Consider the following 56,499-nt stretch of genomic DNA (forward strand, 5'->3'; position numbering starts at 1 on the left):
CGGGATGGGGCTGGCCACAGCGCGCTGCCTGGCGGAGGAAGGCGCCAGGGTCGCGGTGATCGGCCGGTCGGCCGACGATGTCGAGCGGGCGAGCGTCGACCTGGCGCAGCGGGGGAGTACCGACGCGATCGGACTTGTCGCCGACGTGCGCGATACCGGCCAGGTGGCCTCGGTCTTCACCGAACTGGAGCAACGGTGGGGTGGCGAACTCAACGCACTGGTCAACACCGTCGGGCCGAACGTTCAGGGCACGGTCGAGGAACTGTCCGACGATCAGTGGCACGAGGCAGTCGACCACGGCGCGCTCGCCATCGTGCACTGCGTCAACGCGGCGCTGCCGCTGCTACGCAAGGCGCAGTGGGGACGGATCGTGAACTTCTCCGCGCATTCGACCCAGCGCCAGACCACCTCCCTGGTCGCCTACACCGCGGCGAAGGCGATGGTGACCAGCATCTCGAAGAATCTGTCGCTGTTGCTGGCCGAGGAGGAGATCCTGGTCAACGTGGTGTCGCCGGGTACCTTCGTCACTCCCGCGCTCACCGGCTGGGCGCGTTCGGTCGGTATCGACGACGACGATCCCTACCGGCTCATGGAGGCGATCGGCGCGCACTTCGGGCACCCCGCGCAGATGCCGAGAGCCGGCTTGCCCGAGGAGATCGGCCCGGTCGCGGCGTTCCTGGCCTCGCGCCGCAATTCGTACATGACCGGCGCCAACGTGAATGTCGACGGCGGCTCCGACTTCGTCTGAGCCACTGTCGGTTTCGGCCGGACCCGCGAAGGGTCCGGCCCTCGCTGACCTCAGAGCCGATAGTCGCGCAGCACGCCCTTGCCGATGATCCGCTTCTGGATCTCGCTGGTTCCCTCGCCGATCAGCATGAACGGAGCCTCCCGCATCAGACGTTCGATCTCGTACTCGGTGGAGTATCCGTAGCCGCCGTGGATGCGGAAGCTGGCCTGGGTGACCTCGTTGCAGAACTCGCTCGCCAGATACTTGGCCATGCCCGCCGCGACATCGTTGCGCAGCCCGGAATCCTTCAGGCGCGCCGCGTTGACCATCATCAGATGGGCTGCCTCGACCTTGGTCGCCATGTCCGCCAGCGAGAATCCGATCGCCTGATGCTCGACGATGGGTTTACCGAAGGCCGAGCGCTGCTGGGCATAGCGCGCGCCGAGTTCGAACGCGCGCAGCGCGATTCCGCAGGCGCGGGCCGCCACATTGACCCGCCCGACCTCGATGCCGTCCATCATCTGCTTGAAACCCTGACCGGGTTCGCCGCCGAGGACGGCGTCGGCCGCGACGACGTGGTTGTCGAGCAGCATCTCGGTGGTGTCGATGCCCTTGTAACCCATTTTGTGGATCTTGCCGGGAATGCTCAGTCCGGGAACGACCTCACCGAATCCGGCGGGTTTCTCGAGCAGGAAAGTGGTGAGATTGTCGTGCGGGCGTTCGTGACCCTCATCGGTGCGGACGAGGGTGGCGACGAGCGTGGCCGTGGAACCGTTGGTCAGCCACATCTTGCGACCGTCGAGCGTGTATTCCCCCGAGTCCCCACGCACGGCCTTGGTACGGATGGCGGCCACGTCCGAACCGAGTTCGGGTTCGGACATGGAGAACGCGGCGCGCACTTCGCCGGTGGCCATGCGCGGCAGGAAATGTCGCCGCTGGGCTGCCGTACCGTGCTGGGCGAGCAGATACGCCACGATGAAATGGGTGTTGATGACGCCGGAGACGCTCATCCAGCCGCGCGCCAGTTCCTCGACGCACAGGGCGTAGGTGAGCAGTGATTCACCGAGGCCGCCGTACTCCTCGGGGATCATCAGGCCGAACAGCCCCATCTCCGCCATCCGGTCGACGATGTCTTGCGGATAGGTATCGGTGTGTTCGAGTTCCTGTGCGACGGGAATGATCTCCTTGTCCACGAATGTGCGCACAGTGGCCAGTATTTCGGTCTGCACCTCGGTGAGGCCGTGAGTTTGTCCGAGTTTCATTGGGAAATCCGTTCGGTGGAATCGGTGCCTGCGTGGCGTGAATCGGCGGCTGCGGTGGGCTCGGCGCGGGTCACAACACCACCACCGTGAGGGTTTCGGCCACCAGCGCCGGTTTGTCCTGCTCCTCGTCCTCGATGACCCATCGAACGGTGAGCAGGCACCGCGACTTCTCGACCGACAGGTCGAGCGGGGTGGCCGACGCCCGTACCCGGGTGCCGACACGCACAGCGGATGGGAAGCGAACCTTGTTGCTGCCGTAGTTGATTCGTGCCGTGCCGAATCCGATGGCGTAGAGGTCGCGGCCGAGGAACGGCAGCATCGACAGGGTCAGGTAGCCGTGGGCAATGGTGGCGCCGTAGGGGCCGTCGGCGGCGCGGGCAGGGTCGACATGGATCCATTGATCGTCGCCGGTGCATTCGGCGAACGCGTCGACTCGTTTCTGGTCGATCGGGAGCCACGGTCCCGGCCCGACGGTATCGCCGATCGCGGCCGAGAGGTCATCGAGTGAGGTGAAGGTGCGCGCGGCCATGATCACACCACCCGCTCGAAGACGGCGGCCAGGCCCTGGCCGCCGCCGATGCACATCGTCTCCAGCCCGTAGCGCAGTTCGCGTCGGTGCAGTTCCCTGGCCAGGGTGGCCAGCATCCGCCCGCCGGTGGCGCCCACCGGATGTCCGAGAGAGATGCCCGAGCCGTGCACGTTCATGCGTTCGAGATCCTGGTCGCCGAACTTCCATTCCCGCATGACGGCGAGAGCCTGAGCCGCGAACGCTTCGTTGAGTTCGATCAGGTCGATGTCGGAGAGGGAGAGCCCCGCGTGGCGGAGCGCGGCGTCGGTGGCGGGGACCGGCCCGATCCCCATGACATCGGGTCGCACGCCGGCCACTGCCCACGACTTCAAGGTGACCAACGGGGTGAGGCCCAGTTGTTCGGCAGTCTCCCTGGTGGTCACCAGACACATCGACGCCGCGTCGTTCTGCCCGCTGGCGTTGCCCGCGGTGACCGTCGATTCCGGATCGATCGCGGCCCGAACGGGTTTCAGCGCGGCGAGTGATTCGAGGGTGGTGTCGGCGCGGGGGTGCTCGTCGGAGTCGATCACCGAATCGCCGCGCCGCGAGGAGACCGTGACCGGAATGATCTGCTCGGCGCTCGCACCGCTGTGGGCGGCGTCGATGGCACGCTGGTGGGAGGTGGCTGCCAGCCGATCCTGTTCTTCCCGGGGGATGGCGTAGGTCCGGCGCAGGTTCTCGGCGGTTTCGAGCATGCCGCCGGGCACCGGATAGTCCTTGCCGCCGGCGGTTTCGCGTCCGCGAGCCAGCGCATCGTGGACCCGGACCCCGCCACGCGCACCGCCCCAGCGCATATCGAGCGAGTAGAACGGGGTGTTGGTCATGCTCTCGACACCACCTGCGACCACCACGTCACTGGCACCACTGGTGACCTGCATGACCGCCTGGATCACCGACTGCAACCCGGATCCGCAGCGTCGATCGACCTGCATACCGCCGACGGTCACCGGCAGCCCGGCGTCGAGGGCCACGACTCGGCCGATGGCAGGCGCCTCGCTGTTGGGATAGCAGTGGCCCAGGATCACGTCGTCCACGACAGCGGGGTCGATCCCGGTACGCTCCAGCAGCCCGCGCAGGGCGATGACACCGAGATCGACCGCGGTGAGCGAGGAGAACACCCCGCCGTAGCGTCCGATGGGGGTGCGGACAGGTTCACAGATCACTGCTTCACGCATGGGTGCGGTCTCCGTCATGGTCGAATTCGGCGGTCAGAACGGTGTGTTCGACAGTTCGGTCGGTGCCCTCACCGGTACGGACGGCGAGTTCGAGGTCGACATCGGCGTCGCGACGCTGGATGCGGGCCGGTTCGGCGCAGAACAACGGCGCGAGATTGCGGTGACGCAATCGGGCCGGAGTCGACTGCGGTCGTTCCCGTCGCAGGGTCTCGGCCATGGCCAGGGTCATGAGTGGTCCGTGCACCACCAGCGCCGGATATCCCTCGACGCCGGTCGCGTAGGGCCAGTCGTAGTGGATACGGTGGGAATTGGCCGTGGCCGCGCTGAAACGCATCAAGACAGTGGGATCTGTGCGCAATTCCCAGTCCCATTCGGCCACGCGTCGCAATGGTCTACCCGCTGCCGCGGGGGCGGGCGGTGTCGCGATGCCGGCCCCGGGTTTCGGGGCCTCGCGATAGATGAGATTCTGGCGTTCCACCACAGCGAGCGTGTCCGCTCCGGTGTAGAGCCGGATTTCGACATCGACCACCACCAGCGGTCCCGTCCGCCCGTTCTTGGGCGTCACCGCGACGACTCGCGCTTCGCGCCGCACCGTCGACCCGATGGTCACCGCCTCGTGCAGTACCACGTCGCCGCCGGCGAACATGCGCCGCGGCAGCTCGACGGGAGGAAGGAACGAGCCACGGGCCGGGTGTCCGTCGGTCCCGATCGAGGACGACACGGGCCAGCGGGCCAGCGCCGCCCAATGCCACAGCGGCGGAAGCGGATCGCCCGCTCCGATCGAGGGTGCGCCGGAGTCGAGGACCGCGCTCAGCGCGGCGACCGGTGCCGGATCGACGTATTCGTCGGTGACGACGGTGTGTGCCTGCCACTCGGTCACATGAACCGCCCGCCGGTCACTTCCAAGGTGGTGCCGGTCATGTACGAGGACAGGTCGGAGGCGAGGAAGAGCGCGACGCCGGCGACCTCCTCCGGTTCACCCGCCCGCGACATCGGGATCTCCGCCATCTTCTGGTCCCAGACGTGGCCGGGCATCGCCGTGGTCATCGGCGACCGGATCAGGCCGGGTTGGATCGCGTTGACGCGCACCCCGAATCGGGCCGTTTCCTTGGCCGCCGCCTTGGTCAGACCGATGATGCCCGCCTTCGCGGCCGAATAGTTGGTCTGCCCGGCCATGCCCACTTTGCCCGAGAGCGAGGAGATGTTGACGATGCTGCCACGCCCTTGCTCCCGCATGATCGTGGCGGCGAGTCGGGTCCCGTGCCAGCTGCCCTTCAGGTGCACTGCCACGACCTGGTCGAAATCGTCCTCGCTCATCGTGCGCATGGAGGCGTCGCGGGTGATGCCCGCGTTGTTGACCATGACATCGACCGAGCCGAATTCGCCGGTCGCGGTGGCGAGCAGCGCCGAGACATCGGCGGCGCTGGTCACGTCGCAGCGGACCGCGCGAACAGCGTCCGAGCCCAGCGCCTCCTGTGCCGCGTCAGGATTCAGGTCGCCGACGACCACTCGCGCACCCTCGCGCAGGAAGGTCGACGCGATGGCAAGGCCGATGCCCTGCGCCCCGCCGGTGACGACCGCGACGCGGCCCTCGAGAAGTGACATGGTGTGGAATCCTTTCGGCGATGCGCATTCAGTACTGCGTCGAGCCCAGGTCGACCGCGATCTGGGCGGCGGTGATGTAGCGGGACTCGTCGTCGGCCAGCCAGCTGACAGCGGCGGCGACGTCCTCGGGCATGGCCACCCAGTCCGGGAGGAACGGTGTCGTCATGTGTCCGAGTTGGGGATTGGATTCGAGCGAGCGGCCCAGCGCGGCGACCATGTCCCCGCTGCCCATGGGTGTCAGCACGGCGCCCGGATGCACGCTGTTGACCCGGATCCGATGTTTGCCGAGTTCGGCGGCCAATCCCCTGGCGATACCGGTCACCGCGTGTTTGCTGGCGGTGTAGTGAACCATGAACGGCTGCATCTTCAGCCCGGCGGCGGAGCTGATCAGGATGATCGAGCCGCCGCGCCCACCGTTGATGATGTGGTCGGCTCCGGCGATCGCGGTGTTCCAGGTGCCGGTGACATTGATGTCGATGACATCGCGAAACGACTCGGAGGTGATCTCGTTCCACCGCTGCGGGATACAGATGCCGGCGTTGGCGACGACGATGTCGAGCCGTCCCAACGTGGCGACCCCGTCGTCGACAGCGGCGCGCAACCCGTCCAGGTCGCGGGTGTCGACGGTGGCGGCGACGATGCGGCGGCCGGTCGCTTCGACCAGTCGGACCGTCTCCTCGAAATCCTCTGGCGTGGCCGAATCGTAGGGAACCGCGGCCGGCAGCGGGCCTGCGAGATCGACGGCGATGATGTCGGCGCCCTCGCGCGCCAGGCGCACCGCGTGCGCCCGGCCTTGTCCGCGCGCTGCGCCGGTGATGAAGGCGACCTTGTCGCTGTGTCGGCCGGTCACGTTTTCTCCTCGGGCTGTCGGGCGCTCACGGATCGTGTGGGACAGGGGTGGTGATCCCCGCCCGCGGACACAGCACCAGAACTCATTATCGTATGTTTTATCGTAAAGACAACAGTATTGCGTCAGGACACCTTATGGCCCGACCGTTCGCGGTGCAAGAACGACCGCGTCGGGTTCCTGCCCGCTGTTACAGTTGGCATTACTGGATTACTGTCTATTCGCGAATCGTCGCATCGTTCTCGGTGGCGAACGGGTGTCATCGCGAGGGAGGAGCGGCGCGGATGTCGAAGGTTGTCGGGTTCATCGGAGCAGGTCAGATGGGCGAGCCGATGGTGGTTCGCCTGGTGGCGGCAGGTCATCGGGTCGTGGTGTACGCGCGGAAGGAGGCGGTGCGGGAACGGCTGCGGGCGGCGGGAGCCGAGGTCGTCGACTCGGTGCGGGAGGTCGCGGTCGCGGGCGAGGTGATCATCGCGTGCCTGTTCTCGGATCACCAGCTACGCGAGGTGCTGGCGGGGCCGGAGGGAGTGCTCGCGACGGCGCGGGAAGGTGCGGTGGTGGTCTCGCACACGACCGGTGCGGTCTCGACGATCACCGAGCTGGCCGGTGCGCGACCCGACGGTCCGGTCCTGCTCGACGGACCGGTCAGTGGATCGGCCGACGACATCGCCGCAGGGCGGCTCACGGTCTTGCTCGGTGGGCCGTCGGACGCGGTCGAGACCGTCCGGACGGTGCTGTCCGCCTACGCGAGCACCATCTTGGCCACGGGTGCGCTCGGCAGCGCGCTCGGTGTGAAACTGGTCAACAACGCCCTGTTCGCCGCGAACGCCCAACTGGTGGCTGTGGCCGCCGAAGTCGGCCGCAAGCTGGGCATCGAGGAAGCGCAGTTGCTGGAGGCGCTGTCGGCGGCCAGCGGCAACAGCTACGCGGCCGATTCGATTCGGCGCACCGGCGGTCTGGCGAAATTCGAGAAGCGCGCCGCGCCGTTCCTGCGCAAGGACGTCGCCGCCTGCTTGACCGCGACCGCCGACCTCGGCATCGACCTCGGCGGTCTGGGGGCCGCGATCGCCGACGGTCCGCTCGACTTGAGCTGACGCCGGGCGGACCGAGTCGGCCACAGCCCTGCAGTGGTGGCCGACCCGGCCGGTCGTTACTCGGCGGCTCGCTCGGCATTCTTGATCAGCCCGCCGCCGATGATCAGGCGCTGGATCTCGCTGGTGCCCTCGTACAACCGCAGCAGCCGGACGTCACGGTAGATCCGTTCCACGGCCACATCGCGCATGTACCCCGTGCCGCCGTGCACCTGCACCGCCGAATCGGCTACCCGCCCGGCCATTTCGGTGCAGAACAGTTTGGCCACCGACGGGGCGACCCGCCGATCCTCGCCCGCCACCCAGGCGCGCGCGGCGTCGCGAACCAGGGCGCGGCCCGCCATCACTCCGGTCTGCATATCGGCCAGGTGAGCCTGGACCAACTGAAACCGCCCGATGGGGGTGCCGCCCTGGGTAGCGGTCGCGGCGTAGGCGACGGACTCGTCGAGCGCCCGCTGCGCCGTGCCCACCGCTAGTGCCGCGATATGGACACGACCCCGCGCCAGCGAGGTCATCGCCGCACGGTAGCCGATGTCCTCGCTACCGCCGACGAGTGCGTCGGCGCCGACGCGGACATCGTGGAAATACACCTCCGCGGTCCATGCGCCCTCTTGGCCCATCTTGCGGTCCTTGGGGCCGACTGTCACGCCGGGGGCGTCGGCGGGAACCAGGAACACCGAGATGCCCGCACCGTTCTCGTCGGCCGGACGGGTGCGGGCGAAGACGACGAACAGATCGGCGACCGGTGCGTTGGTGATGAAGCGCTTCTCGCCGTTGATGATCCAGCCGTCACCCGACCTGGTCGCGCTGGTGCGCAGCGCCGCGGGATCGGACCCCGCACCGGACTCGGTGAGCGCGAACGACGCGACGACAGCGCCGGAGGCGATGTGCTCGAGCCATCGAGATTTCTGTTCCTCGGTGCCGAACCCGACCAGGACCTGACCGGCGATACCGTTGTTGGTGCCGAACAGTGAGCGCAGCGCGAGCGTGGTGTAGCCGAGTTCCATGGCCAATTCGACGTCCTGGGCGAGATCGAGTCCGAGGCCGCCCCATTCCTGGGGGATCGCGTAGCCGAACAGGCCCATGGCCTTGGCCTGACGCGCGATCTCGTCGGGCATCCGGTTCTGTTCGGCGATCTCGCGCTCTCGCCCGACAACCACGTTTCGTACGAAATCCTTGGTCTGCGCCAGTATTTCGCGGAAGTCCTCCGCGGTGACCGCGCTGATGGCGGTGGATGCGCTCGTCATGGCAGGGCCTCCTCGTCACGGCACTTCGCGGCCGTGGTGCTCGATGTGTCTGGTGGGCAAGTGGCCCGATGCGCCGTCTTGACCGGACGCACGTAATGTCTAACATTACTGTAATACCAGCGGTAAGTAATACGGGAGCTGTGTCGAGCATCGTGCTCACGGCGCGGACCTCGATGGACAGGGCGGTACAACGATGACTGCGTACGACACGGGCGTGCTGATTCTCCGAGTGTGTCTCGGCCTCACCATGGCCGCGCACGGCTACCAGAAGTTCTTCGGGGGTGGGCGGATACCGGGCACCGCCCGCTGGTTCGACAGCATCGGGATGCGGCCGGGCATCGTGCACGCGCGCCTCGCCGCGAGCAGCGAGATCGGCGTCGGCCTCGCGCTGGCCTTCGGGTTGCACACACCGATCGCGGCGGCGGGTTTCGTCGCGCTCATGCTGGTCGCCGCGTGGACGGTGCACAGGTCCAAGGGCTTCTTCATCGTGGGAGAGGGCTGGGAGTACAACCTGGTGCTGGCGGTGGGCGCGGTGAGTGTGGCCACCCTCGGTCCCGGCCGGATCAGCCTCGACCAGCTGATCTTCGGCACCGACCGGGTGGACGGCTGGTGGGGATTCGGCCTCGCCGTCGGCCTCGGCCTCGCGGCCGGGGTCGGCCAGCTCGCACTGTTCTACCGGCCGCCGGCTCCCGCCCGGTCCTGAGTGAATCACAGGGCGACAGATGTCGATACAGGATCACGACGAGAGCTCCGCCGCGACCGAGCTCGTGACAACACTCGCCGAGGGGCTCGCGGGCTTCGGCGAGCGGCCGTGCATAGAGTTCGAGCGGCGCTGGTATTCCGGCAACGCCGTGCGAGCCTACATCCACCGGATCACCGCGGAGTTGGACCGTGCGGGCGTGCGCGCCGAGGACCCGATCGGGATCGTCGTCCGCAATCGGGTGCCGCACGCGGCCGCGATCCTCGGGTTCATCACGCAACGTCGTCCGGTCACGATGATCAACTCGTATCAGTCGGCCTCGGGCATCGCCCGCGACATCGAACAGACGCGTCCGGTCGCGGTGATCGCCGATCGGCGGGACTGGACGGCGCCGGTTCTGGCCGCCTGCGAGCGGGTGGGCGGTGCCGGGATCGCGGTGGCGCTGGAGGAGCCCTCGGTCGAGACCGTCGTGCACGGTGACCGGTCGACCGGCCGAGTCGCCGATCAGGTGACATCCGTGCCCGGCTTGCACATCCTGACCAGCGGAACGACCGGCCCACCCAAGCGGGTGCCGATCCCCCTGTCGGCGTTGGGACATACGGTCCGCACCATGACCGGCGGGGTGACCGTCGCCGATCCCGACGATCCGCCGGAATTGGTGTACTGGCCGTTCGGGAGTATCGGTATCTGTCAGCTGCTCGCGGCGCCGTTCCTCGGCAAACGCATGGTGTTGCTGGAGAAGTTCACGGTCGAGGAATGGGTGCGGGCGGTCAAGACCTACCGGGTCACTCGGACCGGCGTGCAACCGACGATTCTGCGCATGCTGCTGGAAGCCGAGGTGCCGCCGCAGGACCTGTCGTCCCTGGAATATCTGCCGGGTGGATCCGGCCCGCTCGAGCCGGAACTGCGTGCGGAATTCGAACGCCGCTACGCCATTCCACTGCTGTGGGCCTATGGCGCCACCGAGTTCGCCGGCTCGGTGTGTGCGTGGACGCCGCAGTTGTACGAGCGATTCGGTGCGACCAAGGCCGGCAGCGTCGGTGTGCCGCTGCCCGGAGTGCGCGTGCGGATCGTCGACGCGGTGACCGGTGCGCAGGTGGGTGTCGGCGCGACGGGACTGCTCGAGGCCGAGGTGGCCGCGCTCGGTGCCACCTGGGTACGGACCACCGATCTGGCCTCCGTGGATGCCGACGGGTTCGTGACGATTCACGGGCGAGCCGACGGCGCGATCAATCGTGGCGGTTTCAAGATCCTGCCCGAAACCGTGCGTGCCGCCCTGCTCACCCATCCCGCGGTACGGGATGCGTGTGTTGTCGGCGTCCCGGACGGCCGATTGGGTCAGGTACCTTTCGCCGCCGTGCAGCCGCGTCGCGAAGTGCCGAAACCCACGGAAGCGGACCTGATCGCACACCTGCGAGACCAGCTGCCGAGCCACCACGTGCCCGTCGCGATCGCCGTCGTCGACGATCTTCCGCGCAATGCCGCGCTGAAGGCCAGGACGGACGCGGTGGCCGCCCTGTATGCCGGGCGTTGACATCGACGGGTCTCGGCGCGACTGGTTGATCGCGCCGGGACCCGGCCGATGTCGAAGGCGTAGCGCCTGTTCGGGTGCTAGCTGCCCGTGGTTGCAGATCCGTCCGTCGCGAAGCTCACCGTCGCGAAATTCACGGTCGCCAGCGCCGCCAACGCGCCGTCCTCGCCGTCGAATACCTCGACCTGGACCACGATCGACCGTTTGCCCGCGTGCACGATCTTGCTCACCGCGCGCGCGGTGCCCTCGGTGATCGGGCGGAAGTAGCGCACACTCAAATCCGAGGTGACGATACCGGCGTTCGGTGGACGGGACTCCAGGGCGAGGGTGCCTGCCGCGATGTCGGCCAGTGTCGCGATCAAGCCGCCCTGCAGCCCACCGGAGGTGTTGACCACGTGCGGCGCGACGGGCAGCTCCCAGATGAGCGAGCCGTCGAGGTCGGTCGCCTTGCGGAAGCCGATGTGGTCGAGTAGTCCAGTGATCTCTCGGATGGTCGACATCATGTCGGATCACCACTTTCGGAATGTGGCCGTGGGCCGATGGGGGTTGCGGTGAAGTGCGCACGGACCGCGGACAGGTCCGCCTTGCCCGACGGGGTACGCGGAATCGCCTCTACGACAGCGATATCGGTGGGGATCTCGTAGCGGGCCAATCGAGTGCTCAGGTAGTCGACCAGCTCGTCGACCTCGGTGTGGCGACCCGCGCGCAGCTCGACCATGGCGACCGGGGTCTCGCCGAGCCGGTCGTCGTTCCTGGCGACGACCGCGGCGCCACCGACCGCGGGATGTCCCTCCAGCGCGGCGCGCACATCATCGGGCATGATCTTGAATCCACCGCGGATGATGGCCTGATCGGCACGTCCGAGAATCCACAGGAACCCGTCGGCGTCGATGCGGGCGATATCGGTGGTCCGTACCCAGCTCGCGGTGGGACCGAGCTGGCCGGGCGCGACCTCGAGCAGGCCGGGCACATCCGGCCCGAGCGCGGTGCCGTCCTCGTCGACCACCCGCAGGCGGGCGCCGCCACTGGCACGGCCGACGCTGCCGCGCTTGGTATTCCAGAACTGCCGGTGGTCGGGAAGCGTCCAGCCGGCGACGCCGCCGCCGAACTCGGTGGCGGCATACGACGTCAGGACCGGGATGCCGAACTTGTCCTGGAAGGCGTCGGCATCGGCGGCCGACAGCGGTGCGGTGCCCGAGGTGACCACCCGGACGCCGTCGAGATCCCTGGGGCCGAGGTCGGAGTGCAGCACCATCCGCAGGGCGGCGGGTACCAGTGACACCGCGCCCGGCCGGTGCGCCCGCACCGCCGCCGCCCAGCGGTCGAGGTCGAAGCGCGGCAGGAAGACGAACGGCCTGGCATCGACGACACACTGCAGAATGCGGAAGATACCGCCGATGTGCACCAACGGGGCATTGACGATCGCGACGCCACCGCGCGGTGCGGTCGGCGCGGCAGCCTGCTCGAAGTCGGTGCCGATGACACTGCGTGCCAGCATGTCGTAGGTGATCTCGACACGCTTGGGCGGCCCGGTGGTCCCGCTGGTGAGCATGCGGACGGCGATTCCCGGCAACGGGGTGCCCGCGTTGTGCTCGCCGACCGACTCGCTGGGGATCGGTGCGGTGTCGAGGTCGGCGATGGTCACGGTCGCGGCCCCCGGCCCGACGAGGCCGGTCAGGTCCGCCTGCCCGCCGATCACCAGTGGCAGGTCGAGCGCGGCGATATCGGACCGGGTGCGGTCGTCGCCCCGGGCGGGGTTGATCACGACGACCGTGCCGCCGCTGAGCAGAACGCCGAGGAACGCGGCCACGTGTTCGGGGCGGTTGCGCAACAGGATGCCGACCTGGCACGGCGTTGTGATCAGCGCGCTGACGCGGCGCGCGGTCTCGGCGAGTTCGCCCCAGCTGTGCCAGGTTCCGTCGAATTCGATGGCCCGTGAACTCGGCGCCAGGTCGAGGACTCCGGCGATGCGCCCGCTCAGTGGATGGTCGTGGGTGTCGGTCATCAACGAATCCTCGGTTCGGTCGAAATGCCGCGGCGTTGTGCATCCCCCGCGGCGGCGGCGAGTTCCGCCTTGGCGATCGGGTTGCCCAGGCGGGTGTAGATCAGGCCCTGATCGAGTGCGGCCCGGTAGGGCTTGTCCAGCGATTCCCAAATCGCCTTCACCGTGCCCTGGGTCGCCGTCGGCGGCTTGGCCGCGATGCCGGCGGCGATGGCGTGCGCGCGTTCCCAGAGTTGTTCGCGGGTCACGATTTCGGTCACCAGGCCGATGCGCAGCGCGGTCTCGGCGCAGACCCGTTCGTCGTTACCCATCAACGCGATGCGCAGGGTCTCCCCGAGCCCGACCCGGCGCATGAGCCCGATCGGCTCCAGCGCGCAGACCAACCCCGCCGACACATGGGAGTCGAAGAAGGTGGCATCGTCGGAACAGATCACCACGTCGGACTCGTTGACGAAGTAGAACGCTCCCGCCGTGCACAGGCCGTTGACCGCGCACACCACCGGTTTCCACATCTTCTGCCACTTGGGGCTCAACAGCTCGCCGGGGTCCTCGTGGTGCCAGATCCCGTCGGGTTGGCCGTAGGCGGACTTGATGTCGAGTCCCGCGCTGAAGGCGCGAGTGCCCGCCGCGCGCAGGACGACCGCGTTGACCGAGTCGTCGAGCCTGATCCGGCGCCACGCGTCGCGCACCTCCTCGCACATGGTGCGGTTGAAGGCGTTGAGCCGTTCGGGACGGTTCAGGGTGAGGGTGGCGACCCGGTCGTCGGCGTCGATATCGAGCGTGATCGTGCTGTAGTCGGCGCTCATCGGCACTGCCATTCCGGGGCGCGCTTCTCCACGAACGCACGTGGTCCCTCGAGCGCGTCCTCGGTGCGGGTGACCCGTTCGCGGAACGACTCGGCCAGCATCTCGGCCTCGTGCATCGGCACGTCCAGGCCCTTGACGATCGCCAGCCGAGTGCCGCGCACCGCCAGCGGCGCATTGGAATTGAGGATGTCGGCGATCTCGCGAGCCCGCTCGAGCAGGCGGTCGTGCTCGACGACCTCGGTGATCATGCCCAGTTCGTAGGCGCGCTGGGCGCTCATCCGCTCGTGCTTGCCCATCATCGCCATCCGCAGGGCCACGGTGCGCGGGAGCACCCGCGCCAGACGGACCACCTCTCGGCCCGCGACGAGCCCGATGCTCACATGGGGATCGAAGAAGGTGGCTCGATCCGAGGCGATGATGATGTCGCCGGTGGTCACCCAGTCCAGGCCCGCGCCGCAACAGATTCCGTTGATCGCGACGAGGATCGGTTTGGTCATGGTCCGGAAGGGCGGGGTGCCCTCCTGCGGAGCCTCCCACTGCTCGTAGGTCGACAGGTACGGCTTCTCGTTGAGGACCTTGCCGTCGCCGGGGATGGCCTTGACATCGGCGCCGGTGCAGAAGGCACGACCGTTCGCGGTCACGATGAGCAGCCAGACCTTGTCGTCGTTCTCGGCCTCGTCGTAGGCGGCGCGCAGTTCGGTGATCATGTGCGGGCTCAGCGCGTTGAGGGCCTCGGGCCGGTTCAGCGTGATGGTGGCCGTGTGCCCGTCTACCTCGTAGCCGATGGTGTCGAACGGCATGCATTCCTCCTGGGGGACAGGGCGTGGCCCATACTGTTAGATATACAGTAGACAATACCGTTATGGTTCTGCCAAGGTGACGTGAAGTACCGACGAGGAAAGAGTGGCGATGGCCGAGAACGGGACCACACCTTCGGGCGGCACGGGAGCCGACCGGCCCGCCGGGGGGAGTACGACCAGGGGCGTCCTCGACGGTGTGCGGGTGCTCGACTACGGCCGGTTCATCGCCGCCCCGTGGTGCACCGCGATCCTGGCCGACATGGGCGCCGATGTCGTCCGCGTCGAGAAGCGCGAGGGCGGCGAGGACCGTTGGGTGCAGGCGGTGACCGAGGGCGGCGAGGGCGGCACGTTCCTGCAGTGCAACCGCAACAAGCGGTCGCTGACTCTGGACTCGACCACACCCGACGGCGCCGAGATCACCCGGCGCCTCGTGGCAGGCGCCGACATCGTCGTCGCCAACATGCCGTTGGCCGGAATGCGGGCCAGCGGACTCGATTACGACACCCTGCGCGCGGTCAAGGCCGACATCATCCTGGCCAGCGCCACGGCCTACGGCGAGGGCGGTCCCTACAGTGACCGCATCGGTTTCGACGGTGCGGGCCAGGTCATGTCGGGCGCTACCCACCGCCAGGGCCTGCCCGAGCAGCCGATCCGCACCACAGTCCCCTACACCGACTTCGGCACCGCGATGACACTGGCCATCGGGGTCATGATGGCCCTGTTCCACCATCGCGCCACCGGCGAGGGCCAGCACGTCGAGGGCGCGCTGCTGCCGACCGCGCTGATGATGAGCAACGCGTTCCTGATCGAGCGCGACCTGCTCGGCGTCGACAAGCCGCGCATGGGCAATCGGGGAACCTCGGTCGCGCCGTGCGACCTCTACGAGGTCACCGACGGCTGGGTGCTGCTCCAGGTGGCCGGGCAGCCGATGTTCCGTCGCTGGTGCCGGTTGATCGGCCGGGAGGACCTCATGGACGATCCGCGCTTCGCCGATGACGACCTGCGCTGGCAGAACGGCGACTTCCTCAACGACCTCATGCAGGACTGGTGCCGGGGTCGGACCAAGGCCGAGGTGCTCGCTGCGCTCGAACAGTTCAAACTGCCCGCGGCGCCGATGCACAGCACCCACGACGTGCTCGAGGACCCGCACGTCGAGAAGCTGGGCTACCTCGAGCGGATCGACTATCCGGGAGCGTCGAAGCCGGTGCCGATCGTCGGAACCCCGTTCCGGATGTCGCGCACACCGGGACGGATTCGGCGGCGCGCGCCGCTGCTGGGCGAGCACACCGGGCAGATCCTGGCCGATCTCGGCTACAGCCCCGACGAGGTGGCCGACCTGCGCGAGCGGCAGGTCGTCTGATGACCACGCCGACCACCGCGCGCTACGGACAGCGCGCGCCCATCCCCCTCGAACAAGGAAGAGACAGTCGATGACCAGTTCCAGTACCGCCGAGGGCCGCGTCCTCTACGAGGTCGATCCCGATCGCAGGATCGCCACCATCACGCTGAACAACCCGTCGCAGCGCAACTCCTACAACGCCGCCATGCGGGACGGGATCGCGCGCTACCTGGACGAGGTCGCCGACGACGACGACATCACCGTCGTGCTGCTGCGCGGCGCCGAAGGGGTGTTCAGCACCGGCGCGGACATGAACAACGCCTACGGCTGGTACGGGGAGCGCCCCGCGACCAACGGTGACCGGCCCGCCAAGAGCCGACCGAGCCAGCGCCGCCGACTCACGGTGGACCGCAAGTCCTTCGGCTTCTACCACAACTTCATGGGCTTCCCGAAGGTCACCGTCGGCGAGATCAGCGGCTACGCGCTGGGCGGCGGCTTCGAGATGGCCCTGATGACCGACATCTCGGTTATCGCGCGCGACGCGAAGATCGGCATGCCCGCGGCACGGTTCCTCGGCCCGGCGCTGGGCAGTTTGCACATGTTCTTCCATCGGCTCGGCCCGGTGCTCGCGCGACGGATGCTGCTCACCGGCGACATCATCGAGGCGGGCATGCTCGAGCACCTCGGCGTTTTCACCGAGACCTGCGATTCGGCGGCGGTCACCGCGCGGGCGCGCTACTGGGCCGAGAAGGCGGCGAAGATGCCCGCCGACGGTGTCGTGATCGCGAAGGAAGCGTTCCGGATGGTCGAGCAGAGTCAGGCCTATCAGGGCGAGGAGGTGGCGAGCTATCTGTTCCACGCCTACGGGACCAATCTGCAGTTCTCGCCGGGGGAGTTCAATTTCGTGAAGACCAGAGCCGAACACGGCACCAAGGAAGCGTTCCGTCTGCGGGACGCGCACTTCCATGTGCCGGAGCCGGACCTGGGCTAGTGCGCAAACGAAGTCAGGCCCGGGTCCACGAGGACCCGGGCCTGACTTCGTCTGCGGTTACATCACCAGGCCGCCGTCGACCGGCAGGACCTGACCGGTGACGAACGAGGCCGCGTCGGAGGCGAGGAAGACGAACGCGCCCGCCACCTCCCGCGGTTCGGCCCAGCGGCGCAGGGGAATTCGATTCAGCATCTGCTCGGCGAACTTGGGATCGGTGCGGATCGTCTCGGTCATCGGTGTCGCTGCCGCGGGCGCGAGCGCGTTGACCGTGATCTGCTTGCGCGCCAGCTCGCGCGCGAGTGACTTCGTCATCCCGACGATGCCCGACTTGGCCGCCGAGTAGTTCACCTGCCCCAGTGTGCCGACCAATCCCGCCGACGAGGTCACGTTGATGACGCGACCGGTGCCGTCGGTCGCCAGATACGCCAACGCGGCCTGCGTGCACCGAAACGCGCCGAGCAGGTGGATGTCGAGCATCCGCAGCACCGATTCCTCGGTGGTGGCACCGAACATCGCGGGTTCGGTGGCGCCGGCGTTGTTCACCACGATATGCAGTGTCCCGTCGGCCAACTCCGCGGCGGCACTCGCGGCCGCATCGGCGGCGGCCCGGTCGCGAACATCGAGCGCCGCGGCGGCGGCTCGGCCACCGTCGGCGACGATCTTCTCGGCGGTGACCGCCGCGGCGGCGCCGTCGATATCGGTGACAAGGACCGCCGCACCCTGGGCGGCCAGCGCCGCGGCGACGGCCGCGCCGATGCCGCCGGCCGCACCGGTGACCAGCGCCGAACGGCCGGTGAGATCGAAGATGTTACGGGTGGTCACAGGGCTCCTCGGAGTCGAAAAGGGCACGCTCGGTAAGGGCCGTCGAAACGCTGCGCGTCAGACGGCATCGAAGGTCACCGGCAGCGAGCTCGGCGAGCGGAACGGCTGGCCGAAGATGTGGGGGTCACCGTCGGGCAGCAGGGTGATGTTGGTCAGTCGCGCCAGCAGCGCCTCCATGGCGACGCGCGTCTCCAAGCGGGCCAGGTGCAACCCGAGGCAGGTGTGCGCGCCCGCGGTGAAGCTGATGTGCGGGATGTGCGGCCGGAAGATGTCGAATTCCTCGGAACGCTCCCACCGGGTCTCGTCACGGTTCGCCGAGCCGAGGCAGACATCGACGACCGCTCCCGCGGGGATGGCGACGCCCTCCAATTCGGTGTCCTCGGTGACATAGCGCTGCACCAGGGTCAACGGCGTCTCGAACCGCAAGCCCTCTTCGATCGCTTGCGGGAGCAGACCGGGGTCCTGCTGAATCGCGGCGAATTGCTCGGGGTGGCTGAGCAATTGGAACAGCAGGTTCCCCGACGAGCGGTAGGTCGTTTCCAGGCCCGCGGGCAACAGCAGCCGGAGGAAGGAGTAGATCGCGCGATCGCTGAGCTTCTCGCCGTCGATATCGGCGGTGACCAGGTCGCTGATGATGTCATCACTCGGAGTGGCTCGCCGCTGCTCGATATGACCGAGGAAGTACTCCTTCAGTTCCTTGGAAGCTTGCAGCGCCCTCGGCACGTTGCCCGCGTAGCTGATGATCGCCACGGCGGCGTCCCGGAAGAAGGGCAGGTCCTCGGCCGGTAGCCCGAGCAGGCGGGCGATGACCCGGGTGGGGAACTCGAAGGTGAAGTCGCGGACCAGGTCCGCGCGTCCCTCGTCGATGAATTCGTCGATGAGTTCGTCGCAGATCGGGCGGACCACCTCGGGTTCCCACACGGCCAGCGACTGCGGCTTGAAGGCCGCCGACACCAGATTGCGGTGGGCGCGGTGCGGTGCGCCGTTCATCGCCAGGATGGTGGGGCCCATGAACACGCCGATCGTCGTGTCGTAGAGCTGGGTGCTGAACACCGTGTTGTTGCGCAAGACCTTGTTCACCGCGGACCACGACATCACGGCGTAGGTATCGGTGGGGCGCAGTTCCTTCGGGGTTCTGGAGTAGTCCATCACCGTCCCGTGGAATACGCCGCCCGCGCGCCGCCGCGCGGCGAAGAAGGGGTAGGGATCGTGGGGATCGGGAACGTCCCCCATCGTCTCTGCTCGGTCCTCAACTGGGCTGTTCACAGCTCACCTCTGGCTTCGTCACACCGTACGAGTATTGGGAGTAATACTTACTGTAAGACATACAGTATCTGACCGGCATCCGGGTCGGCAATGCGACTGTCGAGGTGGGAGCCTCGAGTGCGGGGCGGCGGGCGGTGAGAGTACCGCATCGATCGAGCGCTCCGTGGTAGTTACAGAAAGCTTGACAGTAAGGGTAACTATAAATCAGTCTTGTGGGCGAGACAACGCCGTCGACGCGGGTGCGTGCGAGGTGGTGGTTGCTGGGTTGCCAGCTCGGAACGGGAAAAGGTGCTGATAGTGATGCCGATCGTTGATGAGGCCGCGAACGTACTGGCGGATCCCTCCGCCTACGCCGACGAGCCGCGTTTGCACGCCGCGTTGGCCGCGCTGCGGGCGGACAAGCCGGTCTCGCGGGTGGAAGTGGCGGGGTACAAACCGTTTTGGGCGATCACCAAGCACGCCGACGTGATGGCGGTCGAGCGGGCGAACAGTCAGTTCACGAACTGGCCGCGCCCGGTGTTGATGACGGCGGAGTCCGACGAGATGCAAGCCGCGATCGGGATCCGGACGCTGATCCATATGGATGATCCGCAGCATCGGGTGGTGCGGGCGATCGCGGCGGACTGGTTCGGTCCGAAGGCGATGAAGGCGATGGGTGAGCGGATCGAGGAGCTCGCGAAACGATACGTGGATCGAATGCGGGACACGGGGGGTGAGTGTGATTTCGTCTCCGAGATCGCGGTGAATTTCCCGTTGTATGTGATCATGTCGTTGCTCGGGGTGCCGGAGTCCGATTTTCCGTTGATGCTGAAGTTGACTCAGGAGTTGATGGGCTCCGATGACGATGAGTTGAAGCGGTCGACGCCGCCGGATGAGGCGATGAACGCGTTGGTGGAGATGTTCACGTTCTTCACCGCGTTGACGAACTCTCGACGGGAGCAGCCGACCGATGATCTGGCGTCGATGATCGCGAACGCGAAGGTCGATGGTGAGCTGTTGTCGGATGTGGATGTGGTGTCGTATTACGCGATTATCGCGACCGCGGGCCACGATACGACGAGTAGCAGTATTTCGGGTGGTGTGCGGGCGTTGATCGAACATCCCGATCAGTTGGATCGGTTGCGGCGGAATCCGGAGTTGATGCCGGGTGCGGTGGAGGAGATCATCCGGTGGGTGACGCCGGTGAAGGCGTTCATGCGGACGGCAGCGCAGGATTCGGTGGTGAACGGGGTGTCGATTCCGGCGGGGGATTCGTTGTTGTTGTCGTATGTGTCAGCGAATCGTGACGAGGATGTTTTCGATGATCCGTTCCGCTTCGATATCGAGCGTGTGCCGAACAAGCATGTGGCGTTCGGTTACGGGGTGCATTTTTGTTTGGGTGCGGGGTTGGCGCGGATGGAGATCAGCAAGTTCCTGGGGGAGTTGTTGCCGCGGTTGAAGTCGATCGAGTTGGCGGGGGAGCCGGAGTTGACGGCGACGACGTTTGTGGGTGGGTTGAAGCATTTGCCGATCCGTTTCACCATCGACTGACCGAACAATCCCACCCTCCCCGAATCCCCGCGCGGTCCGCGCGACCGATCACAGAAGACAGGCCCGACATGACAACTGCCAACACCTGGGACGAGACCCTCGACGATCTCGGCCGCCGCCGCGCGCGCGTGCTGGAGATGGGCGGCCCGGACCGGGTCGCCAAACACCGGGGGAAGGGAAAGCTGGACGCCAGGGCGCGTATCGAGCGGCTGCTCGATCCCGGCACGTTCCAGGAGTTCGGCACACTCGTCGGCGGCGACGTCGCCGCCGACGCGATTGTGACCGGGTCCGGGCTGATCAACGGCGTCCCCGTCATGGTCGGCGCCGAGGACTTCACCACCCTGGCCGGCTCGATCGCTCCCGGCAGCAACTCCAAGCGCTACCGGCTGGCCGAATTGGCGGTGCGCGACAAGGTGCCGCTGGTGATGCTGCTGGAAGGAGCGGGGTTCCGGCCGACCGGCGATCACTACGGTCGCACCCCCACCGATCTGCTGGCCCAGGCGCAGTGCTCGGGCAAGGTGCCGATGGTCACCGCCGTGCTCGGGCCATCGGCGGGCCACGGCGCGCTGGTCGCCCCGGTCGCCGACTTCTCCATCATGAGCAGGCAGGGCTGCATCTTCACCGCGGGGCCGCCGGTCGTGAAAGTCTCGACCGGCGAGACCATCTCGAAAGAAGACCTGGGTGGGCCCGATGTCGCGCTGCCCAGCGGTGTGGTCCACAACGTCGCCGAGACCGACGAGGACGTCCTCGACGAGATCCGCCGCTACCTGTCCTATTTCCCGCCGAGCGCGTGGTCCTATCCGCCGGTGTATCTCGCCGACGAGACCACGGGGCCGCGCGCGACACCGGAGTTGCTCGACATCGTCTCCCGGGACAACGTGCAGAGCTACGACATGCGGGCCGTGCTCGATGTCGTGTTCGACGGTACCGATTGGTTCGAGGTGCAGCCCGAACGCGGCACGCCGATCATCTGCGCGCTGGCACATCTGGGCGGGCACCCGGTCGCGGTGGTGGCCAATCAGCCGCAGGTCCTCGCGGGTTCGATCGACACCGAGGCCGCGGACAAGGCGGCCCACTTCATCATGGTCGCCGATTCCTTCCACCTGCCGATCATCTTCCTCGCCGACAACCCGGGGATGCTGCCCGGTAGCGAGTCCGAGCGGGAGGGCGTATTGCGCAGCGGCGCGCGGATGTTCGTCGCGCAGACCGCGGCGACCACGCTGAAACTGCATGTGACACTGCGCAAGGCCTACGGATTCGGTTCGATGGTGATGTCGCTGATCGGATTCGACGGTCAGGCGGGCACCTTCGCCTACCCGGGCGCCACGATGGGCGCGATGGGCGCTGCCGCGTTGAGCAACGCCTCCAACGCCGAAGCGGATCTGGCCGCCGAACTGCGCGAGATGGAGCTGAAGGCGTCCTACCATTCAGCCGAACACATGGGATTCGATGAACTGATCCGGCCCGAGGAGACCCGCGACGTTCTGCTGCGCTCGCTGCAGCGCGGCCTCTACGGGCGACAGACTCCCGCCCAGCCCGTGCAGCGCACCGTCATCATTCCCTGAACCGCCGACAGCAAGGGGGCCGAACGATATCGTTCGGCCCCCTTGCTTCGTGCGTGCTACCGATCGGCGTCGGTGAAGCGAATGATGCCGCGTAGACCGGGGGTGCGGTGGATTTCCTCGTAGCCCTCGTTGATCTGGTCGAGCCGGTACTCCTTGGTGAGCGTGCCGTCCAGATCGAGATCGCCGAGTTTGTAGAGGGCCAGCACCTCGAGGATGTCCTCGTGCGGATTCCCGCCGCCGAACAGGCTGCCCTGCAGGTTCTTCTGCAACAGCGTCCGCATCGACAGCGTGAGCGGCACCTGGGCGGCCACTGTGGAGCCCATGGCGGTGAGCACACAGGTGCCCGCTCGGGCCGTGAGGTCCATCCACGCCTCGAGGTCGTCGCCGTCTCGTCGCCCCATCGACGCGATCACCTTGTGACACATCCGTCCGCCCGTCGCGTCGGCGATGCCGACGGCGGCGGTCGCGAGATCGGGATAGACGTCGGTGGCGCCGAGTTTCTCGGCTTGTGCGCGCTTCCACTCGACCGGGTCGACGACGAAGATCCGTGACGCGCCGGAGAGCACCGCGCCCTGCAGCGTGGACGCGCCGACGCCGCCGAGCCCGATGATCGCGACATCCTCACCCGGCTGGATCCGTGCGGTGTGGACGGCCGAGCCGTAGCCGGTGGTGATGTCGCAGCCGACGAGGCACGCGATCTCGAACGGGATCGACCGATCGATCTTGACCACCGAGGCCCGATGGACCACGGCGTAGGGCGCGAACGCGCCGACCAGTGCCATCGGATGCACTCCGCGTCCCCGCGCGGTGACCCGGAAGGTGCCGTCGGAGACAGCCGCGCCACCGAGCAGGCCGGCCCCCAGATCGCACAGATTGCACAGTCCGGCCCGGCACGGCCCGCACGTGCCACAGGACGGCACGAACGACATCACCACATGGTCGCCCACGGTGAGATCGTGCACGCCCGCACCGACTTCCACCACCACCCCCGCGCCCTCGTGACCGCCGAGGACCGGGAAGTCGGCCATGGCGATGTCGCCGGTGACGAGATGGTGGTCGGCGTCGCACAGCCCCGCCGTCTCCATCCTGACCTTGACCTCACCCGTCTGTGGCTCGCCGATCTCGATGTCTTCGATCGACCACGGCTGATCGCGGTCCCAGATCAACGCGCCTCTGGTCTTCATCGGTACCTCTTCGTGGTGTCGGGTGGTGGGAGAGTCGGCCGGGGGTCACCGGCCGTGGAACTCGGGAGCACGGTGTTGCCGGAAGGCCGCCAGACCCTCCTTGAAATCAGCTGTGCGGCAAGCGAGTTCCAGTGCGTAGAGCTCGTTGTCCATCGCCTCGGTCAATCCCGTGACCAAATTGCGGTGGATGGACTGTTTGGCCAGGCCGAAGGCGATGGTCGGCGCGGCGGCCAACCGGGCGAGCAGCTCCTCGGTCGCCCGGTCGAGGTCGTCGGGTGCCATAGCCGCGTGGATCAGGCCCCAGTCGGCGGCGTCGCCGGCGCCGACCTTCTCGCCGAGTAGCAGCATCCGCTTGGCCCTGGACAGCCCGATCAGGCGGGGGAGCAGCCAGGTGGAGCCGGAGTCGGGGCTGAATCCGCGCGGCAGGAACGGCTCCCAGAAGACAGCGTCGGTGTCGGCGAGGGTGAAATCGGCGGCGATCGCGAGATTGCACCCGAGCCCGGCCGCCCAGCCTCGGACGGTGCACACCACCGGTAGATGCACCGTCTGGAGCAGCTCGATGACCCGGTGGGCGGTGTGGGGGATGCGTCGCACCAGATCTCCGGTCGGCGGGCGCTCGCCCGCGCTGTTGGTCGCCACCCAGTCGACACCGGAGCAGAAGTCCGCTCCGGCGCCGGTGATGTGCACGACGCGCAGCTCGGCGTCGGTCGCGGCGGCGGTGAGCGTGGCGACCAGGGTGTCGATCATGCTGGGGGAGAGTGCGTTGCGTCGGTTCGCCCGGTCGATGGTGAGGCGCAGAATCGGTCCGTCGTGCTCGACGCCCACCGTCCCCGCGTTGTTGTCGGGCGCATTGTCGGTGGTCACTGTCGTCCCCGATTCTTCCTGGTCGATCGGTATCGGTGAGTCATACCGTTACATATACAGTAAAGACTACCGTTCGAATCTGCGACAGGTGGCGGATCGACTGCGCTCGCCGCTGGGCCGGTCTTCGGCGGTTCGGGAGCGATCCTCGGACGAAACCTTGCGCCAGGCTCTACTGTTACGTATACAGTAGTCATATCTATTCGGCTTGCGGCAAGCTTTCCCGTCAGGCGGCGCGCGACACCCGCCGCTTCGTTCCGCTAGGACATCGAGGACCGAACCATGCACACAGAACAATCGAACCTCCGCGCAGGTAGCGGAGCGCTCTGTTGACCGAATGGACGATCAGCGCGGTATTCGACGAGGTCGCGGCGGCAGTGCCGGATCGGACATTGACAGTGTGCGGCGAGCGTCGCCGCACCTTCGGCGACACCGCGCTGCGCACCAGGAAGTTCGCGAACTTCCTGGCCGAGCGGGGATTCGGTGTGCACACCCCGCGCGCGGAACTGGATCGATGGGAATGCGGGCAGGATCGGATCGCGCTGCTCATGCGCAACGATCAGTACCTGGACGTGATGATCGCCGGTATGAAGGCACGGGTCATACCGGTCAACATCAACCACCACTACACCGCCCACGAGATCCGGGATCTGCTCGCCTACATCAAGCCGCGCGGCATCGTCTACCACCGGTCCTTCGGTTCGGTCGTCGAGCAATCCGCGCCCGAGGGCGTCGAACTGCTGGTCTCGGTGGACGACGGCAGTGACGTCCCCGAGCTGGCGGGTGCGATCGGCTACGAGGACGCGGTGGCGCTCGGCGCCGACGAACCGGTCATCGAGACCTCGCCCGACGACCTGGTGATGCTGTGCACCGGCGGCACGACGGGCAGGCCCAAGGGCGTGCTCTGGCGCCAGAGCGACATGTACGTCTCGTCGATGAACGGTGCCGACCACGAGTCGGGCGAGGGCCTGCGCCGGCTCGCGCTGATGACCGGTCACGTCTGGTTCGCGGTGTCGCCGCTGTCGCACGCGGCGGGGATCTGGACCTCGTTCGCCGGCCTGCTCGCCGGGCAGACGATCGTGCTCTACGACGACCGGCACAAGTTCGACGCGCACAGCGCACTGCGCGTGGCCGAACAGGAAAAGGTCGCGCTCATGACGATCGTCGGTGACGCCTACGCCGGTCCGCTGGTGCGTGCGTTGCGCGAAGAGTCCTACGACCTGTCCGCGTTGATGGCGATCGGTACCGGCGGCGCGGCGACCAATCCGGTGCACCGGCGTGACTTGCTCGACCTGCTTCCGCACGCGTTCGTGGTCGAGGGCTACGGGTCGTCGGAAACGGGTGGCATGGGATTCGGTCGCAGTACCAAGGGCAACGAAGTCGACAGCTTCGCGCCGATGCCGGGCGGAACAGCGGTGAGCGACGACCGCACCCGGTTCCTGACGCCGGGGGAGGGCGAGGTCGGCTGGGCGGCGCGGACCGGGCGCGTCCCGCTGGGCTACCTCGACGACCGCGAGGCCACCGAGCGCACCTTCCCCGTCATCGGCGACGTCCGGATGGCGATCCCCGGTGATCGAGCGAGCGTCGCCGCCGACGGCTCCTTGCGGTTGCTCGGGCGCGACGCCCTCGTGGTGAACACCGGTGGCGAGAAGGTATTCGTCGAAGAGGTCGAGGAGGTGTTGCGTTCGAATCCCCGGGTCGGTGACGCGCTCGTGGTCGGCAGACCGAGTGCGAGATGGGGCAACGAGGTGGTCGCGCTGGTCTGTGTCGACCCCGGCGACCGTGTGTACGCGGCGAATCGGGTCGGTCCGGCGGCGTTGCGGCAATTGTGCCGATCTCGGCTGGCCGGCTTCAAGGTGCCCAAAGCCGTGATCTATGTCGACGAGATCCGTCGGCTCGGAAACGGCAAACCGGACTACCGCTGGGCCATGCAGCGCGCCGCCGCGGAAGCCGAGGGAAACGGGGAATGACGATGCGCAAGGTCAACGACTGTCTGGTCAATGTCCACTTCGGCGAGCTCGAGCAACCCACCTGGATGCTCAAGGTCCGCGACGACTACTTCAAGGGCGCGGCGTCGATGTACGCCCAGGTCGAACTCGGTGCCTTGCTCGACGAGATGGACGAACAGGGCGTCGAGAAGGCCGTTCTGATGTATTCGATGGTGAAACCGTCCAAGACCGCGCTCGCGTTCGTCGAGGCACGCCCGGATCGGTTCTCGCTGGCGGTCAACGGCGTCGATCTCCTGCGCCCGGTCGCCTCGCTGCGTGAACTCACCGCGTTGGTGCGCGACCTGCCCGTCACCTACACCACCACCGGGGCGAGTTTCTGGGGCGACGGCCGGTATCCGCCGACCGACGCGGTGTACTACCCGCTCTACTACAAATGCGCCGAGATCGGTCTTCCGTTGTGCATGAACACCGGCATTCCTGGCCCGCCGATCCCGGGTGAGGTCCAGAATCCGATCTATCTGGACCGGGTGTGCTACCAGTTCCCCGAACTGAAACTGTGCATGATCCACGGCGCCGATCCGTGGTGGGACACCGCGATCCGGCTGCTCATCAAATACGAGAACCTGCGCTTGATGACCTCGGCCTGGTCACCGAAAAGGTTGCCGGACAGCTTGATCCACTTCATGCGCACCCGGGGGAAGAACAAGGTCATCTTCGGTTCGGACTGGCCGGTGCTCGCTATGCGCAGGCTGGTGCCCGAGGCCGAGGCCTTGGATCTGCCCGCGGACGTGCTCGACAACTACCTCTACAACAACGCGCAGGAGTTCTTCTTCGGCGACCGATCCGTCGGCGACTGACGCGCCGCAATCAGGAGAAATACGATGTTGGACCGATATGAACTGCGTCGACAGGACTACAGCCTGTCGGCGGATCAAACCGAACTCCAGGCCGTCTACGCGAAGTTCTTCCGTTCGCGGTGTTCCCTCGAGACCGTCCGCGCGGCGGAGGAGACCGGATTCGACAAGGATCTGTGGGAGCAGCTGTGCGCGACCGGCGCGACCTCGATGGCGTTGCCGGAAGCGGTCGGCGGTGACGGCGCGACCCTGGTCGAATTGTCCTTGGTAGCTGAGGAATTGGGACGGGTGATCGCTCCGCTGCCGTGGATCGATCACATCTGCGCGGCACGGTTGCTGGGCCGACTCGGCGCGCTGACCGCGGGCGAGAGTGACAGCACCGAGGTGGTCGAGGGCACACGGTTGCTCGCCCTCGATACCCGCGTCGACCCCGCGACCGGCGTGCGGCTCATCGCCGCGGGCTCGGTCGCCGACGACATCATCGTCCGTGACGGCGACGACATCGTGCGGGTGAGCTTCGATACCCGCCCCGCGAAGGTCGACAACATCGGCCGGCTGCCGATGGCCTGGGTGGACCCGGCCGCCGCCGACCGCCGGACCGTGCTGGCCAGTGGCGCGCAGGCGCTCACCGAGTACCACCGGGCGCTCGACGAATGGCGCGTGCTCACCGCCGCGGCCCTGGTCGGGCTGATCGACGAAACCCTCCGGATCGCCGCGGAATTCGCCACCACCCGCTACACGATGGGTGTCCCGATCTCGACCCTGCAGGGCATCTCCCATCCACTGGCCAATATCGCGATCACGGTCAATGCCGCGCGCAACCTGACCCGGCGCGCCGCGTGGTTCCTCGAACACGAGCCCGACACGCAACCCGGTCTGTCGGCCGCGGCGTTCGTCTTCATCGCCGAGGAGGCGCCGCGGGCGGCGACGATGGCCGTCCAGGTGCAGGGCGGACTCGGGGTCGCGACGGAAGCGGCCGCGTCGGCCTATCTGGTGCGGGCACGGGGCTGGCCGTTGGCCGCCGGTGATCTGGGCGCCAGCGCAGTGCAGGTCGCTGAACTCTTCGCCGCAGCGTCGGCCTAGGACGGAGTAGAACATGAATTTCTCACGAGTCGAACTCTCTGCCGATGACCAGGAATTCCTGGACGGCGCACGAGCCTTTCTCACCACCCATGTCACCGACGAGGTGCGTCGCCGCGATCGCGAGACCGGTGACAACTTCGACGCAGGCGTGCACGAGGCGCTCGGCGCGGCCGGGTGGCTGAAGGCGGAGCTCGCCGACGAAGCGGACGGCGGGCTCAATCGCCTGCGGCGCCGGATGTGGGACCTGGAGAAGCGGCGGGTCCACATTCCCTGGGTCACCTGGGGTACGACCGCGATCGTCTCCAAGTCCGTGCGCAAACATGGTTCGGCCGAATTGCAGGAAGAGGTACTGCCCGGCCTCGAGCGCGGTGAGATCCGGTTGTGCCTGGGATACACCGAGCCCGACGGCGGGTCCGACGTCGCGATGTGCAAGACGCGGGCGGTGCGTGACGGCGACCAGTGGGTGATCAACGGCTCGAAGATGTTCACCACCGGCGCGCACAACTGCCAGTACGTCTTCCTGATCACCAATACCGACCCCGAGGCGTCGAAACACAAGAGCCTCACCATGTTCCTGGTGCCGCTGAACAGCCCCGGCATCGAGATCCAGGGCATCCGCACCGTCGACGGTGATCGGACCAACATCGTCTACTACAGCGATGTCCGGGTCGACGACAAGTACCGTCTCGGTGAGGTGAACGGCGGGTGGGCCGTGCTGATGGGCCCCCTCAACGAGGAACACGGTGTGGTCGGCGCCGATGACGACGGCCTGCAGGATGTCTCGATCCTCATCCACCAGGGCACGATGATGGCGACCTCGGTCGAGAAGGTGGTCGCCATCGCGGCCCGTCCCGGTCCCGACGGGCGTCGTCTGCTCGACGACCGGTCGGTCGGCTATCGCCTGGGCCGCAGTATCGCGCGGATGGAAGCCGCGCTCGCCGCGCCGCACATGTTCGGCCGCGTCGCCATCGCGCAGGCCATGCGCGACATCTCACCCGAGCTGATGGACATCCTCGGCCCCGCCGCCGCGCTGCCGATCGAGACCGAGGGCGCCGCCGACAACGGCGGGATGGAATACATCTACCGCTGGGCGCCGCTGTGCGGCATCTACGGCGGCACGCTCGAGGTGTTCCGCAACATGATCGCCCAGCACATTCTCGGGCTCGGCCGGGCCAACTACTCACTGCCGGCCAAACCCAAGGCGCAGGCGAGCTGATCGCGCTCGGAAGGAGCACCCGTGGCCGAGACCACGCAACGGCCGCCGCCGCCGATCACGCCGGAGACCGCTTTCTACTGGGCCTCCGGCGCTGACGGTCGCTTGCGGATCACCCAGTGCCGCTCCTGCGCGGCGCTGATCCATCCGCCGCAACCGGTGTGCCGGTACTGCCGTGCCGATCAGCTCGAGATCAGCGTGGTCTCGGGATTCGCCACGCTGATCGGTTTCACGGTCAACGAGCGATTCGCGGTGCCCGGGCTGCCCGCGCCCTATGTCGTCGCGCAGGTCGCGCTCGAGGAGGACTCGCGAGTCCGGTTGACCACCAATGTGATCGACTGCGATCCCGCCGATCTCGTGCTCGGCCAACGGATGGCGGTGGTGTTCCAGCAGGCGGGTTCGGCCTGGCTACCGCTGTTCCGCCCGGCGGATCCGGCATCGCCGCCCGCGGCGATGCCGGTGGACCCGATCGACCCGGCCGCCGTGCGCGAGCATGTGCGGCCGATGGCCTCGCGCGAGAAGTTCGAGGACAAAGTCGCCTTCACCGGGATCGGCCGGTCCGAGATCGGGCGGCGGCTCATGGCCGACCCGCTGTCGCTGACCCTGGCGGCGTGCCGGGCGGCGGTCGCCGATGCCGGACTCGACCTCGACGACATCGACGGTCTGTCGACCTATCCGGGGTCGGGAAACTTCGGGCCCTTCTCCGAAGGCGGCGTCACGGCGGTGGAATCGGCCCTGGGCATCCGCCCGACCTGGTACAACGGCAGCGCGGAGACCTTCGGCCCCGGCGGCTCGGTGATCGCGGCGATGCTCGCGGTGGCCAGTGGTCTGGCTCGTCATGTGCTGTGCTTTCGCACGGTGTGGGAATCCACCTACGCCGAACACGTTCGCGCCGGGACGATCACGCCGTCCGGCGGGATCACCGACCCGTGGCTCACTCCGTTCGGCGCGATCTCGGCGGCGCACCTGCTCGCCCAGACCGCGCAACGGCATTTCCACCGCTACGGCACCGATCGGGAGACGCTGGGCTGGATCGCGCTCAATCAGCGAGCCAACGCGGCCCTCGACCCCTCCGCGATCTACCGGGACCCACTGACCATGGACGAGTATCTGTCCGCCCGCACCATCACCACACCGTTCGGTCTCTACGACTGCGACGTGCCGTGTGACGGTGCGGTGGCCGTGATCGTCTCGGCCAGGGAAACCGTCGCCGATCTGGCCCGACCACCGGTCTTCGTCGAGGCGGTCGGCACCCAGATCATCGAACGGCTCGAATGGGATCAGAGCACGCTCACCCACGAACCGCAGGTGCTCGGCCAGGCGGCGCATCTGTGGTCGCGCACCACCCTGGGGCCCGACGACGTGGATGTCGCCGAGCTCTACGACGGATTCACCTTCAACTGTCTGTCCTGGATCGAGGCGCTGGGCTTCTGCGGTATCGGCGAGGCCAAGGACTTCCTCCAGGGCGGCAAGAACATCGCGCGCGACGGAGTGCTGCCGCTGAACACCCACGGTGGGCAGCTCTCGCACGGGCGCACCCACGGCATGGGTTTGATCCACGAGGCGATCACGCAGTTGCGTGGCGGGGCTGGGCAGCGACAGATTCCAGCGGCCCGGGTCGCGGTCGTCAGCAGCGGTGGACTGACTCCCAGCGGTGTGATGCTGCTGCGGGCGGACTCGTGAGCGCCGAGGGCACCGGCCTGCTGCCGGAGCACAGCGCCGTCGACAGCGTCGTCACCAGGGAAGTCGAGGTCGCGGGAATCCGGATGTCGGCGCTGTGCGCCGAGGTCGCCGATCCTCGCGCCGTGCTGGTCGCCGTGCACGGCGGCGCGACGACGGCGCGCTATTTCGATCTACCGGACCGGCCGTCGCTGTCGCTGCTACGGGTCGGCGCCCGACTGGGTTTCACCGTTCTCGCGCTCGACAGACCGGGATACGGCGCTTCGGAACCGTGGGGTGAGTTGTTCGACGAGCCGCAGCGCCGCGTCGACGCGACCTATGCCGCGATCGACGCGCTGCTGGGAACGAGCGAACGCGGCGCCGGGGTCTTCCTCGCCGGACATTCGGCGGGCTGTGACCTGGCCGCGCGGATGGCCGCCGACGATCGGGGCGCCGAACTGCTCGGCCTCGAACTGGCGGGCACCGGTGTCGACAAGCGTCCCGAGGCCATCCGGGTCATCGAAAAGATCCGGAAGACGGGCAGGGCAGGCGGAATTCGCGAACTGCTGTGGTTCCCACAGGACAGCTACCCGCCGGAGGTCCTCGGCGGGCGTTTGCTGACCTCGGGCACGCCGGGCTACGAGGTCGCCGTCGTGCACGACTGGCCGACCGACTTCCCGACGCTCGCCGCCCGGATGCGTGTCCCGGTCCGGGTGACCGACGCCGAGTACGAGCAGGTGTGGCGAACCGACCCGGCTGCCCGCGCCGGGATCGCCGAATTATTCACCGCTACATCACGTTTCGTGAACAACGTGCAATACGGGTGTGGGCACAACCTGAGCGTCGGCTACGGCGCCGCGGCCTATCACCTGGGCCTGTTGTCGTTCGTGGAGGAATGCGCGCTGCGATCGACCCCCGCCCGCTACCGATCAGAAGTCGAGGAACCATAGATGCAACGAATGATCGCTCCGGAAATCTCCAACTGGCCCGCCGAGGAGTTCCACCTCGTCGGCGGATCGTGCACCGACTGCGGTGCGGCGGTGTTCCCGATCCAGGACCTGTGCCCGCGGTGCAGCCGCCCGTCGATCGAACAGATCACCCTGCCGCGCACCGGAACCCTGGTGGCCTGGACCACCCAGGGATTCCTGCCGGGCGCGCCCTATCTCGGGGACGAGACGGCCCGGACCTTCGTGCCCTTCGGCGTCGGGCTGGTGCAGCTCGGTGACGTGATCCGGGTCGAGGCCAGACTCACCGAGAACGACCCGGACAAGCTCGAATTCGGGATGGACGTCGTGCTCACGACCGTTCCGCTCGGCACCGACCCCGAAGGCGCCGAGGTTCTCACCTTCGCCTTCCAACCCGCCTGAGGGACAGGAGTTCTGACATGACCAACGAGGTAGCGATCATCGGCGTGGGGATGCACCCCTTCGGCCGATTCGAGGGCAAGACCGCCATGCAGATGGGCACCGACGCGATCCGGGCCGCGCTCACCGACGCCGGGCTGGAATGGCGCGATGTGCAATTCGCGGTCGGCGGCAGTTGGGAGGTCGCCAATCCCGACGCGATCGTGGGCATGATGGGACTGACCGGTATTCCGTTCACGAATGTCTTCAACGCCTGCGCCACCTCCGCCAGCGCCACCGAAGCCTGCGCCGACGCGATCCGGCTCGGTAAGTACGACATCGGCATCGCGATCGGGATGGACAAGCATCCGCGTGGTGCCTTCACCGTCGACCCCACTCTGGTCGGCATGCCCAAGTGGTACGGCGAGAACGGTCAATACCTGACCACGAAGTTCTTCGGGATGAAGGCCAATCGCTACCTCCACGACCACGGTATCTCTCAGGAGACCCTGGCAAAGGTGGCCGCCAAGAACTACCGCAACGGCGGCTTGAACCCGAATGCCTTCCGGCGCAAGCCGATCAGCGAGCAGGAAATTCTCGACTCGCCGATGTTCAACTACCCCCTGACCCACTACATGTTCTGCGCGCCCGATGAGGGCGCGGCCGCGGTGATCATGTGCCGGGCCGACATCGCGCACCGGTACACGAGCAAACCGATCTTCGTGCGAGCTGTCGAGGTACGGACCCGGACCTACGGCGCCTATGAGGTCAATACGACCTACGCCCCGGTGCAGGAGGATGTCTCGCCCTCGGTCTATGCCGCGCGCAGCGCGTTCGAGTCGGCGGGGGTCTCGCCCGGCGACATCGATGTGGTCCAGTTGCAGGACACCGACGCCGGCGCCGAGATCATCCATATGGCCGAAGCGGGCTTCTGTGCCGACGGCGAGCAGGAACGGCTGATCGCCGAGGGGGCGACCGAGATCTCCGGATCTCTGCCGGTGAACACCGACGGCGGACTCATCGCGAACGGCGAACCGATCGGTGCCTCCGGCATGCGCCAGTTGCACGAGCTCGTCCTGCAACTGCGCGGCACCGCGGGCGATCGGCAGGTCGGCGGTACACCCACAGCCGGGTTCGCTCTGCTCTACGGCGCTCCCGGCACCGCGGGCGCCACCATCGTCACCACATGAACGCGCCGGGCTCGGCCGACCGAGACCGAAATCCTGGAAAGTTGCCCAGCACTGGAGGTTTGCTGTGAAGGTTCCGTTCACCTGGAAGGTCACCGGCTGGTTCATGGTCGGCTGGTCGGCCGAGTTCCCGATCGGCGAGACCCGCCCGTTGAAGTACTTCGGCGAGGATCTGGTCGGCTACCGCGACGAGGCGGGCGAGGTACACATCCTCACCGGCCACTGCAAGCATCTCGGCGCCCATCTCGGCCACGGCGGCAAGGTCGTCGGCGACTGTGTCGAATGCCCGTTCCATGGCTGGCGCTGGGGACCGGACGGCCGGAACAAGAACATCCCCGGCGAGGACCGCGTCAATCGTGGTCTGCGTCTGCAGGTGTATCCGGTCAACGAGCAGAACGGGTGTGTGTTCATGTGGCACCACCCGGAGGGAAAGCCGCCGCAGTGGGAGATGCCCGACATCCTCACGATGTTCCCCGATCTCGGTTCCGATCCGGACGCCTACTACCGCCCGTACCCGGAGTTCTCGAGCAAGACCGAACGTGAGCCCGTGCACCCACAGGTGGTGCTCGAGAACGGTCCGGACAGTTTGCATTTCGAGTATGTACACGGCGCGACGGTCACCCCGCAGATGCTGGACTACAGCGCGGTCGACCACACGTGGAACTTCCTGACCGGATGGCCGGACGCGCGCAGTGACGACCCGAGCAAGATGGCGTTGAAGATCCACGCCCAGATGTTCGGTCTCGGCGGTTCGATCAGCGCGTTCGAGGGGTCATCGAAGCACCGGCTGATCTTCGCGACCACTCCGGTCGACGACGAGTGCTCGGATCTGTTCTATTCGATCTGGTGGCCGAAGAACCCGGGTGACGACGGCGATGTGCCGCCGCCGGAAGTTCGTGCGCGGGTGGAGAAGCAATTCCTGGTGACGGTCTGGGAAGACCTCGACATCTGGCGCTACCAGAAATACGTGGAGAAGCCCCCGCTCTCGCCCAAGGACGCCAAACCGTATCTGTCGCTGCGCCAGTGGGCTGCCCAGTTCTACGACGTGCCACCGGCCGACGCCGCGGCAGTATCGTCCGCGCGGTGAGCGGATGAGCGTGCGGTCACTGGCTGATCTGGTGGCCCCGGCCCATACCGCCGTGATCACCCAGGAATGCCAAGGCGCGGTGGTCGGCCCCGCCGCCGGGTTGCCCGCGCTCGCGCGTGAGGCCCGGCGGGCCGCGTTGCCCAATATCGCGACCCTGCTCCCGGCGGCCCGGGTCGCCGGGGTGCGGGTCGTGCACTGTCTGGTGTGGCGGCGTGCGGACGGTCTCGGCTCCAATCACAACGCGAAGTTGTTCGCCCTCGGGCGCCGCGGTGTCGCGGTGACCCCGGGCAGTGAGGGGGCGACCCTGCTGCCCGAACTGGGCCCGGAACCCACCGATCTGGTACTCGGCCGACAGCACGGTCTCGGGCCGATGGGCGGCACCGACCTCGACGCCGTGCTCCGCAACCTCGGTGTCAAGACCATTGTGGTGGTGGGTGTTTCGCTGAATGTGGCGATTCCGAACCTGGTGATGGACGCGGTCAACGCCGCCTACGATGTCGTGTTGCCCCGCGATGCGGTCGCGGGCGTACCCAGCGAATACGGCGAGGCGATCATCGACAACACCTTGTCGTTGATCGCCACCGTCACCACGACCGCCGAGCTGATAGCCGCTTGGCGCTGAGGCAGGCAACCTCGTCGGCGACAACAAAACGGCGCTCCAGCCTTCTCGAGGCTGGAGCGCCGTGTGCGTAGGTCGTCCGATCAGTCGCTGGACGGCAGTTGCTTGGCCTCCTTGAGACCGAGCGGGATCTCGTTCACATCGAGGGTGCCTTTGCCCGCTCGCGTGACGAGCAGCTCGGCGCCGGTGTCGTGGACGTAGCGTTTACCGACCGCGGTGCCGCCGGCGAACGCGGGATCGAGGACCGCCCCGGTGCCGGTCTCACTGCCCAGCGGCACCATCGGGGCACCGCCACAACGCAAGTCGTCGATGGCGTCGGTGGATTTGATGACGATGACCTGTGTTTCACAGACCTGGCTCGTCAGCCGGGTGCCGCTCTTGATCACGATGACTCCTAGAGGATGGACGGGGCGGAGGAGATCTCCTGGATGAGGTTGCGCCGCAGGATCTTGCCGGTCGGCGTGGTGGGAAGGTCGTCGCGGAAGACGACCCGGTCCGGCGTGCGCGACCCACGCAGATTGGCCCGCACGTGGGCGCGTAGCAGTTCCGGATCAGGCGTGGCGCCGGGGGAGGCGACGATGACGGCGACGATGATCTGTCCCCACTGTTCGTCGGGCACGCCGATCACGGCGACTTCGCGAACATCGGGATGTTCGACGAGCACGTCCTCGATCTCGGCGGGAGCGATGTTCTCCCCGCCGCGGATGATGGTGTCGTCGGAGCGGCCACCGATGAACAGATAGCCGTCGGCATCGAGCTCGGCGAGGTCCTTGGTGGGGAACCAGCCCTCGGCATCGAGGACGGAACCGAGCTCGGCGTAGACCCCCGAAACCTGCGGTCCCCGGACGAACAACTCGCCGACCGCGCCGGGCGCGAGTACCGCACCGGCGGCGTCGCGGATCTGCAATTCGACACCGGGCACCGCCCGCCCGACCGAGCCGAGTCGCCGGGCGACCGCGGGGTCGTTGGACCCGTGTGCGGCCCGGTGATCCTCGGGGGTCGACACCGCGATGGTCGAACTGGTCTCGGTGAGACCGTAGGCGTTGACCAGGCCGACCTCGGGCAGCAGCTCGAGCACCGCGCGGACCAGCGGCAGCGGCGCCTTGGCGCCGCCGTAGGCCAGGGTGCGCAGCGTCGGAAGTTCGACGCCGGGCCCGGCACGGAGCACGGTGACGATGCGATCGAGCATGGTGGGTACGACCGTGGCGTTGGTGATCTGTTCCTCGCGGACGAGGTCGATCCAGCGGACCGGGTCGAACTGGCGCAGGTACACGGTGCGTCGGCCCGCGTACAGATTCGACAGCGCCGCGCTGACGCCCGCGATGTGATAAGGCGGCACACAGATCAGCGCCGCGTCGCCGGGTTCGGCGGAGGCGAACTCCACGGTGCCCATCACGTAGCCGGTGAGATTGGCGTGCGTCAGTTCGACGGCCTTGGGTCGCGCGGTCGTGCCGGAGGTGAACAACAGCACGGCGACGTCGTCGGGCGAGGCGTCCTGAACTGTGTGCTCCCCGTCGGCGGTCCGGAGGGCGGCGAGGAACAACGCGGAATCGATGACCTGTTTGCCGCAGCCCGCCACCATCTCGAGGTATTCGGAGTCGACAACGATCAGCGGGTTCGGCAGCCGGTCGATCAGGTCGCGCAGGCCGGTAGCGCTGAGGCGGTAGTTCAGCGGTGTGAACGCCACCGCGGCGCGCGCGGATCCGAACAGCAACAGCGGCAGCATGATGCCGCCGGTTCCCACGTACGCGACATGCTCGGCACCGGAGGAACCGATCAGTCCGGCCGCCCGGTCGGCCAGTTCGCTCAATTGCGCCGCGCTCGTTCGCGTTCCGTCGGAGACGACCGCGGCCCGCTCCGGTTCACTGGCCGCGACCATCTCGAGCATTACCGAAATGCTCAATTCATCACCTCATCGATTTCGGAGAAGGATGCGGCCACCCTGGTCTGCAGACCGAGGGTGGCCGCGTCGTCGTGCGGTCAGCCCGCGTTCTGGGCGGTAGCCGCTTTGATCTGCGCCGCGAACGCCTCGAGCTTGTCCTCGGATGTGGAGTTCTTGTGCTTGCGGGCCTGCACGCTGACGTCATGATCGGCCGCGGCCGCCCGCAGCGCGCCGACGGTGGCCTGCTCGCGCGGAATGTGCTGAAACGGGTCGAAGGAGTACCAGCGCATCGCGTTGAGGTGGGTCATCTTGTCGATCTCGTCGTTGGGCACCTGCTCGCGCCCGAGTACCTGCTCGAGTACTTCGGGAGCGTCGGGCCACATGGAATCGCTGTGCGGGTAGTCCATTTCCCACATGATGTTGTCGATGCCGATCTCGTGGCGCAGCCGGACACCGATCGGATCGCTGATGAAGCAGGTCATGAAGTGGTCGCGGAACACTTCCGAGGGCAGCCTGCCGCCGAAGTCCTGCATCGTCCAGGTGGAGTGCATCTCGAAGGTGCGGTCGACGCGCTCGAGGAAGTACGGAATCCAGCCGGTGCCGCCCTCGGACAGTGCGATCTTGAGGTCCGGGTAGTCCTTGACCGGGCGCGACCAGAGCAGGTCCGCCGCGGCCTGCACGATGTTCATCGGCTGCAAGGTGATCATCACATCCGGCGGCGAGTCGACCGCGGGGATGGACAGCCGTCCCGAGGAGCCGATGTGGACATTGAGCACGGTATCGGTGTCGACCAGGGCTTTCCACAGCGGATTCCAGAACGGATCGTGGAAGCTCGGGTAGCCGAGCGCGGCGGGATTCTCGCTGAAGGTCAGCGAGTGCACGCCCTTGTCCGCGACTCGGCGGACTTCGGCGGCGCACAACTCGGCGTCCCAGATCACCGGTAGTGCCATCGGGATGAACCGGCCGGGGTAAGCGCCGCACCATTCGTCGATGTGCCAGTCGTTGTAGGCCCGGACCAAGGCGAGGGAGAAATCGGAGTCCTCGGTCGCGAACAGTCGTCCCGCGAAACCGGGGAACGACGGGAAGTTCATCGACGCCAGTACCCCACCCGCGTTCATGTCCTTGATGCGTTCGTGGACATCGAAACATCCGGGGCGGATCTCGTCGAGACCGTCGGGCTCGAGACCGTATTCCTCTTTCGGGCGCCCGGCCACGGCATTGAGCGCCACATTGGGGATGACGGTGTCGCGGAACTTCCAGACATCGGCGCCGTTGTCGGTGCGCACCAATTGCGGTGCCTCGGCGGCGTACTTCGCGGGCAGGTGGTTGGTGAACATGTCCGGCGGCTCGATGATGTGATCATCGACGCTGATCAGGATCATGTCGTTCTTATCCACGATCACACTCCTTAATGATTACAGTAAGGCTTACAATATAGCCCATGGTCGGTTCAGTAGGCCATGAACAGGATTTGCTCGCGGCTGTATCGGTGGTCGGGGTGCTGCTCGGTGAGATGGCGCTGAGCGGCGGCGACCAGGTCGTCTTCATCGGTTCCGATCAGGAATTCACCGCACGGGCAGCTCAAATGCCGCTTCATGATTCGGCCCCGATCGGCGGCACGGTGCGTTCGGCGGTCACAGGATCGCCCCGCTCTCCTTCGCCGCGATGATGTCGTCCCATTCCAGGCCGAGCTCGAGCAGGATCGTCTCGGTGTGCTCGCCGTACTCGGGGGCCCGGCTCGCCGGTGCGGGCTGCTCGTCGAATTGCACGGGAGCGGAGACGGTTCGGTAGTCGTTGCCCGCGCTGTCGGTGGCTGTCATGAGATAGCCGTTGGCCGCGACCTGGGGGTCGTCGAGAACTTCGCGTGGACTCGCGATCGTCGCCCAGACGCCGGGCTCGTCGGCGAGCGCCTTCTGCCAGTCGGCGAGATCGCGCTCGGCGAAGGTCTTGCGCAGTTCGGCGGTGGCGGCCTCCTGGTTGACGACCAGGTTCGCCAGCGGCACGAACCGCTCGTCGACACCGAGATCGGGCCTGCCGATGCGTTCGCAGAATCCGCGCCAAAAACGGTCGGCTTGCAGGAGTACGAGCTGGACCCAGCGGTTGTCGCGGGTGCGATAGCGGTTCGCCGCAGGATTGAGCGCGGTACCCGCCTCGCCGGCCGGAATGCGGTCGATGTCGTAGTAATCGGCTGCGGCGATATCCGGTGCGACGGCCCACATGCCCTGTGCCAGTAGAGAACTGTCGACCAGCGGGGCGTGTCCGGTGCGTTCGCGGTGGAACAGCGCGGCGGTGACGCCGCCGGCCAGCGTGATGCCGCCCTGGAGGTCGCCGAAGGCGGGTCCCTGGGCCATCGGGAATTCGGAATTCGTCGGCGTCAGCGCGTACGCGACGCCGGCGCGCGCCAGATAGCTCGCCGCGTCGAAGCCGCCGCGGTCCTTCTCCGGGCCACGGCTGCCGTGGCCACTGCCTCGGACGATGATGACGTTCGGGTTGAACTCGCGGATCTGCTCGACGGTCAAGCCGGCTCGCTCGAGTGGCGCGGGGAGCCAATTGGTCAGGAAGACATCGGCTCCGGCGATCAATCGGCCGAGGATCTGCCTGCCCTGGGTGGACTTGATATCGACGCCGATGCTGCGTTTGCCGTGGTTGCCGAGCTCCATCATGAAGTTGGCACGCACCTCGGTGCCGGTGCCGTCGAGGCCGCCGATGGTCAGGTTGCGGCACGGATCGCCGCCGTTGGTGTCCTCGATCTTGATGACATCGGCGCCCCAGTCGGCCAGCGCGGCTCCCGCGCTGGGCACGTAGGTCCACGATGCCAATTCGACCACTGTGACGCCACTGAGCAAACCGGACATCGGTGCTCCTCTCCCGCAATTGATACGTGTCGTGAAGTACTATACGGTAATCATTACAGTTACTCATCCAGGATGGCCATCGGGAGGCAATGTGAGCGACATCGTCGAAGAGCGGACGACGCTGAGTCCGGAGTGGGGCCGTCAGGCAGCCGCCGAGGCCGAATTCCGCATGCTCATCGACGGTGAGCTGACGGCAGCGGCGTCGGGCGCATCGTTCGACAATCGCAGTCCGGCCACCGGGGAAGTGCTCGGCACCACCGCGGCGGCCGACGAACAGGACATGCTGCGCGCCATCGCCGCCGCTCGCCGGGCGTTCGACGACACCACATGGTCGACCGACCGGGACCTGCGCCGCCGCTGCCTCGAACAGCTGCAACGCGCGTTGGAGTCGGAGCTCGAGCTGTTCCGCACCGAACTCGTCGCCGAGGTGGGTTGCCCGGTGATGACCACGCAGACAGCGCAACTGGAGTGGCCGCTGGCGGAAGCGCTGCGGTATCCGGCGGGCCTGATCGACGAGTTCGAGTGGGAGCGGACTCTCGCGGGCGGCGGCGTCTTCGGCGATCGCAACCGGCGCATCGTCGTACAGGAACCGGTGGGTGTGGTCGCCGCGATCTGCCCGTCGAACTTCCCGCTCGAGGTGATCCTCAACAAGCTGGGACCCGCGCTGGCCGCTGGAAACACCGTCGTGCTCAAACCCGACCCGAACACCCCGTGGAACGCGACCAGGCTCGGTCGGTTGATCGCCGAGCACACCGACTTCCCGCCGGGCGTCGTGAATGTCGTGACGACACCGTCCAACGAGGTGGCCGGACTCCTGGCGAGCGACCCCCGCGTCGACCTCATCTCGTTCACCGGTTCGACCGGCGTCGGGCGCACGCTGATGCGCCAGAGCGCGGGCACGATGAAGCGGACCTTCCTCGAACTCGGCGGAAAGTCCGCGCTCGTCGTGCTCGACGACGCGAAGCCCGAACACGCGCTGCGCAGCGCGGTGGGGGTCTGTGTGCACGCGGGCCAGGCGTGCGCGGCGACGAGCCGGATGCTGGTGCACCGCTCGATGTTCGACGACATGGTCGCGGCGGTGGGCGCGATGTTCGCGGCGGTGCCGGTGGGCGATCCGGTGCTGCCGCAGACGCTGGTCGGCCCGGTCATCAGCGCGGCCCAGCAGACCCGGGTACTCGATATGTGCGAGCGGGCGATTCGCGACGGCGCGCGGCTGGTCACCGGTGGTGGCTTGCCCGCCGATCTGCCCGCCCACCTCGCCGGTGGCCACTTCGTCGCTCCGACGGTGTTCGTGACCGATGATCCGAACTCGGCGATCGCCCAGGAGGAGATCTTCGGTCCGGTCCTGGTGATGCTCGCGTTCGACGACGACGACGAGGCGGTGCGGATCGCCAACAACAGCGCCTTCGGCCTCGCGGGCGCGGTGCTGTCACAGTCCGACGAACGCGGTATGGGCATCGCCCGTCGACTCAGGACCGGTGCGGTCGGCGTCAACGGCGGCATGTTCTACGGCGCCGACGCGCCGTTCGGCGGCTACAAGAACAGCGGCGTCGGTCGCCAGTGCGGCATCGAGGGTTTCCAGCAATACCTGGAGACCAAGACCATCGGCTCCCGGACGCCGCGACAGCGCTGAGTCGCTGTCCGGCAGAGCAATTCACCATCGAAGTACTGAAAGGTTGTCACCAGTGGGAAAATTGGACGGCAAGGTCGCGGTCATCTCGGGCGCGGCGCGAGGGCAGGGACGTTCGCACGCGGTGAACCTCGCCGCCGAGGGCGCGAGCATCATCGCCTTGGACATCTGTGCCGACCTCGAAGGCAACACCTACCCGCTCGCGCGGCCCGAGGACCTCGAGGAGACGGGCAGGCTGGTCGAGAAGGAAGGTGCGCGTTTCCATCCGGTGGTCGTCGATGTGCGTGAGCGTGGCGCCGTCTGGCAGGCGGTCGCGCAGGGGGTCGAGGCGCTGGGACGGCTCGATATCGTGGTCGCCAACGCGGGCATCGCCCCGCTGGGCAGCGGCCAGACCATGCAATCCTGGTCGGACACCATCGATACCGACCTCGTCGGTGTGTTCAACGTGGTGCAGGCGAGCCTGCCGCATCTCGGTGCCGGGGCGTCGATCATCGCCACCGGTTCCCTCGCCGCGCAGCTGGGGAGCTCGACCAAGCAGGGACCGGGCGGCTCCGCCTACAGCCTCGCGAAACAAGTTGTCGCGCACTACGTGAACGACCTGGCGGTCCAGCTCGCGAAGAAGTCCATTCGGGTCAACGCGGTGCATCCCACCAATGTCAATACCGACATGCTGCACAACGAGGGTATGTACAAGATCTTCCGTCCCGATCTCGAGGCGCCGACTCGCGCCGATGCCGAGGTGGCGTTCCCGGCGATGCAGGCGATGCGCGTGCCGTACATCGAGCCGCAGGACGTCTCCAACCTCGTGGTCTTCCTCGCCTCCGAGGATTCGCGCTACATCACCGGCAGCCAATTGCGGGTGGATGCGGGTGGTTTCGTCAAAGCCGTGCCCTGGGGGAAGTGAGCGATGAGCGACACGACGACGGTGTACAAGCTCTACCGCTGTGTCATCTGCGGATGGGAGTACGACGAGGAACTCGGCTGGCCGGACGACGGCATCGAACCCGGCACCCGCTGGGACGACATCCCCGAGGACTGGACCTGCCCCGATTGCGGCGCCGAGAAGGCCGAGTTCGACATGGTCGAGGTCGATCGGTGACGATCGCGCGACACGGCCGGGCGGTGATCGTCGGCACCGGTGTCGCCGGCGCCAGCGCGGCCGAGACGCTGCGCAAGGAAGGGTTCGCCGGATCGATCGTGCTGGTCGGCGACGATCCGGCGGCACCGTATCGGCGCCCGATGGTCTCCAAGGAATTGCTGTCCGGCTCGGTCGGCGAGGAGAAGGCGCGGCTCAAGCCCGCCGCGTTCTGGGCGGACAAGTCGATCGAGTTGCGCACGGGTGTGACCGTGCGTGCCGTCGATACCGCCACGGCCAGTGTGGAGTTCGACGACGGCGACCAGTTGGCCTATGACGCGCTGATTCTCGCGACCGGAGGCAGGCCACGACGGCTGGACCTGCTGCCCGAGGCCGAGACACTGCGGCACCTGCGTGACGCGGCCCGATTGCGGCAGATTCTCGATCGCGTCGGTGCTACCGGCGCCGTACCGAGTGTTCTCGTCGTCGGCGGTGGACTGGTCGGTTTGGAGGCGGCGGCCGCGGTGCGTACTTTCGGCGCCGACGTCGTGGTGTTGGAGACGGCGGACCGGGTGCTCGGACGGGTGGTGCCCGCCGAGGTCTCGGCGAGCTATGCGCGTCTGCACCGGGATCGAGGGGTCCGCGTGCATACGGGAACACGGCTCGCGGCCGCGCACAACGAGAACGGCCGGACCCGCGTGTTCGCCGAGGACGGTCGGGAATGGGTCGCCGACGTGGTGATCGTCGCGGTCGGCATGACCCCGGATACCGAACTGGCGGTCCGCGCGGGCCTCACGGTCGACGATGGCGTCGTCGTCGACGAGTTCGGGGCGACCTCCGCGCCCGGGGTGTACGCGGTCGGTGATGTCGCGCGGCTGCCGAACCGGATTCTGGGTGGAACCGACCGGATCGAGCACTGGAATCACGCGCAGGCCCACGGCGCGGCCGTCGCGCACACCATCTTGGGCGCGCAGGTGCCGTATGAGGAAGTTCCGTGGTGTTGGACCAACCAGTTCGGTCGCAACCTCCAGATCGCGGGCTGGCCGGGGTACGGCACGGAAACAATCGTCTACGGCGACGTCGATGCAGGACCGTTCCTCGCGCTGACCCTGGTCGAGGATCGCCTGGTCGGCGTGCTCGGCGTCGGTAGGCCCAAGGATGTCCGAGCAGCTCAGAACCTGATCAAGAACGGCCCCTATCTGCCGCGAGCCGCGCTCGCGGCCGACAATCTCGATTTGGTCGAGTTGGCCTCGGCGCCAGAGCAATTCGCGGCATCAGCGGGGGAATAGGCGCTCGTACAGCTCGCCTGGATCTGGTGCGCGCAACTCGGACCGACCGCCGCTTCGACACCGAAGCGGCGGTCGAGTCGTTTCAGGAGCGCGCCATCGCTGTCCGTGCCGCGTCGAGCAGATCGGCGTGATCGGTGAACTTGACCCGTGGTCGGCCGGTCGCCGCACCGGCGGACCGCTCGGCCTGGTCGATGGCTTTCCATCCCGCGCGATCGACGACATCGGGTTGCCGCTCGTTGACCAGCGCGGTGAGCGCGGCCCGATCGCCGGTGGGCGCGGTGAGTCTGCCCGCGACGAAATCGGCGACGAGGTGCTCCACGGTCTCCGCAGAGTCGACGCGGTTGGAGCCGATGACACCGCGCGGCCCGCGCTTGATCCAGCCGCTGACATACACACCCTCGACCGGGTAGCCGTCCGCGCCGATGACGCGACCGTGCTCGTTGGGCACCACGCCCAGTGCTTCGTCGAAGGGCAGATCCGCCACGGCGACTCCGCGATAGCCGATCGAACGCAACACCAGGCCGGTCTCCACCCGCTCGGTCTGATCGGTGGCCCGTGCCACCCGTTGTCCGTCCCGGTCGATCAGTTCGTTGCGGGCGAACTCGAGGGATTCGACCCGCTCGCCGCCGTGGATCTCGATCGGAGAAGTCAGATAGCGGAACACGATCCGCTTGTTCTCGGGGGTGGCCGGGTCACGCGAGTATTCCTCGGCCAGTGCGTACTTCAACCGCGGTGACGGCCCGGCGTCCGGGTGGTCCAGGGCAGCGTGGTCGACCGGGTCGAGCACGAGGTCGGCCTCGTCGATGATCACGTCCACACCCTCGAGATGCCGCAGCGCCATGAACTCCGGACTCGTGTAGGCGGCCTGCAACGGGCCGCGCCGCCCGAGCAGCACAACCTCACGGATGTTGCTCTCGCGCAGCGCGGCCAGGGCATGGTCGGCGATATCGGTGCCGGCCAGCTCGTCCGGTGACACGGTGAGCACGCGGGCCACGTCGAGGGCGACGTTGCCGTTTCCGACGATCACCGCGCGCGGCCCCGAGAGGTCGAAGACGCGATCGGCGTAATCGGGGTGGCCGTTGTACCAGGCGACGAATTCCGTGGCCGAATGCGAACCGGGCAGGTCCTCGCCGGGCACGCCCATCCGGCAGTCGCTCGACGCACCGACGGCGTAGAGCACCGCGTGATGGTGCTCCATGAGCTCCGCGTGTGAGATGTGTTCGCCCACTTCCACATTGAGATGAAAGCCGACGCTGTCGCCACGGAACGCGGAGTCGAACAACTGCGTGACGGTCTTGGTGCCCGGATGGTCGGGAGCGACCCCGGCGCGCACGAGTCCCCATGGTGTCGGCAGCTTGTCGAAGATCTCGACCTCGGCCGAGCAGCGCCGCCGTAGCTCATCGGCGGCGTAGCACGCGGCGGGGCCCGCACCGACGATCGCGACCCGGAGCGTGTCCAGACCCGTCGGTAGCCGGGGCGTCGGCGCGATCGAATCGAACGTCGAGCCCAACGGATGATGCTGGAAATAGGTCGCGTTGATATCGCGGAACCGCTCCAGCGATGCGGTCAGGCTGTCCTCGGGGAAGATGGCCTCGACCGGGCACGCGTCCGCGCACGCACCGCAATCGATGCAGGTGTCGGGGTCGATGTAGAGCATTTCGGCCGTCGCGAATTCGGGGTGGTCCGGCCGAGGGCGGATGCAATCGACCGGGCACTCGGCGACGCAGGTGGCGTCGTTGCAACAACGCTGGGTGATGACATAGGCCATGTGTGCTGCTTCTTCGGGAGGGTGGAAATGCCAAGTCGCTCGGCGGATCGGGTCCGCATCCGCTGGCGCCCGACCTCGACTGGTGATATTACTGTAATGGCAACTGGAAGGGTTTCATCAGCGTCTCGACAGCAGTGCGCGATGCGGACGAGACGGTGAGCCGGTGGAGAACCCGCGTGGCTCGCCCTGCCCTTCGGCGGAATTCGAGTCGGGTCGAACAGATTGGAGCCGGTGATGCCGGACAGTGACAGGCCACTCGCGGGCAAGACCCTGATCATGTCGGGCGGCAGCCGCGGCATCGGGCTCGAGATCGCCAAGCGGGTGGCCGCCGACGGGGCGAACATCACCCTGATCGCCAAGACCGATCAGCCACACCCCAAGCTGCCGGGCACCGTGCATACCGCCGCCGCGGAGATCGAACAGGCCGGCGGCTCGGTTCTCGCGGTCGTCGGTGATGTGCGCGACGACGCGGTGGTCGCGGCGGCGATAGATCGAACGGTCGAACGCTTCGGCGGGATCGACATCGTGATCAACAACGCATCGGCGATCGACCTCGCCACCACCGAGGCCCTGTCGATGAAGGCCTACGACCTGATGCTCGACATCAATTGCCGGGGCAGCTTCCTGCTGTCCAAGCTTGCTATCGGGGCCCTGCGGAAATCGGCACTGGCCGGGCGCAACCCGCACATCCTGACTCTGTCGCCACCGTTGAACCTCGAGCCACGCTGGGCCGGAGCCCATCTCGGCTACACCATCGCCAAATACGGTATGTCGCTGACGACGCTGGGACTGGCCGAGGAACTGCGCGCCGACGGCATCGGCGTGAACTCGTTGTGGCCGCGCACCACGATCGCCACGGCGGCGATCCGGAACCGTGCCGGTGGCGAGGAGCGGATCGCCACGTCACGCACACCGGCGATCTGCGCCGATGCCGCCTACCTGGTGCTCACCTCACCCGCCGAACGCATGACGGGCAACTTCCTGATCGATGAGGAAGTCCTGGCCGAGCACGGGATCACCGACCTGGACAGGTATCGGGCGGTTCCGGGGAACGCGCCGCTGACCGTCGATCTCTTCCTCTAGTACAGGAGTCGACCAGATGACCGAAGAGCTTGTGCTGCATCAACTCCGGCGCGACGGGGTGTGCACCCTGACGCTGCATCGCCCCCATCGCAAGAACGCGATCACCATCGGGCTGTGGACCGCCCTGCGCGAAGCTCTGGACACGATCGCGCACGACCCCGCGGTGCGGGCGGTGGTTCTGACGGGGGCGGGTGGATCGTTCTGTTCCGGCGCCGACGTCACCGACAGTGATCCCTATGCCGCGCCGTTCGCCAAGTTGCAGGCGATCTCGGACGTCGCCCAGCGCCTGCACGATCTGCCGATACCGACCGTCGCCAAAGTGCGCGGTGTCGCGGTCGGCGCCGGATGGAATCTGGCACTGGGGTGTGACCTGGTCGTCGCGACGCCGGACGCGACGTTCTCCCAGGTCTTCGCCCGTCGTGGGCTCTCGCTGGACTGCGGCGGTTCGTGGCTGTTGCCCAAGCTCGTCGGAGTGCAGCAGGCCAAGCGGCTGGCGCTGCTCGCCGAGACGATCGATGCCGCGGCGGCGCTCGACCTCGGTTTGCTCACCTGGGTCACCCCCGAGCCCGAGATCGATGACTTCGTCGACCGGATCGCCGACCGGCTGGCGGCCGCCCCGCCGATCGCCGTCGCACAGACCAAGGCCCTGCTGAACGAAGGCGCCGACCGGACGATGCACGAGGCGCTGGCCAGTGAATCGCGTGCACAGGCCGTGAACTTCGCGACAACCGATGTTCCCGAGGCATATGCGGCGTTCGCTCAGAAACGCGAAGCTGCCTTCACCGGGGCATGGAACGTTCGTCGTCCGCCGAGCTGACGGCGATCGAACCGGATGCCGATATGTCGCTGGTTATTCGGCTTTGGCGGCGGACCTGCTTCGTCGCGGGGCGGCGACCTTCTTGGCTGCGACGGTCTTTTTGGCTGCCACCGTCTTCTTCGCTGTGGCGGTCTTCTCGGCTGCGACGGTCTTCTTCGCCGCGACCGTCTTCTTCGCAGGTCCAGCCGCCGCCTTCTTGGCGGGGGCGGCCCTCTTGCGCGGTGTCGACGGACGTGTCGAGTCGATCAATCGGCTCGCGCGCTCGAGAATGGATTCGAGGCCGTACTCGAAGTTGGTGTCGTCGGGAGCGCCGCTGTGATGGCCCCGTGCTCCCGCCTCGGCCAGTAGGGGAGTGGTTTCCGGAGAAATGGTCAGATGCTCGTAGTAGGCGCCGCGCTCGTCGCCGGATTCCTTGTTCTTGTCGTAGAGCCGCTGCAGGACAATCGATCCGCGAGTGTGCAACTGGATCGCCGAATACGTGTCGACGGCATCGTCGAGCGTCAGGCCGGCCTCCATGAGATTCGCGATCACCTGTTCGGTCAGTTGCGCGCCCAGGCGAGCGGCCAAGGGGCTCAGCGCCGATCGAATCAGGATCAGATCGCAGAGAATGGGGTTGCCCAGAAACGTCGCTCGCATGGTCCTGGCGTGGTTGCGCATCGTGTCCTGCCAGTCGCTCGCCTGGATGAACGGGGCCTCGCTCGCATACTGTTCCAATGCGCGATCGGTCATGGCGTTGAGCAGATCGTCCTTCTTGCGGAAATACCAGTAGATGCTGGTGACTCCGACATCCAGATGCTTGCCGAGCATCGGCATACTGAGATTGTCGAGGGACACATCTTCCGCGAGTTCGAATGCGCCGTCGAGAATATCCTCCGGGTTCAGGGACCCGCGCTCGCGTCGTTGCCGCTTATCCGCAGTCGCTTGCTGTTTCGCCATGCCGTAACCACCTTTGTGAGTTCCTGGGTTGCCGACGTTAACTGTTGTCGACGCTGCGCCGCCAGCCCTGGTGGTACGCGCCACAGTAAATGATACCGCGAGGCATTCTATCGACTCGTCGAGCCGATCACGGTGAGGAGCCGAACCGGTGTCGTCGGCGCGTCGAATATTCTCGCCGCCTGTTTACTGTATGTAGTACCGTAATGATTACGGCAAAGGGATTCGCTCCGTAGCTGCGGTGTCCACACCGGCCGACCCAATCCATCGAAGGGACCGTTCATGAGCAGCATCGGACACCGCGGAATCGACGCCAGGTCCTGGCTGTTCGCTCCTGGCGACAGTGCGCGGAAAATGGCGAAAGCGGCCACTGGGGCCGCCGATATCGTGCTCATCGATCTCGAGGACGCCGTCGCGGCCGCGGAAAAGCCGGCGGCCAGGAAACGAACCGCGGATTTCCTCGCCGCGCACGCGGAATCGGACCGCCGCCGGCTGTGGGTTCGGGTCAATCCACTCGACGGTCCACACACGCTGGCGGATCTGGCCGCGATCGTGCCCGCGCGACCGGGCGGAATCATGCTGCCCAAATCCCGTGGCGGCCAGGACGTGCGGACACTGGACCACTATCTGTCCGCGTTGGAGGTCGCCGCCGATGCCGAACCCGGCCGGATCGAGGTGATCGCGCTGGCCCCGGAATCCGCCGAAGCCGTCTTCACCACCGGAACCTATCGGGACGCACCGAGGTTGGCCGCCCTCAGTTGGGGTGTGGAAGACCTGGCCGCGTCGCTGGGGGCCGGTACGCATCGCGGCCCCGATGGCGGCTACGGCTTCACCTACGAGTTGGCGCGAAGTCTCTGTCTGGTCGGCGCGGCGAGCGCCGCAGTGGCCGCCATCGACACCATCCACGGCGACTACCGCGATCTCGACGGTATGCGAGCTCGTGCGGAAAAGGCTCGTCGTGAGGGCTTTCGCGGGATGTTGGCCATTCATCCGGATCAGGTGGACATCATCAACGCGGCGTTCGCGCCCAGCGTCGAGGAACTGGCTGCTGCCCAGGAGATCGTGGATTTGTTCGCCGCCGATCCCGAAACCGGAGCGATCGGCTACCGAGGTGGGCTACTGGATCGACCGCACCTGGCCAGAGCGCAGGCGCTCCTCGCTCCTCGCAGGCAGGCCTGATCCTCGAGCTCGGCTGGGAATCCGATGGTCGAGACGGTGTGGGCGGAAGATTCCTATTGCCATTACAGTATGTATTACCGTAGCGTGTCTCGCGTCACATGGTTGACCTGACGACCTGGCCGACAGGCAGGGGCGCCAGCTGTGTTGGAACAATTCGGGCCTGCGAGTGCTGCCGCCCGAATCGCGAGTGAGGCGCTCAATGCTTTCTGTTACGGCCACAGGGGATTTCGAGCTCGTCGAGGGGCTCGGAGCATGAGTCAGCATCTTCAGTTCCTGATCCTCGGGATCGGTAGCGGCGGCGTGTTCGGTGCCCTCGCGATCGCGTTGGTCCTGATCTACCGCAGCTCCGGCGTCCTCAATTTCGCCACCGGCGCGATCGCGCTCAACTGTGCCTATATCTATGCCTTCTTGCGGCGCGGCGAGTTCTTGATCCTGGTCCCCGGCCTGCCCAAATCGGTGGGTATCGGGGGTGATCCGGGCTTCGCGGTGTCGGCGCTGGTAGCGGTCCTGCTGTCGGCGATGTTCGGCCTTCTGCTCTACATCGTCGTGTTTCGTCCCCTGCGCAAGGCTCCGCCGATCGCCCGCGCCGTCGCCTCGATCGCGTTGATGATCGTCTTGGTGGCGATAGCGACCAAACAGGTCGGTACCAACACCATCGGGGTCAAGGCGATCTTCCCGGTCGGCATCTGGAGCCTCGGGGGTATTCGGATCCCGCAGGATCGGGTGTACTTCGGGATCGCCATCGTGGTGATCGCTCTGGTCCTGGCCGCTCTCTACCGATTCACGAGATTCGGCTTGCTCACCCGTGCCACCGCGGAGAGTGAGCAAGGCGCCTACGTGAGCGGTCTGTCGCCCGATCGCTGCGCGGCCTACAACTGGATGATCGGCTGCGCGGTGGCTGGATCGGCGGGCATTCTCATCTGCCCGATCGTGCCGCTCACCCCGACGGGTTATTCGTTGTTCATCGTTCCGGCGCTGGCCGCGGCCATCATCGGGCGGTTTTCCTCGATCGTCGCCGCTGTCCTGGCGGGCCTGGCCATCGGCATGCTCCAGTCGGAAGCCACCTACCTCTCGCGGGTATACGAGTGGCTACCCTCCAGCGGTTTGGTCGAGCTGGTTCCACTGCTCGTGCTGCTCGTCGTGCTGGTCGCGCGGGCCAGGCCGTTGCCATCACGCGGCGCGGTCATCGTCGCCGAGTTGGGCAACGCGCCCTACCCTCGCCGGTTGTGGTCCAGCGCCGGGGTGGGCGTGGTGGTGGTCGGCCTGGCACTGGTATTCGCCGGAAACGACCTGCGCACCGCGCTGATCACCTCTGTTATCCTGGCCGTCATCGGTCTGTCCCAGGTGGTGGTCACCGGATACGCGGGTCAGGTGTCCCTCGCTCAACTCGCCCTCGCCGGCGCCGCCGCGTACATACTGGGACCGATTGCCGAGAACTGGGGCATACCGTTCCCGTTCGCTCCGCTGCTCGCGGCGCTCGTGGCGACCGTGCTCGGTGTGGTCGTGGGACTACCCGCGCTGCGGATTCGCGGGCTCACTGTCGCTGTGGTCACCCTGGCGCTGGCCTATGCGATCGAAGCACTGTGGTTCCGCAATCTGGATTTCGTCGGTTCGGGTGGAATCAACATTCCGGACCCGACCGTATTCGGGTACAGCCTCGGAATCGGGCGCGGCGAGAACTATCCCAGAGTGGAATTCGGGCTGTTCTGTCTGATGGTGCTGACGGTGGTCGGACTCGGGGTCGGGTACCTGCGGCGAAGCCGACTCGGTACACGGATGCTGGCGGTTCGGGCAAATGAGCGTTCGGCCGCCGCCTCGGGTGTCGATGTGGTGCGGACGAAGTTGTCCGCGTTCGCGATCGGCGCGTTCATCGCGGGACTCGGCGGCAGTCTGCTCGCCTATCAGCAGACGAACGTGTCGTTCCAATCGTTCACCGCGCTGGCCGGTGTGACTTTGTTCGCGACCGTCTACCTCGCGGGTGTCACGTCGATTTCCGGAGGTGTGCTCAGTGGCGTAATCGGCGCCGGCGGTGTGGCTTTTCTGCTGCTGGAGCAGATCAGTGACCAGGCGGGCAGCTGGTATCAGGTGATCGTGGGTATCGGGCTGCTGCAGACCGTGCTGACGAATCCGGAGGGAATTGTCGCCCCTGTCCAGCGGGCCTTCGCGCGTACCGGTCCGAAGTCGTCTGGCCGTACGGGGTCGCTGGCCGGCACCGGGGTCGCCGCGCCGAAGCCGACTGCGGTGCCAGGAGGCGACCCGCTGCTCGGACTCCACAACGTGACAGTCCGCTACGGAGGTGTCGTCGCTGTCGACAACGTGACATTCGAGGTGCCCGACGGCGCGATAGTCGGTCTCATCGGTCCGAACGGTGCGGGAAAGACCACCTTGATCGACGCGATCAGCGGGTCGGTGCGTGCCGAGGGCACCATCGCCATCGGCAGCGAGTCGCTCGGGAACAAGAAGACCCACGAGCGCATTCACGCGGGTCTCGGCCGTACGTTCCAAGCGATCGAACTCTACGAGGATCTGAGTGTTCGTGAGAATGTCGTGGTCGGACTGTCGGGCCGAGGCACGGCGCGGGCAGCCTTCGACGAGGCGGAGTTCGACGAGATCTTCGACTTGCTCGGGCTGGCGCACGCCCGCGAGACGCCCGCGGGTGAGCTGTCGCAGGGACAACGCCAGTTGGTGTCGATCGCGCGCGCGATGGCGGGCAAGCCGCGAGTCCTGCTGCTCGACGAGCCGGCCGCCGGCCTCGATACCACCGAGAGTCACTGGCTCGGTGAACGATTGCTCGCCATTCGAGACAGCGGGGTGACCATCGTGTTGGTCGAGCACGATATGAGTCTGGTGCTGCGGATCTGTGACCACGTTCAGGTGCTGGACTTCGGGCGGATCCTCGCCTCGGGTACGCCCGAGCAGATCCGAAACGATCGCACGGTCGCCGAGGCCTATCTCGGCAGCATGTTCGCCGAGGAGATCGCCGAATGACTCTCCGACTGCACAACGTGACCGCCGGGTACGGCAAACTTCCGATCGTTCGTGAGCTCGACCTCGAGGTCGCGTCCGGATCGGTGACGGCCGTCCTGGGACCGAACGGCGCGGGAAAGACGACCTTGATGTCGACGCTGGCCGGTCTGCTGCCCGCCCTCGCGGGCGAGGTGACGGTGGCCGGGCGGCGTCTACCGAATGGCAAGCCCGCCAAGGCGAATCGCGCGGGTGTGGTTCTCGTCCCGGACAATCGCGCGCTGTTCAACAGCTTGACCGTCTCCGAGAATCTGGAAATCGCCCGCGTGCGCAATGGACCGTCCCTGGACGAGATCCTCGCGCTGCTACCCGCACTGCGACCGCGGTGGAAGGTCGCGGCGGGTGCACTCTCGGGCGGCGAACAGCAGATGCTGGCCGTGGGGCGGGCGCTGGTTCAGAATCCGGCAGTGCTGCTCATCGATGAGATGAGCATGGGACTGGCCCCGGTCGTCGTGGAGACGCTACTTCCGGCCGTGCGACATATCGCCGATACCACCGGTGCCGCGGTCGTCCTCGTCGAACAACACGTCCGGCTCGCGCTCGAGATCGCCGACGAAGCCATCGTTCTCGTCCACGGGGAAGTGACTCTCCGGGGTAGCGCAACCGAGCTGAAGGCATTCCCGGAGCGTCTGCGAGCCGCGTATCTCGGAGGCGAGACCGGCACCGCCGCAGGTTGATGCGTGCCCGTGCCAACGGGGTGAACGGCAAGTTCGCCCCATTCGATTCAACACCAGGAGACAAGCATGTCCTTTTCCCTACGGAACCGGTGGGCTGCCCTGCCGTATGTCGCGCTCGCAGTGGCGTTGTCGGCCTCCGGCTGTTCGAGCGGCGACGGCGGTTCACCGGCTCCGGTCGACAGATCAGTGCTCGGCCAGGAGAACAAGGCAACGGGTGCGCCGATCAAGCTCGGGTTCGTCACCACCGGACCCCGAGCGCCTGTCCACACCGAGGAACTCGAAGTAGCGAAAGCGACCGTCGCCTACGTCAATACCCATCTCGGTGGGATCAACGGTCGTCCGATCGAGCTCATCACGTGCGAGGACGAGATCCAGGTGAGCCTGGCTCGAAATTGCGCGAACAAGTTCGTGCAGTCCGACGCTGTCGCCGTGGTCACCGGTGACTACGGCAATTCCGACACCATCGCCACGATCACCTCGCCCTCCGCCATGCCCTATTTCGCACTCGCCGGCGGCGGGCAGGCGATGGTGCTGCCGAACACCTATGTGATGGGCAACCCGCTGAACGGGCTCATCGGAGTACCGGCGGCGTATGCGAAACAGAACGGCTACAAGAAGATCGCGGTCCTGACCGTCGATTCGCCCGTCGCGGTGGAGCCGCTCACCAAGCTCGGTCCCCTCGCGTTCGGAAACGCCGGTGCGCAGGCCGACGTGGTCGCGATCCCACTCGGCACCGCCGATATGACGCCACAGATCCAGGCCGCACTCGAGAAGAAGCCGGATATGTTCCACCTGCTCGGCGATGTCTCGTTCTGCGCTGCGGCGATCAAGGCCATGCGGACGCTGAACGCGACCCAGCCGGTGATGACGGTCAACCAATGCGTCGGCGATTCCGAGATCGCGTCGCAGATCCCCGGCGGCTACCAGGATCTGCTTGTCGTCGCCAATAGTGTCGTCGACCCTGCCTCGAAAGAGACGAAGCTCTTCGAAGCGGTGGTCGACGGATCAGGTGCCAAGATGCCGGATACTGCCGCAGCGCCCTATATGGCGATCCTGGGGCTCCGGTCCGCGTTGGAAGGGATGCAGGGCGAGATCACTCGCGCGACGGTCGCGGCCCGTCTTGATTCGATGGCAGAACCCGAACCGCTCCCTCTCACCCCCGCATCGACGTTCCAATGCGGAACCAAACCGATCTCGTTCGGTCCGAACATCTGCAGTGGCAATGCCCTGCTCGGCAAAGCGGAAGAAGACGGCTCGGTGGTCGATGTGAAGACCATAGATACCACCGCGGTATTCGCGACACCCGGGCGTTAGCGAGAGCGCGTTCTCGCCGCGAGATCAACTCTCGGTCGCGATGACGGCCGCCTCGCGCAATCGCGCGAGGTCGGCCGGCGACAGGTGAAGCCGGTCGCGTAAGACCTGTTCGGTGTGTTCACCCAGCCGTGGAGCCGCTTGCGGCGCGGTGTGGGCGCCGTCGACCGACGCAGGCGCACTGGGCGCGAGGTAGGTGCCGATGCCAGGTTGCAGCAACGACGTGAACAAGGGATTGGCGGTGACCCGTGGGTCGGTCACTACCTCGTGAAAGCTCCGGTAGCGCTCCCACAGGATCGAGGTCTGTTCGAGGGCGGCGGTGATCTCGACGCCGCTGCGGGCCCGGAACCACGGCGTGAACAGGCCGGTGAGGACATCACGATGGTGGTAGCGGGCGCCCTCGTCGGTGAAGTCGGCGTCGAGAGCCGTGGCCAGCGCGTCGACGGCGGCGCGAGTTCCGGTGAGCTCGGTGAGCGCGTGAAAGTGGCGGGAGGTGAGGGCCACGATCATGAACGTGGCGTCGTCGGCCGCACTGAAATGCTGACCGTACTGGCCGTAGATGGCGTTGCCGAGGCGCGGCCGCGGCGTCTGGCACAGCATCGCCTCGGTGAGAAAACCGAGGTTTCCCGCCGTCGCCAGTGCGACATCCTCCAGCGGCAACGTGATCCTGCTGCCTTCTCCGGTCGCCTCGCGGTGCCGCACGGCCCCGGTGATCGCCAGCGCGGCGTACAGACCGCAGAGCAGATCCCAGGCGGGCAGAACCTGATTGATCGGCCCCGCGTGCTCGGCCGGGCCGGTAACCATCGGAAAGCCGATGGCGGCGTTGACGGTGTAGTCCACCGCGGTCGAACCATCGGCACGCCCGAGGATCTCGAGCCGGATCAGATCGGGTCGCCGCTCGGCGAGAGTGTCGTAGTCGAGCCAGTCCCGGCCCACGGTGTTGGTGAGCAGGATGCCACTGCCTGGTCCACCGTCGGTGATCAGGTTCGAGATCAGTTGTTGCCCGGCGGAGCCGCGCAGGTCCGCCGCGACGGAGCGCTTGCCCTTGTTGAGACCGGTCCAGTAGATGCTCGCACCGTCGTCGGTGAGCGGCCACCGATGGTAGTCGGCCGCCCCGCCGAGGGGATCGACCCGAATCACGTCGGCACCGAGTTGGCTCAGTGTCATTCCCGCCAGCGGAGCGGCGACGAAACTGGAGATCTCCACTACCCGAAGCCCGGCCAAAGGCTGTGCCGCCGATCGTGCGGTCTCGTTCACCGGACAGCGCTCGCGGGCTGCGCCGACTCGGGCGCTCTGAGCGTCGGGTACATCGGTGGCGAAGGCCTCGCTCATGGGATCTCGCATTCCCTCTTCGGTTCGATACTGTTTTAAATACGGTATATATTACCGTTGAACGTACTGAACAAGGTAGCAAGCATCGCCTGCCGAGGGAAACGGAGCACGCTTCACCGGCTTACGCGGGGTCTGCCCAGCCGTTGAGCGCGTCGTCGAGGGCATCCAGCCGGGCTCGCCGAAAGGCACGCGCGACCGGCGTGCGCCGCTCGACCAGGTCGAAGCCGTGGTAGGCGCCGGGCACTACCCGCAGGGTGCACCGAATGCCGGCCTGCCGGAGGCGTTCGGCATAGGCGAGGTCTTCGGCGTAGAAGAGATCGTTGGTCCCCACGCCGATCCAGGCCGGCGCGAGCCCGGTCATGTCGTCGCAGCGGGCCGGAACCGCTAGGGGCGATACGGTGTCGCCGCTGGCACTGCCGAGGTAGGAACGCCAGCCGAGCCGGTTGCTCCGTTCGTTCCACAGACGTAACCGGCCGGGAGTGGGGTAGGTGCGGGCGGTGGTCCGGTCGTCGAGCATCGGATAGGACAGCACCTGGAGAACGGGGCTCACCTCGGCACTCCACGTGCAGAGGTGGGCCAACGCGGCGGCCAACCCGCCGCCCGCGCTCTCGCCGACGAGCGCGATCCGGCGAGCGTCCACATCGGATCGAGCCGCGAGCCAGCGCAGCGCCGCGTAGCAGTCCTCGAGCGGGACGGGGAACGGGTGTTCCGGCGCCAGCCGGTACTCGACC

General features: G+C 67.0%; 52 protein-coding genes (2 of these 52 cut by a window edge). 28 read left to right on the plus strand and 24 right to left on the minus strand.

Annotation, left to right across the window (positions count from 1 at the left end):
- On the plus strand, positions 1-748 hold the 3' portion of the coding sequence (locus tag ACWDXS_RS00275) for an SDR family NAD(P)-dependent oxidoreductase (RefSeq protein WP_378992923.1). The gene continues 50 nt to the left of window position 1, outside the view; only the last 748 of its 798 coding nucleotides appear in the window; the start codon falls outside the window, past its left edge; it ends in the stop codon at positions 746-748.
- A gap of 50 nt (positions 749-798) precedes the next feature.
- On the opposite strand, the gene ACWDXS_RS00280 is transcribed toward ACWDXS_RS00275, so the two are convergent.
- The 6 genes from ACWDXS_RS00280 to ACWDXS_RS00305 all read right to left on the minus strand — a co-directional run bounded on the left by ACWDXS_RS00280 (position 799) and on the right by ACWDXS_RS00305 (position 6,187).
- Entirely contained in the window at positions 799-1,989 is a 1,191-nt protein-coding gene (locus ACWDXS_RS00280) for an acyl-CoA dehydrogenase family protein (RefSeq protein WP_449960394.1), read from the minus strand.
- 70 nt (positions 1,990-2,059) lie between these two features.
- Positions 2,060-2,518, minus strand: a complete 459-nt coding sequence (locus ACWDXS_RS00285) for a MaoC family dehydratase (protein ID WP_449960397.1) — start codon at positions 2,516-2,518, stop codon at positions 2,060-2,062.
- A gap of 2 nt (positions 2,519-2,520) precedes the next feature.
- Positions 2,521-3,732, minus strand: coding sequence for an acetyl-CoA C-acetyltransferase (locus ACWDXS_RS00290; protein WP_449960400.1), 1,212 nt, complete (start codon positions 3,730-3,732; stop codon positions 2,521-2,523).
- Positions 3,725-4,612, minus strand: coding sequence for a hypothetical protein (locus ACWDXS_RS00295; protein ID WP_379312489.1), 888 nt, complete (start codon positions 4,610-4,612; stop codon positions 3,725-3,727). Before ACWDXS_RS00295 ends, ACWDXS_RS00290 begins: the two co-directional genes overlap by 8 nt.
- Positions 4,609-5,337: a 3-oxoacyl-ACP reductase FabG gene (gene fabG / locus ACWDXS_RS00300; RefSeq protein ID WP_378992929.1), complete on the minus strand. Its 729-nt coding sequence runs from the start codon at positions 5,335-5,337 to the stop codon at positions 4,609-4,611. The genes ACWDXS_RS00295 and fabG overlap by 4 nt, the downstream gene beginning before the upstream one ends.
- Positions 5,338-5,365: 28 nt before the next feature.
- On the minus strand, positions 5,366-6,187 hold the full coding sequence (locus tag ACWDXS_RS00305; RefSeq protein ID WP_449960405.1) for a mycofactocin-coupled SDR family oxidoreductase: 822 nt from the start codon (positions 6,185-6,187) through the stop codon (positions 5,366-5,368).
- 281 nt (positions 6,188-6,468) lie between these two features.
- On the opposite strand from ACWDXS_RS00305, the gene ACWDXS_RS00310 reads away from it, so the two are divergent.
- A complete protein-coding gene (locus tag ACWDXS_RS00310) occupies positions 6,469-7,278 on the plus strand; it encodes an NAD(P)-dependent oxidoreductase (protein ID WP_449960408.1) in 810 nt (269 codons plus the stop codon).
- A gap of 56 nt (positions 7,279-7,334) precedes the next feature.
- On the opposite strand, the gene ACWDXS_RS00315 is transcribed toward ACWDXS_RS00310, so the two are convergent.
- Positions 7,335-8,522 (minus strand): acyl-CoA dehydrogenase family protein, encoded by a 1,188-nt coding sequence (locus tag ACWDXS_RS00315; RefSeq protein ID WP_378992934.1) that lies wholly within the window; start codon positions 8,520-8,522, stop codon positions 7,335-7,337.
- 193 nt (positions 8,523-8,715) lie between these two features.
- Here ACWDXS_RS00315 and ACWDXS_RS00320 point away from each other — a divergent pair, with 193 nt between their 5' ends.
- Both ACWDXS_RS00320 and ACWDXS_RS00325 read left to right on the plus strand, forming a co-directional pair.
- Positions 8,716-9,225: a DoxX family protein gene (locus ACWDXS_RS00320; protein ID WP_449960411.1), complete on the plus strand. Its 510-nt coding sequence runs from the start codon at positions 8,716-8,718 to the stop codon at positions 9,223-9,225.
- A 19-nt stretch (positions 9,226-9,244) separates the two neighbouring features.
- Positions 9,245-10,756 (plus strand): class I adenylate-forming enzyme family protein, encoded by a 1,512-nt coding sequence (locus tag ACWDXS_RS00325; protein ID WP_449960414.1) that lies wholly within the window; start codon positions 9,245-9,247, stop codon positions 10,754-10,756.
- A gap of 77 nt (positions 10,757-10,833) precedes the next feature.
- Here the strand turns inward: ACWDXS_RS00325 and ACWDXS_RS00330 are convergent, their stop codons facing one another.
- The 4 genes from ACWDXS_RS00330 to ACWDXS_RS00345 are packed head-to-tail and all read right to left on the minus strand — an operon-like array spanning position 10,834 to position 14,361.
- Positions 10,834-11,256 (minus strand): PaaI family thioesterase, encoded by a 423-nt coding sequence (locus tag ACWDXS_RS00330; protein ID WP_378992937.1) that lies wholly within the window; start codon positions 11,254-11,256, stop codon positions 10,834-10,836.
- Complete coding sequence (locus ACWDXS_RS00335) at positions 11,253-12,758, minus strand: class I adenylate-forming enzyme family protein (protein WP_449960418.1); 1,506 nt, start codon at positions 12,756-12,758, stop codon at positions 11,253-11,255. The genes ACWDXS_RS00330 and ACWDXS_RS00335 overlap by 4 nt, the downstream gene beginning before the upstream one ends.
- Positions 12,758-13,573, minus strand: a complete 816-nt coding sequence (locus ACWDXS_RS00340; protein WP_067447008.1) for an enoyl-CoA hydratase/isomerase family protein — start codon at positions 13,571-13,573, stop codon at positions 12,758-12,760. The genes ACWDXS_RS00335 and ACWDXS_RS00340 overlap by 1 nt, the downstream gene beginning before the upstream one ends.
- Complete coding sequence (locus ACWDXS_RS00345) at positions 13,558-14,361, minus strand: enoyl-CoA hydratase/isomerase family protein (RefSeq protein ID WP_067447006.1); 804 nt, start codon at positions 14,359-14,361, stop codon at positions 13,558-13,560. The genes ACWDXS_RS00340 and ACWDXS_RS00345 overlap by 16 nt, the downstream gene beginning before the upstream one ends.
- 109 nt (positions 14,362-14,470) lie before the next feature.
- Here ACWDXS_RS00345 and ACWDXS_RS00350 point away from each other — a divergent pair, with 109 nt between their 5' ends.
- Both ACWDXS_RS00350 and ACWDXS_RS00355 read left to right on the plus strand, forming a co-directional pair.
- Positions 14,471-15,721, plus strand: coding sequence for a CaiB/BaiF CoA transferase family protein (locus ACWDXS_RS00350; protein WP_449960423.1), 1,251 nt, complete (start codon positions 14,471-14,473; stop codon positions 15,719-15,721).
- A gap of 70 nt (positions 15,722-15,791) precedes the next feature.
- A complete protein-coding gene (locus ACWDXS_RS00355; RefSeq protein WP_449960426.1) occupies positions 15,792-16,691 on the plus strand; it encodes an enoyl-CoA hydratase/isomerase family protein in 900 nt (299 codons plus the stop codon).
- A 57-nt stretch (positions 16,692-16,748) separates the two neighbouring features.
- Here the strand turns inward: ACWDXS_RS00355 and ACWDXS_RS00360 are convergent, their stop codons facing one another.
- Complete coding sequence (locus ACWDXS_RS00360; RefSeq protein WP_449960429.1) at positions 16,749-17,513, minus strand: SDR family NAD(P)-dependent oxidoreductase; 765 nt, start codon at positions 17,511-17,513, stop codon at positions 16,749-16,751.
- A gap of 57 nt (positions 17,514-17,570) precedes the next feature.
- Positions 17,571-18,746, minus strand: a complete 1,176-nt coding sequence (locus ACWDXS_RS00365; RefSeq protein ID WP_449963347.1) for a cytochrome P450 — start codon at positions 18,744-18,746, stop codon at positions 17,571-17,573.
- A gap of 333 nt (positions 18,747-19,079) precedes the next feature.
- Here ACWDXS_RS00365 and ACWDXS_RS00370 point away from each other — a divergent pair, with 333 nt between their 5' ends.
- Positions 19,080-20,309 (plus strand): cytochrome P450, encoded by a 1,230-nt coding sequence (locus ACWDXS_RS00370; protein WP_449960432.1) that lies wholly within the window; start codon positions 19,080-19,082, stop codon positions 20,307-20,309.
- A gap of 68 nt (positions 20,310-20,377) precedes the next feature.
- Positions 20,378-21,874: an acyl-CoA carboxylase subunit beta gene (locus tag ACWDXS_RS00375; RefSeq protein WP_449960435.1), complete on the plus strand. Its 1,497-nt coding sequence runs from the start codon at positions 20,378-20,380 to the stop codon at positions 21,872-21,874.
- Between the two features lie 56 nt (positions 21,875-21,930).
- Here ACWDXS_RS00375 and ACWDXS_RS00380 read toward each other — a convergent pair whose 3' ends face one another.
- Together ACWDXS_RS00380 and ACWDXS_RS00385 are read right to left on the minus strand one after the other, a co-directional pair.
- Positions 21,931-23,058, minus strand: coding sequence for an NDMA-dependent alcohol dehydrogenase (locus tag ACWDXS_RS00380; protein ID WP_449960438.1), 1,128 nt, complete (start codon positions 23,056-23,058; stop codon positions 21,931-21,933).
- A gap of 45 nt (positions 23,059-23,103) precedes the next feature.
- Complete coding sequence (locus ACWDXS_RS00385) at positions 23,104-23,922, minus strand: enoyl-CoA hydratase/isomerase family protein (protein ID WP_449960441.1); 819 nt, start codon at positions 23,920-23,922, stop codon at positions 23,104-23,106.
- A 326-nt stretch (positions 23,923-24,248) separates the two neighbouring features.
- Here ACWDXS_RS00385 and ACWDXS_RS00390 point away from each other — a divergent pair, with 326 nt between their 5' ends.
- From ACWDXS_RS00390 to ACWDXS_RS00435, 10 genes are all read left to right on the plus strand, one after another.
- A complete protein-coding gene (locus ACWDXS_RS00390; protein ID WP_449960444.1) occupies positions 24,249-25,889 on the plus strand; it encodes an AMP-binding protein in 1,641 nt (546 codons plus the stop codon).
- Complete coding sequence (locus tag ACWDXS_RS00395) at positions 25,886-26,725, plus strand: amidohydrolase family protein (protein WP_378992953.1); 840 nt, start codon at positions 25,886-25,888, stop codon at positions 26,723-26,725. Before ACWDXS_RS00390 ends, ACWDXS_RS00395 begins: the two co-directional genes overlap by 4 nt.
- Before the next feature lie 27 nt (positions 26,726-26,752).
- A complete protein-coding gene (locus ACWDXS_RS00400) occupies positions 26,753-27,805 on the plus strand; it encodes an acyl-CoA dehydrogenase family protein (protein ID WP_387447016.1) in 1,053 nt (350 codons plus the stop codon).
- A 13-nt stretch (positions 27,806-27,818) separates the two neighbouring features.
- Complete coding sequence (locus ACWDXS_RS00405) at positions 27,819-29,021, plus strand: acyl-CoA dehydrogenase family protein (protein ID WP_378992955.1); 1,203 nt, start codon at positions 27,819-27,821, stop codon at positions 29,019-29,021.
- 21 nt (positions 29,022-29,042) lie between these two features.
- Positions 29,043-30,701, plus strand: a complete 1,659-nt coding sequence (locus ACWDXS_RS00410; RefSeq protein ID WP_378992957.1) for a thiolase C-terminal domain-containing protein — start codon at positions 29,043-29,045, stop codon at positions 30,699-30,701.
- Complete coding sequence (locus tag ACWDXS_RS00415) at positions 30,698-31,627, plus strand: alpha/beta hydrolase (RefSeq protein WP_378992958.1); 930 nt, start codon at positions 30,698-30,700, stop codon at positions 31,625-31,627. Before ACWDXS_RS00410 ends, ACWDXS_RS00415 begins: the two co-directional genes overlap by 4 nt.
- A complete protein-coding gene (locus tag ACWDXS_RS00420) occupies positions 31,628-32,044 on the plus strand; it encodes a Zn-ribbon domain-containing OB-fold protein (protein ID WP_067446981.1) in 417 nt (138 codons plus the stop codon).
- Between the two features lie 17 nt (positions 32,045-32,061).
- On the plus strand, positions 32,062-33,210 hold the full coding sequence (locus ACWDXS_RS00425; protein ID WP_067446979.1) for a thiolase family protein: 1,149 nt from the start codon (positions 32,062-32,064) through the stop codon (positions 33,208-33,210).
- A gap of 64 nt (positions 33,211-33,274) precedes the next feature.
- On the plus strand, positions 33,275-34,294 hold the full coding sequence (locus ACWDXS_RS00430; RefSeq protein ID WP_449960452.1) for an aromatic ring-hydroxylating oxygenase subunit alpha: 1,020 nt from the start codon (positions 33,275-33,277) through the stop codon (positions 34,292-34,294).
- A 4-nt stretch (positions 34,295-34,298) separates the two neighbouring features.
- Positions 34,299-34,916: a cysteine hydrolase gene (locus ACWDXS_RS00435; RefSeq protein WP_449960455.1), complete on the plus strand. Its 618-nt coding sequence runs from the start codon at positions 34,299-34,301 to the stop codon at positions 34,914-34,916.
- Between the two features lie 80 nt (positions 34,917-34,996).
- Here the strand turns inward: ACWDXS_RS00435 and ACWDXS_RS00440 are convergent, their stop codons facing one another.
- The 5 genes from ACWDXS_RS00440 to ACWDXS_RS00460 all read right to left on the minus strand — a co-directional run bounded on the left by ACWDXS_RS00440 (position 34,997) and on the right by ACWDXS_RS00460 (position 39,650).
- The gene (locus ACWDXS_RS00440) at positions 34,997-35,299 is read right to left on the minus strand and encodes a hypothetical protein (protein ID WP_378992962.1); all 303 of its coding nucleotides are present in this window, start codon (positions 35,297-35,299) and stop codon (positions 34,997-34,999) included.
- A gap of 8 nt (positions 35,300-35,307) precedes the next feature.
- Positions 35,308-36,816, minus strand: coding sequence for a class I adenylate-forming enzyme family protein (locus tag ACWDXS_RS00445; RefSeq protein ID WP_449960459.1), 1,509 nt, complete (start codon positions 36,814-36,816; stop codon positions 35,308-35,310).
- Positions 36,817-36,893: 77 nt separating this feature from the next.
- Positions 36,894-38,192: an amidohydrolase family protein gene (locus tag ACWDXS_RS00450; RefSeq protein WP_449960462.1), complete on the minus strand. Its 1,299-nt coding sequence runs from the start codon at positions 38,190-38,192 to the stop codon at positions 36,894-36,896.
- Positions 38,193-38,245: 53 nt separating this feature from the next.
- Complete coding sequence (locus ACWDXS_RS00455) at positions 38,246-38,392, minus strand: DUF1059 domain-containing protein (protein WP_067446967.1); 147 nt, start codon at positions 38,390-38,392, stop codon at positions 38,246-38,248.
- A gap of 37 nt (positions 38,393-38,429) precedes the next feature.
- Complete coding sequence (locus ACWDXS_RS00460) at positions 38,430-39,650, minus strand: CaiB/BaiF CoA transferase family protein (protein WP_449960467.1); 1,221 nt, start codon at positions 39,648-39,650, stop codon at positions 38,430-38,432.
- 169 nt (positions 39,651-39,819) lie between these two features.
- Here ACWDXS_RS00460 and ACWDXS_RS00465 point away from each other — a divergent pair, with 169 nt between their 5' ends.
- Genes ACWDXS_RS00465 through ACWDXS_RS00480 form a run of 4 tightly spaced genes read left to right on the plus strand, consistent with a single transcriptional unit; the run spans position 39,820 to position 43,644 of the window.
- Positions 39,820-41,283 carry an aldehyde dehydrogenase family protein gene (locus ACWDXS_RS00465; RefSeq protein ID WP_449963350.1) on the plus strand — a complete coding sequence of 488 codons (1,464 nt, stop codon included), beginning with the start codon at positions 39,820-39,822 and terminating at the stop codon, positions 41,281-41,283.
- A gap of 52 nt (positions 41,284-41,335) precedes the next feature.
- On the plus strand, positions 41,336-42,184 hold the full coding sequence (locus ACWDXS_RS00470) for a mycofactocin-coupled SDR family oxidoreductase (RefSeq protein ID WP_067446961.1): 849 nt from the start codon (positions 41,336-41,338) through the stop codon (positions 42,182-42,184).
- Between the two features lie 3 nt (positions 42,185-42,187).
- Entirely contained in the window at positions 42,188-42,379 is a 192-nt protein-coding gene (locus tag ACWDXS_RS00475; protein WP_067446959.1) for a rubredoxin, read from the plus strand.
- Positions 42,376-43,644: an NAD(P)/FAD-dependent oxidoreductase gene (locus ACWDXS_RS00480; protein ID WP_449960472.1), complete on the plus strand. Its 1,269-nt coding sequence runs from the start codon at positions 42,376-42,378 to the stop codon at positions 43,642-43,644. Before ACWDXS_RS00475 ends, ACWDXS_RS00480 begins: the two co-directional genes overlap by 4 nt.
- A gap of 82 nt (positions 43,645-43,726) precedes the next feature.
- On the opposite strand, the gene ACWDXS_RS00485 is transcribed toward ACWDXS_RS00480, so the two are convergent.
- Positions 43,727-45,412 carry an FAD-dependent oxidoreductase gene (locus tag ACWDXS_RS00485; RefSeq protein ID WP_449960475.1) on the minus strand — a complete coding sequence of 562 codons (1,686 nt, stop codon included), beginning with the start codon at positions 45,410-45,412 and terminating at the stop codon, positions 43,727-43,729.
- Between the two features lie 234 nt (positions 45,413-45,646).
- Between ACWDXS_RS00485 and ACWDXS_RS00490 the strand changes: the two genes are divergently transcribed.
- Complete coding sequence (locus ACWDXS_RS00490) at positions 45,647-46,495, plus strand: SDR family oxidoreductase (RefSeq protein WP_449960478.1); 849 nt, start codon at positions 45,647-45,649, stop codon at positions 46,493-46,495.
- 16 nt (positions 46,496-46,511) lie between these two features.
- Complete coding sequence (locus ACWDXS_RS00495) at positions 46,512-47,312, plus strand: enoyl-CoA hydratase/isomerase family protein (protein ID WP_378992973.1); 801 nt, start codon at positions 46,512-46,514, stop codon at positions 47,310-47,312.
- A gap of 33 nt (positions 47,313-47,345) precedes the next feature.
- On the opposite strand, the gene ACWDXS_RS00500 is transcribed toward ACWDXS_RS00495, so the two are convergent.
- A complete protein-coding gene (locus ACWDXS_RS00500; protein ID WP_379315324.1) occupies positions 47,346-48,248 on the minus strand; it encodes a TetR/AcrR family transcriptional regulator C-terminal domain-containing protein in 903 nt (300 codons plus the stop codon).
- A gap of 279 nt (positions 48,249-48,527) precedes the next feature.
- On the opposite strand from ACWDXS_RS00500, the gene ACWDXS_RS00505 reads away from it, so the two are divergent.
- The 4 genes from ACWDXS_RS00505 (at position 48,528) to ACWDXS_RS00520 (ending at position 54,439) form a co-directional block, all read left to right on the plus strand.
- A complete protein-coding gene (locus ACWDXS_RS00505; protein ID WP_449960484.1) occupies positions 48,528-49,424 on the plus strand; it encodes an HpcH/HpaI aldolase/citrate lyase family protein in 897 nt (298 codons plus the stop codon).
- A gap of 252 nt (positions 49,425-49,676) precedes the next feature.
- Positions 49,677-52,412 carry an ABC transporter permease subunit gene (locus ACWDXS_RS00510; protein ID WP_449960487.1) on the plus strand — a complete coding sequence of 912 codons (2,736 nt, stop codon included), beginning with the start codon at positions 49,677-49,679 and terminating at the stop codon, positions 52,410-52,412.
- Complete coding sequence (locus ACWDXS_RS00515) at positions 52,409-53,125, plus strand: ABC transporter ATP-binding protein (RefSeq protein WP_379315026.1); 717 nt, start codon at positions 52,409-52,411, stop codon at positions 53,123-53,125. Before ACWDXS_RS00510 ends, ACWDXS_RS00515 begins: the two co-directional genes overlap by 4 nt.
- A 66-nt stretch (positions 53,126-53,191) precedes the next feature.
- Positions 53,192-54,439: an ABC transporter substrate-binding protein gene (locus ACWDXS_RS00520; RefSeq protein ID WP_449960491.1), complete on the plus strand. Its 1,248-nt coding sequence runs from the start codon at positions 53,192-53,194 to the stop codon at positions 54,437-54,439.
- Between the two features lie 24 nt (positions 54,440-54,463).
- Here the strand turns inward: ACWDXS_RS00520 and ACWDXS_RS00525 are convergent, their stop codons facing one another.
- Together ACWDXS_RS00525 and ACWDXS_RS00530 are read right to left on the minus strand one after the other, a co-directional pair.
- Positions 54,464-55,768, minus strand: a complete 1,305-nt coding sequence (locus ACWDXS_RS00525) for a CoA transferase (RefSeq protein WP_449960494.1) — start codon at positions 55,766-55,768, stop codon at positions 54,464-54,466.
- A gap of 121 nt (positions 55,769-55,889) precedes the next feature.
- On the minus strand, positions 55,890-56,499 hold the 3' portion of the coding sequence (locus ACWDXS_RS00530) for an alpha/beta hydrolase (RefSeq protein WP_449960497.1). It continues 311 nt past the right edge of the window; only the last 610 of its 921 coding nucleotides appear in the window; its start codon lies beyond the right edge, outside the window; it ends in the stop codon at positions 55,890-55,892.

This window comes from Nocardia sp. NPDC003183, assembly GCF_053590715.1.

Excerpts from the sequence above, each read along its gene's own strand:
- ACWDXS_RS00280 (WP_449960394.1), bottom strand. The coding sequence starts at position 1,989 with ATGAAACTCGGACAAACTCACGGCCTCACCGAGGTGCAGACCGAAATA.
- ACWDXS_RS00285 (WP_449960397.1), bottom strand. The coding sequence starts at position 2,518 with ATGGCCGCGCGCACCTTCACCTCACTCGATGACCTCTCGGCCGCGATC.
- ACWDXS_RS00290 (WP_449960400.1), bottom strand. The coding sequence starts at position 3,732 with ATGCGTGAAGCAGTGATCTGTGAACCTGTCCGCACCCCCATCGGACGC.
- fabG (WP_378992929.1), bottom strand. The coding sequence starts at position 5,337 with ATGTCACTTCTCGAGGGCCGCGTCGCGGTCGTCACCGGCGGGGCGCAG.
- ACWDXS_RS00310 (WP_449960408.1), top strand. The coding sequence starts at position 6,469 with ATGTCGAAGGTTGTCGGGTTCATCGGAGCAGGTCAGATGGGCGAGCCG.
- ACWDXS_RS00315 (WP_378992934.1), bottom strand. The coding sequence starts at position 8,522 with ATGACGAGCGCATCCACCGCCATCAGCGCGGTCACCGCGGAGGACTTC.
- ACWDXS_RS00320 (WP_449960411.1), top strand. The coding sequence starts at position 8,716 with ATGACTGCGTACGACACGGGCGTGCTGATTCTCCGAGTGTGTCTCGGC.
- ACWDXS_RS00325 (WP_449960414.1), top strand. The coding sequence starts at position 9,245 with ATGTCGATACAGGATCACGACGAGAGCTCCGCCGCGACCGAGCTCGTG.
- ACWDXS_RS00330 (WP_378992937.1), bottom strand. The coding sequence starts at position 11,256 with ATGATGTCGACCATCCGAGAGATCACTGGACTACTCGACCACATCGGC.
- ACWDXS_RS00335 (WP_449960418.1), bottom strand. The coding sequence starts at position 12,758 with ATGACCGACACCCACGACCATCCACTGAGCGGGCGCATCGCCGGAGTC.
- ACWDXS_RS00340 (WP_067447008.1), bottom strand. The coding sequence starts at position 13,573 with ATGGCAGTGCCGATGAGCGCCGACTACAGCACGATCACGCTCGATATC.
- ACWDXS_RS00345 (WP_067447006.1), bottom strand. The coding sequence starts at position 14,361 with ATGCCGTTCGACACCATCGGCTACGAGGTAGACGGGCACACGGCCACC.
- ACWDXS_RS00350 (WP_449960423.1), top strand. The coding sequence starts at position 14,471 with ATGGCCGAGAACGGGACCACACCTTCGGGCGGCACGGGAGCCGACCGG.
- ACWDXS_RS00355 (WP_449960426.1), top strand. The coding sequence starts at position 15,792 with ATGACCAGTTCCAGTACCGCCGAGGGCCGCGTCCTCTACGAGGTCGAT.
- ACWDXS_RS00365 (WP_449963347.1), bottom strand. The coding sequence starts at position 18,746 with ATGGGGGACGTTCCCGATCCCCACGATCCCTACCCCTTCTTCGCCGCG.
- ACWDXS_RS00370 (WP_449960432.1), top strand. The coding sequence starts at position 19,080 with ATGCCGATCGTTGATGAGGCCGCGAACGTACTGGCGGATCCCTCCGCC.
- ACWDXS_RS00375 (WP_449960435.1), top strand. The coding sequence starts at position 20,378 with ATGACAACTGCCAACACCTGGGACGAGACCCTCGACGATCTCGGCCGC.
- ACWDXS_RS00380 (WP_449960438.1), bottom strand. The coding sequence starts at position 23,058 with ATGAAGACCAGAGGCGCGTTGATCTGGGACCGCGATCAGCCGTGGTCG.
- ACWDXS_RS00395 (WP_378992953.1), top strand. The coding sequence starts at position 25,886 with ATGACGATGCGCAAGGTCAACGACTGTCTGGTCAATGTCCACTTCGGC.
- ACWDXS_RS00405 (WP_378992955.1), top strand. The coding sequence starts at position 27,819 with ATGAATTTCTCACGAGTCGAACTCTCTGCCGATGACCAGGAATTCCTG.
- ACWDXS_RS00420 (WP_067446981.1), top strand. The coding sequence starts at position 31,628 with ATGCAACGAATGATCGCTCCGGAAATCTCCAACTGGCCCGCCGAGGAG.
- ACWDXS_RS00425 (WP_067446979.1), top strand. The coding sequence starts at position 32,062 with ATGACCAACGAGGTAGCGATCATCGGCGTGGGGATGCACCCCTTCGGC.
- ACWDXS_RS00435 (WP_449960455.1), top strand. The coding sequence starts at position 34,299 with ATGAGCGTGCGGTCACTGGCTGATCTGGTGGCCCCGGCCCATACCGCC.
- ACWDXS_RS00455 (WP_067446967.1), bottom strand. The coding sequence starts at position 38,392 with ATGAAGCGGCATTTGAGCTGCCCGTGCGGTGAATTCCTGATCGGAACC.
- ACWDXS_RS00460 (WP_449960467.1), bottom strand. The coding sequence starts at position 39,650 with ATGTCCGGTTTGCTCAGTGGCGTCACAGTGGTCGAATTGGCATCGTGG.
- ACWDXS_RS00465 (WP_449963350.1), top strand. The coding sequence starts at position 39,820 with ATGCTCATCGACGGTGAGCTGACGGCAGCGGCGTCGGGCGCATCGTTC.
- ACWDXS_RS00475 (WP_067446959.1), top strand. The coding sequence starts at position 42,188 with ATGAGCGACACGACGACGGTGTACAAGCTCTACCGCTGTGTCATCTGC.
- ACWDXS_RS00485 (WP_449960475.1), bottom strand. The coding sequence starts at position 45,412 with ATGGCCTATGTCATCACCCAGCGTTGTTGCAACGACGCCACCTGCGTC.
- ACWDXS_RS00490 (WP_449960478.1), top strand. The coding sequence starts at position 45,647 with ATGCCGGACAGTGACAGGCCACTCGCGGGCAAGACCCTGATCATGTCG.
- ACWDXS_RS00495 (WP_378992973.1), top strand. The coding sequence starts at position 46,512 with ATGACCGAAGAGCTTGTGCTGCATCAACTCCGGCGCGACGGGGTGTGC.
- ACWDXS_RS00500 (WP_379315324.1), bottom strand. The coding sequence starts at position 48,248 with ATGGCGAAACAGCAAGCGACTGCGGATAAGCGGCAACGACGCGAGCGC.
- ACWDXS_RS00505 (WP_449960484.1), top strand. The coding sequence starts at position 48,528 with ATGAGCAGCATCGGACACCGCGGAATCGACGCCAGGTCCTGGCTGTTC.
- ACWDXS_RS00510 (WP_449960487.1), top strand. The coding sequence starts at position 49,677 with ATGAGTCAGCATCTTCAGTTCCTGATCCTCGGGATCGGTAGCGGCGGC.
- ACWDXS_RS00515 (WP_379315026.1), top strand. The coding sequence starts at position 52,409 with ATGACTCTCCGACTGCACAACGTGACCGCCGGGTACGGCAAACTTCCG.
- ACWDXS_RS00520 (WP_449960491.1), top strand. The coding sequence starts at position 53,192 with ATGTCCTTTTCCCTACGGAACCGGTGGGCTGCCCTGCCGTATGTCGCG.
- ACWDXS_RS00525 (WP_449960494.1), bottom strand. The coding sequence starts at position 55,768 with ATGAGCGAGGCCTTCGCCACCGATGTACCCGACGCTCAGAGCGCCCGA.